The sequence below is a fragment of the Brevibacillus sp. FW306-2-1A-C05A genome (genome assembly GCF_058781555.1).
Genome location: NZ_JBYSWV010000026.1, coordinates 1 through 55,898, shown reverse-complemented (window position 1 = coordinate 55,898; position 55,898 = coordinate 1). Strand labels below are relative to the sequence as shown.

Annotated in this window: 60 protein-coding genes and 2 pseudogenes (1 of these 62 running past the window's edge); 16 read left to right on the top strand and 46 right to left on the bottom strand. The window is 54.3% G+C overall.

What is annotated here, in order from left to right; all coding sequences use genetic code 11:
- Positions 1 to 184: the 5' end (the start) of a branched-chain amino acid ABC transporter substrate-binding protein gene (locus tag AC3WJN_RS16090; protein ID WP_007787157.1), read on the bottom strand. 1,067 nt of this gene lie to the left of the window's left edge; the window shows 184 of its 1,251 coding nt (coding positions 1-184); the start codon lies at positions 182 to 184; the stop codon falls past the left edge of the window.
- 314 nt (positions 185 to 498) lie between these two features.
- The gene (locus AC3WJN_RS16085; protein WP_005826782.1) at positions 499 to 2,256 is read right to left on the bottom strand and encodes an adenine deaminase C-terminal domain-containing protein; all 1,758 of its coding nucleotides are present in this window, start codon (positions 2,254 to 2,256) and stop codon (positions 499 to 501) included.
- Between the two features lie 196 nt (positions 2,257 to 2,452).
- On the opposite strand from AC3WJN_RS16085, the gene AC3WJN_RS16080 reads away from it, so the two are divergent.
- From AC3WJN_RS16080 to AC3WJN_RS16065, 4 genes are all read left to right on the top strand, one after another.
- Positions 2,453 to 2,995, top strand: a complete 543-nt coding sequence (locus AC3WJN_RS16080) for a YgaP family membrane protein (RefSeq protein ID WP_007787154.1) — start codon at positions 2,453 to 2,455, stop codon at positions 2,993 to 2,995.
- 18 nt (positions 2,996 to 3,013) lie between these two features.
- The gene (locus AC3WJN_RS16075; RefSeq protein ID WP_005826778.1) at positions 3,014 to 3,148 is read left to right on the top strand and encodes an EYxxD motif small membrane protein; all 135 of its coding nucleotides are present in this window, start codon (positions 3,014 to 3,016) and stop codon (positions 3,146 to 3,148) included.
- A gap of 126 nt (positions 3,149 to 3,274) precedes the next feature.
- The gene (locus AC3WJN_RS16070; RefSeq protein ID WP_005826776.1) at positions 3,275 to 3,718 is read left to right on the top strand and encodes a MarR family winged helix-turn-helix transcriptional regulator; all 444 of its coding nucleotides are present in this window, start codon (positions 3,275 to 3,277) and stop codon (positions 3,716 to 3,718) included.
- 11 nt (positions 3,719 to 3,729) lie between these two features.
- Positions 3,730 to 4,938 carry an MFS transporter gene (locus AC3WJN_RS16065; RefSeq protein ID WP_007787151.1) on the top strand — a complete coding sequence of 403 codons (1,209 nt, stop codon included), beginning with the start codon at positions 3,730 to 3,732 and terminating at the stop codon, positions 4,936 to 4,938.
- Positions 4,939 to 5,007: 69 nt separating this feature from the next.
- On the opposite strand, the gene purD is transcribed toward AC3WJN_RS16065, so the two are convergent.
- From purD to AC3WJN_RS16050, 3 genes are all read right to left on the bottom strand, one after another.
- Positions 5,008 to 6,285, bottom strand: a complete 1,278-nt coding sequence (purD, locus tag AC3WJN_RS16060; protein ID WP_005826773.1) for a phosphoribosylamine--glycine ligase — start codon at positions 6,283 to 6,285, stop codon at positions 5,008 to 5,010.
- Positions 6,286 to 6,322: 37 nt separating this feature from the next.
- On the bottom strand, positions 6,323 to 7,873 hold the full coding sequence (gene purH / locus AC3WJN_RS16055; protein ID WP_005826771.1) for a bifunctional phosphoribosylaminoimidazolecarboxamide formyltransferase/IMP cyclohydrolase: 1,551 nt from the start codon (positions 7,871 to 7,873) through the stop codon (positions 6,323 to 6,325).
- Between the two features lie 194 nt (positions 7,874 to 8,067).
- Positions 8,068 to 8,436, bottom strand: a complete 369-nt coding sequence (locus AC3WJN_RS16050) for a hypothetical protein (protein WP_005826769.1) — start codon at positions 8,434 to 8,436, stop codon at positions 8,068 to 8,070.
- A gap of 111 nt (positions 8,437 to 8,547) precedes the next feature.
- Between AC3WJN_RS16050 and AC3WJN_RS16045 the strand changes: the two genes are divergently transcribed.
- Positions 8,548 to 9,678 (top strand): sensor domain-containing protein, encoded by a 1,131-nt coding sequence (locus tag AC3WJN_RS16045; RefSeq protein WP_007787149.1) that lies wholly within the window; start codon positions 8,548 to 8,550, stop codon positions 9,676 to 9,678.
- Here the strand turns inward: AC3WJN_RS16045 and AC3WJN_RS16040 are convergent.
- The 8 genes from AC3WJN_RS16040 to purC all read right to left on the bottom strand — a co-directional run bounded on the left by AC3WJN_RS16040 (position 9,646) and on the right by purC (position 17,075).
- Positions 9,646 to 10,032 (bottom strand): helix-turn-helix domain-containing protein, encoded by a 387-nt coding sequence (locus AC3WJN_RS16040; protein ID WP_005826765.1) that lies wholly within the window; start codon positions 10,030 to 10,032, stop codon positions 9,646 to 9,648. The genes AC3WJN_RS16045 and AC3WJN_RS16040 overlap by 33 nt on opposite strands.
- A gap of 81 nt (positions 10,033 to 10,113) precedes the next feature.
- Positions 10,114 to 10,725 carry a phosphoribosylglycinamide formyltransferase gene (gene purN / locus AC3WJN_RS16035; protein ID WP_005826763.1) on the bottom strand — a complete coding sequence of 204 codons (612 nt, stop codon included), beginning with the start codon at positions 10,723 to 10,725 and terminating at the stop codon, positions 10,114 to 10,116.
- Positions 10,719 to 11,759, bottom strand: coding sequence for a phosphoribosylformylglycinamidine cyclo-ligase (gene purM, locus AC3WJN_RS16030; RefSeq protein WP_005826762.1), 1,041 nt, complete (start codon positions 11,757 to 11,759; stop codon positions 10,719 to 10,721). Before purM ends, purN begins: the two co-directional genes overlap by 7 nt.
- Positions 11,760 to 11,790: 31 nt before the next feature.
- Positions 11,791 to 13,209, bottom strand: coding sequence for an amidophosphoribosyltransferase (gene purF, locus AC3WJN_RS16025; RefSeq protein WP_005826760.1), 1,419 nt, complete (start codon positions 13,207 to 13,209; stop codon positions 11,791 to 11,793).
- Positions 13,194 to 15,437: a phosphoribosylformylglycinamidine synthase subunit PurL gene (gene purL, locus AC3WJN_RS16020; RefSeq protein ID WP_007787144.1), complete on the bottom strand. Its 2,244-nt coding sequence runs from the start codon at positions 15,435 to 15,437 to the stop codon at positions 13,194 to 13,196. Before purL ends, purF begins: the two co-directional genes overlap by 16 nt.
- Positions 15,418 to 16,110 (bottom strand): phosphoribosylformylglycinamidine synthase subunit PurQ, encoded by a 693-nt coding sequence (purQ, locus tag AC3WJN_RS16015; protein ID WP_005826757.1) that lies wholly within the window; start codon positions 16,108 to 16,110, stop codon positions 15,418 to 15,420. The genes purL and purQ overlap by 20 nt, the downstream gene beginning before the upstream one ends.
- Positions 16,111 to 16,114: 4 nt before the next feature.
- The gene (purS, locus tag AC3WJN_RS16010) at positions 16,115 to 16,363 is read right to left on the bottom strand and encodes a phosphoribosylformylglycinamidine synthase subunit PurS (RefSeq protein WP_026558323.1); all 249 of its coding nucleotides are present in this window, start codon (positions 16,361 to 16,363) and stop codon (positions 16,115 to 16,117) included.
- Entirely contained in the window at positions 16,356 to 17,075 is a 720-nt protein-coding gene (purC, locus tag AC3WJN_RS16005; RefSeq protein ID WP_005826753.1) for a phosphoribosylaminoimidazolesuccinocarboxamide synthase, read from the bottom strand. Before purC ends, purS begins: the two co-directional genes overlap by 8 nt.
- 372 nt (positions 17,076 to 17,447) lie before the next feature.
- Between purC and AC3WJN_RS16000 the strand changes: the two genes are divergently transcribed.
- From AC3WJN_RS16000 to AC3WJN_RS15985, 4 genes are all read left to right on the top strand, one after another.
- Entirely contained in the window at positions 17,448 to 18,647 is a 1,200-nt protein-coding gene (locus AC3WJN_RS16000) for an iron-containing alcohol dehydrogenase (RefSeq protein WP_492329303.1), read from the top strand.
- A gap of 84 nt (positions 18,648 to 18,731) precedes the next feature.
- Positions 18,732 to 19,847 carry an aminopeptidase gene (locus tag AC3WJN_RS15995; protein ID WP_007787140.1) on the top strand — a complete coding sequence of 372 codons (1,116 nt, stop codon included), beginning with the start codon at positions 18,732 to 18,734 and terminating at the stop codon, positions 19,845 to 19,847.
- A gap of 9 nt (positions 19,848 to 19,856) precedes the next feature.
- Entirely contained in the window at positions 19,857 to 20,084 is a 228-nt protein-coding gene (locus tag AC3WJN_RS15990; RefSeq protein ID WP_081494737.1) for a WYL domain-containing protein, read from the top strand.
- A 65-nt stretch (positions 20,085 to 20,149) separates the two neighbouring features.
- Positions 20,150 to 20,578: a DinB family protein gene (locus AC3WJN_RS15985; RefSeq protein WP_007787137.1), complete on the top strand. Its 429-nt coding sequence runs from the start codon at positions 20,150 to 20,152 to the stop codon at positions 20,576 to 20,578.
- On the opposite strand, the gene AC3WJN_RS15980 is transcribed toward AC3WJN_RS15985, so the two are convergent.
- Positions 20,575 to 21,366, bottom strand: coding sequence for a DUF169 domain-containing protein (locus AC3WJN_RS15980; RefSeq protein ID WP_005826744.1), 792 nt, complete (start codon positions 21,364 to 21,366; stop codon positions 20,575 to 20,577). The genes AC3WJN_RS15985 and AC3WJN_RS15980 overlap by 4 nt on opposite strands.
- Positions 21,367 to 21,580: 214 nt before the next feature.
- On the opposite strand from AC3WJN_RS15980, the gene AC3WJN_RS15975 reads away from it, so the two are divergent.
- A complete protein-coding gene (locus AC3WJN_RS15975; protein ID WP_007787133.1) occupies positions 21,581 to 22,174 on the top strand; it encodes a hypothetical protein in 594 nt (197 codons plus the stop codon).
- 274 nt (positions 22,175 to 22,448) lie between these two features.
- Positions 22,449 to 23,699: a helix-turn-helix domain-containing protein gene (locus AC3WJN_RS15970; protein WP_007787131.1), complete on the top strand. Its 1,251-nt coding sequence runs from the start codon at positions 22,449 to 22,451 to the stop codon at positions 23,697 to 23,699.
- 248 nt (positions 23,700 to 23,947) lie between these two features.
- On the opposite strand, the gene AC3WJN_RS15965 is transcribed toward AC3WJN_RS15970, so the two are convergent.
- From AC3WJN_RS15965 to AC3WJN_RS15885, 17 genes are all read right to left on the bottom strand, one after another.
- Positions 23,948 to 25,261 (bottom strand): VWA domain-containing protein, encoded by a 1,314-nt coding sequence (locus AC3WJN_RS15965; RefSeq protein ID WP_007787126.1) that lies wholly within the window; start codon positions 25,259 to 25,261, stop codon positions 23,948 to 23,950.
- A gap of 70 nt (positions 25,262 to 25,331) precedes the next feature.
- Positions 25,332 to 26,003: a TadE/TadG family type IV pilus assembly protein gene (locus AC3WJN_RS15960; protein WP_005826737.1), complete on the bottom strand. Its 672-nt coding sequence runs from the start codon at positions 26,001 to 26,003 to the stop codon at positions 25,332 to 25,334.
- The gene (locus AC3WJN_RS15955; RefSeq protein WP_007787123.1) at positions 26,004 to 26,495 is read right to left on the bottom strand and encodes a TadE/TadG family type IV pilus assembly protein; all 492 of its coding nucleotides are present in this window, start codon (positions 26,493 to 26,495) and stop codon (positions 26,004 to 26,006) included. It abuts the gene before it with no gap.
- Positions 26,482 to 26,682 carry a hypothetical protein gene (locus AC3WJN_RS15950; protein ID WP_005826733.1) on the bottom strand — a complete coding sequence of 67 codons (201 nt, stop codon included), beginning with the start codon at positions 26,680 to 26,682 and terminating at the stop codon, positions 26,482 to 26,484. Before AC3WJN_RS15950 ends, AC3WJN_RS15955 begins: the two co-directional genes overlap by 14 nt.
- A gap of 40 nt (positions 26,683 to 26,722) precedes the next feature.
- Positions 26,723 to 26,923 carry a hypothetical protein gene (locus AC3WJN_RS15945; protein ID WP_005826732.1) on the bottom strand — a complete coding sequence of 67 codons (201 nt, stop codon included), beginning with the start codon at positions 26,921 to 26,923 and terminating at the stop codon, positions 26,723 to 26,725.
- Positions 26,920 to 27,639, bottom strand: coding sequence for a hypothetical protein (locus tag AC3WJN_RS15940; protein ID WP_005826730.1), 720 nt, complete (start codon positions 27,637 to 27,639; stop codon positions 26,920 to 26,922). Before AC3WJN_RS15940 ends, AC3WJN_RS15945 begins: the two co-directional genes overlap by 4 nt.
- Before the next feature lie 54 nt (positions 27,640 to 27,693).
- Positions 27,694 to 28,788, bottom strand: coding sequence for a hypothetical protein (locus AC3WJN_RS15935; RefSeq protein ID WP_051998956.1), 1,095 nt, complete (start codon positions 28,786 to 28,788; stop codon positions 27,694 to 27,696).
- A 50-nt stretch (positions 28,789 to 28,838) separates the two neighbouring features.
- Positions 28,839 to 30,245, bottom strand: coding sequence for a VWA domain-containing protein (locus AC3WJN_RS15930; protein ID WP_007787117.1), 1,407 nt, complete (start codon positions 30,243 to 30,245; stop codon positions 28,839 to 28,841).
- Between the two features lie 120 nt (positions 30,246 to 30,365).
- Complete coding sequence (locus AC3WJN_RS15925) at positions 30,366 to 30,590, bottom strand: hypothetical protein (RefSeq protein ID WP_007787115.1); 225 nt, start codon at positions 30,588 to 30,590, stop codon at positions 30,366 to 30,368.
- Between the two features lie 99 nt (positions 30,591 to 30,689).
- Entirely contained in the window at positions 30,690 to 31,625 is a 936-nt protein-coding gene (locus AC3WJN_RS15920) for a type II secretion system F family protein (RefSeq protein WP_007787113.1), read from the bottom strand.
- A gap of 4 nt (positions 31,626 to 31,629) precedes the next feature.
- On the bottom strand, positions 31,630 to 32,556 hold the full coding sequence (locus tag AC3WJN_RS15915; protein WP_005826722.1) for a type II secretion system F family protein: 927 nt from the start codon (positions 32,554 to 32,556) through the stop codon (positions 31,630 to 31,632).
- Positions 32,534 to 33,922 (bottom strand): TadA family conjugal transfer-associated ATPase, encoded by a 1,389-nt coding sequence (locus tag AC3WJN_RS15910; RefSeq protein ID WP_005826720.1) that lies wholly within the window; start codon positions 33,920 to 33,922, stop codon positions 32,534 to 32,536. The genes AC3WJN_RS15915 and AC3WJN_RS15910 overlap by 23 nt, the downstream gene beginning before the upstream one ends.
- Positions 33,923 to 33,934: 12 nt before the next feature.
- Positions 33,935 to 35,092: a CpaE/TadZ family protein gene (locus AC3WJN_RS15905; RefSeq protein WP_005826717.1), complete on the bottom strand. Its 1,158-nt coding sequence runs from the start codon at positions 35,090 to 35,092 to the stop codon at positions 33,935 to 33,937.
- Positions 35,093 to 35,095: 3 nt separating this feature from the next.
- Complete coding sequence (locus AC3WJN_RS15900; protein ID WP_429779720.1) at positions 35,096 to 35,938, bottom strand: CpaB family protein; 843 nt, start codon at positions 35,936 to 35,938, stop codon at positions 35,096 to 35,098.
- 123 nt (positions 35,939 to 36,061) lie between these two features.
- Positions 36,062 to 36,514 carry a prepilin peptidase gene (locus AC3WJN_RS15895; RefSeq protein WP_025844339.1) on the bottom strand — a complete coding sequence of 151 codons (453 nt, stop codon included), beginning with the start codon at positions 36,512 to 36,514 and terminating at the stop codon, positions 36,062 to 36,064.
- A 415-nt stretch (positions 36,515 to 36,929) separates the two neighbouring features.
- Positions 36,930 to 37,709, bottom strand: a complete 780-nt coding sequence (locus AC3WJN_RS15890) for a polyphosphate polymerase domain-containing protein (RefSeq protein ID WP_197186371.1) — start codon at positions 37,707 to 37,709, stop codon at positions 36,930 to 36,932.
- A complete protein-coding gene (locus AC3WJN_RS15885; protein ID WP_197186372.1) occupies positions 37,706 to 37,843 on the bottom strand; it encodes a hypothetical protein in 138 nt (45 codons plus the stop codon). Before AC3WJN_RS15885 ends, AC3WJN_RS15890 begins: the two co-directional genes overlap by 4 nt.
- A gap of 557 nt (positions 37,844 to 38,400) precedes the next feature.
- Between AC3WJN_RS15885 and AC3WJN_RS15880 the strand changes: the two are divergent.
- The 4 genes and pseudogenes from AC3WJN_RS15880 to AC3WJN_RS15865 form a co-directional block, all read left to right on the top strand.
- Positions 38,401 to 38,708 (top strand): annotated as a pseudogene (locus AC3WJN_RS15880) (AraC family transcriptional regulator); the annotation flags it as partial.
- A gap of 7 nt (positions 38,709 to 38,715) precedes the next feature.
- Positions 38,716 to 38,823: pseudogene (locus tag AC3WJN_RS15875) on the top strand (AraC family transcriptional regulator); the annotation flags it as partial.
- A gap of 123 nt (positions 38,824 to 38,946) precedes the next feature.
- The gene (locus AC3WJN_RS15870; protein WP_197186379.1) at positions 38,947 to 39,774 is read left to right on the top strand and encodes an ABC transporter substrate-binding protein; all 828 of its coding nucleotides are present in this window, start codon (positions 38,947 to 38,949) and stop codon (positions 39,772 to 39,774) included.
- 113 nt (positions 39,775 to 39,887) lie between these two features.
- A complete protein-coding gene (locus AC3WJN_RS15865) occupies positions 39,888 to 40,223 on the top strand; it encodes a cupin domain-containing protein (RefSeq protein ID WP_241752688.1) in 336 nt (111 codons plus the stop codon).
- A 147-nt stretch (positions 40,224 to 40,370) separates the two neighbouring features.
- Here the strand turns inward: AC3WJN_RS15865 and ggt are convergent, their stop codons facing one another.
- The 15 genes from ggt to AC3WJN_RS15790 all read right to left on the bottom strand — a co-directional run bounded on the left by ggt (position 40,371) and on the right by AC3WJN_RS15790 (position 55,005).
- Positions 40,371 to 41,981, bottom strand: coding sequence for a gamma-glutamyltransferase (ggt, locus tag AC3WJN_RS15860; RefSeq protein WP_005834738.1), 1,611 nt, complete (start codon positions 41,979 to 41,981; stop codon positions 40,371 to 40,373).
- A 32-nt stretch (positions 41,982 to 42,013) separates the two neighbouring features.
- The gene (locus AC3WJN_RS15855) at positions 42,014 to 42,544 is read right to left on the bottom strand and encodes a chromate transporter (RefSeq protein WP_025848644.1); all 531 of its coding nucleotides are present in this window, start codon (positions 42,542 to 42,544) and stop codon (positions 42,014 to 42,016) included.
- The gene (locus tag AC3WJN_RS15850; protein ID WP_005834735.1) at positions 42,541 to 43,122 is read right to left on the bottom strand and encodes a chromate transporter; all 582 of its coding nucleotides are present in this window, start codon (positions 43,120 to 43,122) and stop codon (positions 42,541 to 42,543) included. Before AC3WJN_RS15850 ends, AC3WJN_RS15855 begins: the two co-directional genes overlap by 4 nt.
- A gap of 24 nt (positions 43,123 to 43,146) precedes the next feature.
- Entirely contained in the window at positions 43,147 to 44,133 is a 987-nt protein-coding gene (locus AC3WJN_RS15845; protein ID WP_005834733.1) for an ABC transporter ATP-binding protein, read from the bottom strand.
- Positions 44,130 to 45,104: an ABC transporter ATP-binding protein gene (locus tag AC3WJN_RS15840; RefSeq protein WP_429787714.1), complete on the bottom strand. Its 975-nt coding sequence runs from the start codon at positions 45,102 to 45,104 to the stop codon at positions 44,130 to 44,132. The genes AC3WJN_RS15845 and AC3WJN_RS15840 overlap by 4 nt, the downstream gene beginning before the upstream one ends.
- Positions 45,105 to 45,137: 33 nt before the next feature.
- A complete protein-coding gene (locus tag AC3WJN_RS15835; protein ID WP_005834729.1) occupies positions 45,138 to 45,968 on the bottom strand; it encodes an ABC transporter permease in 831 nt (276 codons plus the stop codon).
- Positions 45,968 to 46,924, bottom strand: coding sequence for an ABC transporter permease (locus AC3WJN_RS15830; RefSeq protein WP_005834727.1), 957 nt, complete (start codon positions 46,922 to 46,924; stop codon positions 45,968 to 45,970). Before AC3WJN_RS15830 ends, AC3WJN_RS15835 begins: the two co-directional genes overlap by 1 nt.
- Positions 46,925 to 46,967: 43 nt before the next feature.
- Positions 46,968 to 48,530, bottom strand: a complete 1,563-nt coding sequence (locus AC3WJN_RS15825) for an ABC transporter substrate-binding protein (protein WP_005834725.1) — start codon at positions 48,528 to 48,530, stop codon at positions 46,968 to 46,970.
- A 106-nt stretch (positions 48,531 to 48,636) separates the two neighbouring features.
- Positions 48,637 to 49,113, bottom strand: coding sequence for an Lrp/AsnC family transcriptional regulator (locus tag AC3WJN_RS15820; protein WP_005834724.1), 477 nt, complete (start codon positions 49,111 to 49,113; stop codon positions 48,637 to 48,639).
- Between the two features lie 255 nt (positions 49,114 to 49,368).
- Positions 49,369 to 49,839, bottom strand: a complete 471-nt coding sequence (locus AC3WJN_RS15815) for a nucleoside deaminase (protein WP_007787481.1) — start codon at positions 49,837 to 49,839, stop codon at positions 49,369 to 49,371.
- An 81-nt stretch (positions 49,840 to 49,920) separates the two neighbouring features.
- Positions 49,921 to 51,810, bottom strand: a complete 1,890-nt coding sequence (locus AC3WJN_RS15810) for an FtsX-like permease family protein (RefSeq protein WP_007787479.1) — start codon at positions 51,808 to 51,810, stop codon at positions 49,921 to 49,923.
- The gene (locus AC3WJN_RS15805; RefSeq protein ID WP_005834720.1) at positions 51,785 to 52,555 is read right to left on the bottom strand and encodes an ABC transporter ATP-binding protein; all 771 of its coding nucleotides are present in this window, start codon (positions 52,553 to 52,555) and stop codon (positions 51,785 to 51,787) included. The genes AC3WJN_RS15810 and AC3WJN_RS15805 overlap by 26 nt, the downstream gene beginning before the upstream one ends.
- A gap of 69 nt (positions 52,556 to 52,624) precedes the next feature.
- On the bottom strand, positions 52,625 to 53,641 hold the full coding sequence (locus AC3WJN_RS15800) for a sensor histidine kinase (protein ID WP_005834719.1): 1,017 nt from the start codon (positions 53,639 to 53,641) through the stop codon (positions 52,625 to 52,627).
- Complete coding sequence (locus AC3WJN_RS15795) at positions 53,638 to 54,336, bottom strand: response regulator transcription factor (protein WP_005834718.1); 699 nt, start codon at positions 54,334 to 54,336, stop codon at positions 53,638 to 53,640. The genes AC3WJN_RS15800 and AC3WJN_RS15795 overlap by 4 nt, the downstream gene beginning before the upstream one ends.
- Positions 54,337 to 54,489: 153 nt before the next feature.
- Positions 54,490 to 55,005: a sigma-70 family RNA polymerase sigma factor gene (locus AC3WJN_RS15790; protein ID WP_007787472.1), complete on the bottom strand. Its 516-nt coding sequence runs from the start codon at positions 55,003 to 55,005 to the stop codon at positions 54,490 to 54,492.
- A gap of 426 nt (positions 55,006 to 55,431) precedes the next feature.
- On the opposite strand from AC3WJN_RS15790, the gene AC3WJN_RS15785 reads away from it, so the two are divergent.
- Complete coding sequence (locus AC3WJN_RS15785) at positions 55,432 to 55,872, top strand: hypothetical protein (RefSeq protein ID WP_433947706.1); 441 nt, start codon at positions 55,432 to 55,434, stop codon at positions 55,870 to 55,872.
- Positions 55,873 to 55,898: the final 26 nt, after the last annotated feature.

Sequence of the window (55,898 nt, the reverse complement as noted above, 5' to 3'; positions counted from 1 at the left end):
TGACACCACCGTCTGTTGCTCCGCCGCCGCTACCGGAAGTGCTCGTCTGGTTTTGCGCCGGCTGCTGACCACCTCCGCTTGTGTTGGTTCCGCCTGATGAATTGCTGGTTCCTGCGCAACCTGTGAGTGCCACACTCGTCGCCAATACCGCAGATAAAATACTGATGTGAGAGAGTTTTTTCATGCGGAATTGAATCCCCCTTTAATTATTCTTTATTTTTGTCCTCGCCAGACGATCTACCCTACTTACCAGGTTGCGACTCTGTGAGCACTCTTTCTGTTAGGACGGAAGATAGATGTGGCTTGGCTATTATTTATTGTAAAATAAGTCTGATAATTTACAAGAGGTAAAATATTTTTTTCGATCATATACCGAATGCTTACATACTCGTGATTTCATTCCCTGCTATTGAAATCAAATAATTATATCTTTGCTTTATCGCCATAAAGCGTTAATGTTATCCATTATATTTACGGCTCCCAAAACAAAAACTCCCTCTATTGCAGAGGGAGTGCCGGGACGAGAATTTGCCCTGTTTTTACGTCTGCGATGCCTTCCGCAGTAAGTCTCGCATAAGGCAGGTGAGTGGCGGTGAAAAACAGGAGAGAATAGAGCGGATCGAGGTGCGCGTGGCCTTTTGCCCGCAGCTTGGCCGTCAAATTCTCCGCCATGGCAATCACTTCTTCCATCGGAGCCGGGGAAAATTTTCCGGCAAGCGGCAGCGGACATTCGCAGGCAATCTGCCCCTCGTCGATCAGCACGACTCCGCCGCCGATGTCTCTGATTCGCGCAAGCGCTGCCGCCATCGCCTGCGGGTCGCGCCCGATGACAAGCCAGTCGCCGGACGCTGTATAGGAGCTGGCCAAGCCCTCGATATGCTCGCCGTAGCCGCGCAGTACTGCAACCGTGCGGCTTTTCCCTGCCGGATCGACGCTGACAATCAGGGCGAGCTGCGGGTCGTGCGCCAGCGAGACGAAGCCGTGCTCGTCTACCGGAAGCTGCTCCAGCGTCATGCGGGTAATAACGGCATTCAGCATGTTCAGCACCGGCACCTTGCCGTCTTCGTCAGGGCGCAGCGTGAACCATTCTGCCTGCGTTTTGTCCTGCAGCGAATCGACGGTTGGGAACGAGTAGTCCGCCCAGCGCGGCTCGATTGTGGGAATGAGCAATCTGCCTTCCTCCGCCGCCTTTTGTCCGTTGGCAAAGACGACAAGCGGCGCAGGGTCGTCCTTGGCTCGCAGAAGCAGCATATCTGCCACTCTTCCCGGCGCGATTCCGCCGAGTTCGGCGTCTAGCCCGTAGTAGACGGCCGGATTCAGCGTCGCCATCACATACGCCTCTTCCGGCGGCATGCCCGCTTCTATCGCGACGCGAATCGTCCCGTCGAGGAAGCCGTTGCGGTGCATCGGCGGGGTGCTGCCATCTGATGTCAGCATCATCCGGGGCGACCACGGCAACCCGAGCGCGAGCCATCCTTTGACTAGCTCCGGCAAATCCGGGCGAATCGAGGAATGACGCAAGGTGGCGTACATGCCAAGCCGGAGCCGCTGAAGTAAATCCTCCGCCGTAATTCCTTCGTGACAGGCGGTAATTCCGGCCGCCGCTGCAATGTTCAGCGTTTCGTAGGAAGCGCCGGGATGATGCCCCTCCATTCTTTTGCCCAGATCGCGCGTGTGCTTCAAGCCGAACAGCAGCGTCTCGTCCTCCTGCAGCACGCCGGACCAGTTCGTCAGCTCTCCGCCCTGGACGACGAGAGGATGCTCGAGCATGCGAGCAAGCCCTTCCTTCGTGAATTGCGGGTGCTCTTTACCTGTTTGCGGATCGAGTCTCGCCCAGAAAAACTGTTTGACCGGATGGCCGGACAAAGACTCCATCAGCGCTGCCACCTGCTCGGGCGGCAAATTCATCAGCATCAACGTGTCGGACACGAGCGTGGTCGTCCCCCGCTCCAATGCAAAGTCCGCCAGCGTGTACGGGTTGTACCATTGGAAAGGATGGGCGTGCGGCTCGATGTAGCCGGGCACGACGTACTTTCCGTCCGCTTCGACGATCACCGTATGCTCGTCTGTCAGCGGCTCTTTTTCCCCCACGTAGGCAATCCGCTCCCCGGCTACGACTACATGATGCTCCTGCCATTCTTTTGTAAATACGTTCAGGACGCTGGCTCCCTTGATCCACAAGCTGGCCGGCGCCTGTCTTTTGCTCACGCGGAGCAGATTCCGGTACGCTTCCTCTGATAAAGCTCGAACTCGCATGCTTTTCTCTCCCCTCGCTGTCCATCGTCGTCTGCATCGACTGAATGATCGTTCATATTGACATTGCTTTACTGCTTCGCCGCCCGCGAAGACTTCCCCTGCTTGCCGGAACACTTCGACCTGCAATTTCCACGGGTTGTCCTTTTGCCTTTATCACAGACTAATGCGTAGAAGACGCGACTGGAGGCGAGCACAGATGCAAAGAAACGTTGGAACTACAGATGCAATCATCCGCATGACGGGCGGCCTCTTGGGCCTGGCTTACGGCATAGGCAAAATGAGCCGTCGCCCGCACAATGCCCCCTGGCTGTTAATGGCTTTTTCCGCCATGAAGGTAGCGGAAGGCGCCACCCGTTTTTGCCCGATGTACAAAGCGCTGGGCATTAACACGATCAAGGCAAACGGCATGTCGGGCATGATGGATCAAATGAAGCAAAAAGGGATTCAAACCGTCATGAACCAGGTGACGGGTGCGTTTAGCGGCAGCGGCACTTCCGCAAAAGGCAAGGAGCACAATAAGCAGGAGTCAAGCGCTACTGCTACAGCCGCCGCAGACGCGCAAAACACAAAACCGCAGGCTGCTGCTGTAAACACGCATACCGCGACGCAGCAAAACGAATCCAAAAAAGGCAAGCTGTCTGCCGAAGACCAGTTGCTCGAACAAGCTGCCCGCGAGTTTATTTCCTACCGCTCGCAGGAAAAGGACGACAGCAGCACACGCTACCCCACTTACTCGTAGAAAAGAGGCGACGCGCTCATGATCGTCGGAACTCCCCTCTATGAATGGCTGTCCCACAATCTGTTCGTCGCAGCCATGATCGTCGGTGTCATTGGCGTAGTCGGCTATTACGCCTTTTACGCCTCCAAGCGAAAAGGGCGCTATCGGCAATAAGCTGACAGCTCCCAAGGATACAAACCGCCTCGTTTCGTCGCAGGCGGTTTTTCCATTTACAAAATTAATTGCTATGCATATAATTGTCAAAACAACTAATTTCGCGAGCAAAGGAAGGTTCTTCTCATGATCGACCATTGGCAACATGAACCGATCGGCTTTCTGATCGGCAATACGTACAGGCGCATGATTCATTATGTGTCCTTGTTTTTGCGCGAATTCGACCTGACGACGGAGCAGTTTGCCGTCTTGTACCGCCTCCGGGAAGAGGACGGAATCAACCAGAAAGAGCTGGCTCTGCGCTCCGCCAAAGACCAGCCGACCATGACGCGCATTCTCGACAACCTGGCGAAAAAAGGCTGGATTGAAAAAAAGCTGAGCGAACACGATCGCCGCGCCTATCTCATCACGCTCACGCCGAATGGCAGGGAGTGGATTGAAAAGGCCATTCCCGCCGAGGCCAAGGCGATAGCGGACATCTTCGCCGGGATTTCGCCGGAGAAGCTCGCTTTTTTGCGGGAAATACTGCTGGAGATCAATGAGAATGTAAACCGCCATACACAAGAATAGGAGTGAACACGTTGGGAGAGAGTAGAGAGAAACTGTGGACGAAGGATTTCGTCCTGCTTACTGTATGCAACATGCTGTTGTTCCTCACCATCCAGATGCAGACGCCGACGTTTCCGGCCTACGTGAAGCAGGCGTATCAGGCAAACGATTTCGTCGTCAGCCTGGTCATCAGCCTGTTTTCGTTGGCAGCCGTAGTGGCACGCGCATTGACCGGGGAAGCGTTGCGAACGAAAAACAGCAAAGTCATCGCGATGCTGGCGCTGTGCACTGTCGGGATATTCAGCGCAGGCTACTACTGGGCCGGGCATATCGCCCTGTTTTTGTTTTTGCGCGTTCTCGTCGGCATCGGCTTTGGCATGGGCAGCACAGCGTTTCCGACGGTCGTGTCCAACGTCATTCCCGTCCGGCGCATCGGGGAAGGGATGGGCTACTTCGGCCTGTCCACCAGTCTGGCGATGGCGCTCGGCCCGCTGATTGGCCTTGGTATCCTGCAATCGTTCGGAATCGGCCCGATGCTTTTGACGCTCGTGCTGCTTGTGGCTGCGATTTTCCCGTTGGCGCACATGATCCGCTCCTACAGCCTGCGCATGGCGCCAGCGCCCAAAGCAGCGCCCGTCAAAGGGTTTGCCCGCTTTTTTGACAAAAAGTTGCTGCTGCCCGTCAGCCTGAATTTTTGCCTGTCCATTACGTACGGCGGAATCTTGAGCTTTCTGGCCTTGTACGGAAAAGAAACCCACATCGCCAACGTGGGCTGGTTTTTCCTCGCCAACGCGCTCGCCATGATTTTGATTCGGCCTTTTTCCGGCAAGCTGTACGATCGCAAGGGCCATATCGCCGTCCTGCCGCCAGGCGCGATCTTCGTGGGCGTCAGCCTGCTGCTCCTGTCGGTGACGACCAGCGAATCGCTGCTGCTGATCTCGGCCTTTTTCTACGGACTCGGCTACGGCATGATCCAGCCGTCGATTCAAGCCTGGATGGTCAAAGTCGTCGCGCCAGAGCAGCGCGGCATGGCAAACGGCCTGTTCTTCAATTCCATCGACCTCGGCATCGCCGCAGGCTCCATGCTGCTCGGCGTGCTTGCGACTCATTCCAGCTACTCGGTCATGTACCGCTGGTCAGCCGCCTGCATGCTGTTGTTCCTCGGCGTTTACGTCTTGTCGCAGCTTGTGGCAGCCAAAGGGAAAAAGGCACGGCTGGCAGGCGAACATATCGGTCTATAAGGAAAAGGCAGTCCTCGTTCGAGCCTCATCGGCGAACGGGACTGCCTCTTTGCTTTTTTTCGGTGGTTGTTACTTTTGCTGCTGGTGCTTCATCGCTTTTGCCGCAATGTCCGTGCGGTATTGCGCTCCTTCGAACGAAATCGCCTGCACAGACGCGTACGCCGCTTCACGCGCTTGTTCGAGGTCGGCTCCGGTTCCGACTACGCCGAGCACGCGGCCGCCGCTGGTCACAATGCCTTCGTCTGTTTGCTTGGTGCCGGCATGGAATACGGTAACGCCTTCTGTCGTTTGCGCCAGGCCGTCGATCCGCTTGCCCTTCGGATAATCGCCCGGATAGCCGGGAGCTGCCATGACGACGCAGACGGCGCTTCCTTCTTTCCAGGTCACGTCCAGGCTGTCCAGCTCTCCGTTAACGGTCGCCACGAAAATGTCGAGCAAATCCGTCTCCAGCAGCGGCAAAATCACTTGCGTCTCCGGATCGCCAAAACGGGCGTTGAACTCGACCACTTTTGGTCCTTGCTCGGTAATCATCAGTCCAGTGTAGAGAATGCCTTTGAACGGAATACCGTCCTTCGCCATCCCGGACGCCATCGGCTGAACGATCGTTTTCACAATCGTATCGACCAGTTCGGCCGACATGTGCGGAACCGGGGCGTACGTCCCCATGCCGCCTGTATTCGGGCCGCGGTCGTCGTTGAAAATGCGCTTGTGATCCTGGGAGGTAATCATCGGCTTCACGGTTTCGCCGTCGACAAAGGAGAGCAGGGACAGCTCTTCGCCAAACATGCACTCCTCGATGACCACGCGCGTACCCGCTGCGCCAAAAACGCTCTCCTGCATGATCTGGCGGAGCGCTTCTTCCGCTTCCTCTACGGTCTCGGCCACGACAACGCCTTTGCCTGCGGCGAGGCCGTCAGCCTTGACGACGATGGGCGCCCCTTGCTGGCGCACATACGCGCTCGCCGATTCGTAGTCGATGAACGACTCGTAGGCAGAGGTCGGGATGTTGTAGCGTTTCATCAAGCTTTTCGCGAACGACTTGCTGCCTTCGATCATCGCCGCTTTGCCATTCGGCCCAAAGATCGGCAGGTTGCGCTCCTGGAAAAAGTCCACGATGCCGCCGAGCAGTGGATCTTCTGGTCCTACGACAGTCAAATCAATGCCTTCGTCTTTGACGAACTGGGCTAGCGCCGCAAAGTCATTGACGCCAATCGGTACGTTCTGGGCAATCTCGGCTGTGCCGCCGTTTCCCGGAGCGCAGTACACCTTTTCTACCTTCGGGCTTTGCAAAAGCTTCCAGGCAATGGCGTGTTCGCGGCCGCCGCCGCCAATTACCAATACTTTCATGGGGATATCCTCCTGTTATTGAAGGGATCTGTATGAATCAGTGCTTGAAGTGGCGCGTGCCAGTAAACACCATGGCGATGCCCGCACGGTTGCAGGCGTCGATGGATTCCTGATCGCGAATCGAGCCGCCCGGCTGAATGATCGCGGTAATTCCGGCCGCAGCCGCCGCCTCTACGGTATCTCCCATCGGGAAGAAGGCATCGGAAGCGAGCACAGCGCCTTTTGCCAGCTCTCCCGCCTGCTCGATGGCGATTTTCGCTGCGCCGACACGGTTCATTTGACCAGCGCCTACCCCGATCGTCATGTTGTCTTTTGCCAGCAAAATCGCGTTAGACTTCACGTGCTTGACAACTTTCCAGGCGAATTGCAGTTGGGCCATTTCTTCGGCTGTAGGCTTGCGGTCTGTCACGACCTGGATTTCGCTTTCTGCCAATTGCTTGTAATCGTAATCCTGAATCAGCGCGCCGCCCGCGACCGGAGCGATGCGGAACAGATTGTCCGCTTTTTTCGCTGGCTCATTCAGGGCAGGGATGCGCAAGAGACGCAGGTTCTTTTTCTCGGTCAGCACAGCCAATGCGTCTTCGGTAAAATCAGGAGCAATGATGATCTCCAGGAAAATTTCTTTCATCGCGAGCGCCGTGTCTTTGTCAATCGGGCGATTCGCCGCGACGATGCCGCCGAAAATGGATACGGGGTCCGCTTCGTACGCTTTTTGGTACGCCTGGCGAATGTCTGCGCCGATCCCCACGCCACAAGGGTTGGAGTGTTTGATCGCGACAACAGCCGGCTCGGTAAATTCACGCACAATCGCCAGAGCCGCGTCTGCGTCGTTGATGTTGTTGTAGGAAAGCTCTTTGCCGTGCAGTTGCTCCGCATAGCCGATGCTCAACTGGCTGGACAGCGGTTCGCGGTAAAAAGCGGCGCGCTGGTGCGGATTTTCGCCGTAGCGCAGGTCTTGCGCTTTTTCGTAGGTCACCGTGTAGCTCTCTGGCAACAGCTCGCCTACCTGCTCGCTCAAATAGCGCGAGATCAGGGCATCGTAGGCCGCTGTGTGACGGAATACTTTCGCTGCCAGACGACGGCGCGTTTCCAGCGTAGTATCGCCGTTTGCCTCGATTTCTTCGGCTACCTTGTCATAGTCGGCAGCGTCCACGACAACGCTCACGAACGCATGGTTTTTCGCCGCGGAGCGCAGCATCGTCGGCCCACCAATATCAATATTCTCAATCGCATCTTCGTATGTCACGTCCGGCTTGGCAATCGTTTCCTTGAATGGATACAGATTGACCACGACCAGATCGATTGTTTCGATGTTCAGGTCCTTCAACTGTTTTTGATGCGCTTCGTTGTCACGCACAGCCAAGAGGCCGCTGTGGATATTCGGATGCAGCGTTTTGACACGTCCGTCCAAAATTTCGGGAAATCCGGTCACCTCGGAAATGCCAATGACGGGAACCCCCTCTGCTTTCAAGAGAGCAGCCGTACCTCCGGTGGAAATGATCTCTACTCCGGCATCTGCCAAACGACGGGCAAACGGAATCAATCCTGTCTTGTCAGAAACGCTAATCAACGCCTTTTTCACACTCACGGATAGAACCTCCTGACTTTTAATAAGAAAACATGACGGAAAGCTTTTCGCGCCACACTAAAACACGAACATTCCTTTCATATTAAAACATAATTGTACGTTTTTATCAAGAGTTTCCTCAGCGAAAACAAACGCAGCCGCCCATGCCTGTTCGGCACTCGCGACTGCCCTGTTTCGCTCCCGACGCGGGAAGCTTACCGCTTTTTTTTGCTTCCTCCAGACAGCTTTTTCACACGCTCCGCCAGAGAAAGGTGCTTGCTTTTTCCAGCAGCCTTGGATGGCTTTTTCGGCTTGCTGCTTTTTGCCTTGACCTCTTTCGGAACCTTCGACACCAATTCTTCCATGGAGAGCGACTTTCCACTTTTCATCCGTTCCTTGACACGCTCTTTTGTCTCCTCCGGCACGTCAAGGCCCATCTCGGACAGCTCATTCATCAACTCGTCGACGTTGCCCCCGCCTTTGGGGAATTTTTGCGCGAGCTTCATAATATCGTTCAGCGTCCATTCCCGCCCTGTTCTCTTGCTTAGCTTGCCCAGCAAATCCGCAACGAAATCTCCGCTCAAATCGGCCCCTCCTCTTTTCCTGCTTCCTTTTACAGTATGTCGGGAGGGCAGATTTGGTTTGCTTTCATTCCTGTCAATCGTTGGCAGGGAAAAGCAGTCCATTTATTGACAATGATTCTCACTTTCATTAACATAAATGGTACGATTACATGCATCTGCCCGAAGGCTTACATGAAGTCAACTCGCCATCAGCTTTTTTCTCCACCAGTTGACGCTTTCTTAGGCTCCTCATCCTCCGCCTTGCACGAAGCCTTGCTGCAGCCCATTCTGGAGCATATGGAGGCAGGCGTGACTGTCTACGGGTTGGATGGACGCCTCCTTTTTTTCAACGAGGCAGCCAAACGCTTTGGCATGTCCGAGCCCATAGACTTGCATGAACGAACGTACGGCTCCTATTCGTTTTACCATCCCGACGGCAGCACTCCCGCATCGTTTGCGGAGTTGCCGTCTGTTCGCGTGTTGCACCAAGAAAATGTCTACAATCAGGAGATTTGGGTACAGCCGCCCGGAAAAGCTGTCTCCATCCTCGTCGCCAACGGCAAGCTGCTGTACGCTTCCAGCGGGGAGCCTGTCGGGGCCTTGATCGTCACGCACGACATTACGAAGCGCAAGCAGACAGAAGAGACAGGGCAGATCGTCCCGATCGGTCGCTGGGTGCTGGAAATGGCCTGCCAGCAATGCGTGAAGTGGCAGCAGCAAGGCTTGCCGCCCGTTCGCCTCGCCGTCAACTTGTCCATGCGCCAGCTTCAGGACAAGCAGTTGGTGCCGATGGTCCAGCAAATTTTGCAAAAAACCGGGCTGCATCCGCGCTATCTGGAGTTGGAGATTACGGAGAGCATCGCCATGCACAGGCTCGATGCCGTCATCCCGCGTCTGCAAACGCTACAGGCAATGGGCATCCAGATTTCCATTGATGACTTTGGCACGGGCTACAGCTCGCTCAGTTGCTTGCAGCTTTTGCCGATCAACTCCTTGAAGATCGACCAGTCGTTTATGCGCAACATGACGGACTCGTCGTCTCACATGCCGATCGTGACCGCCATCGCGGCCATGGCGCACAGCCTGCAGCTCTCGCTCGTGGCCGAAGGCGTCGAGACGGCGAAGCAGCTCGCTTTTTTGCGTTCGCTTGGCTGCCTGACGGTGCAGGGCTATTTTTTCAGCAAGCCCGTTCCGGCGGATGAACGAGAAGCTGCTGGCGGGCAATTAGCGCTACCAGTTTTGATAGCTGGCTTTGTTCTTTGATTTCTCATACACCCACTCGTCTATGGCCCGCTTCGAGAAGCGGTAAATCCCATTGATTTGAATCGCTGGAAGCTGCTTGTCTTCCAGCAATTTGGACAGCACCTGATCGGTTATTCCCAAATAGACAGCGACTTCATCCGCGTTCATGATTTGCTTTTCCACTGAATGCACAGACTGGTTCAGATCATTCAGTCGATTGTCGAAGGACGTGAGGGCAGTCGCAATCTCTGCCGTATTGTGGGTGGCTGAATCAGCATAGGCAGAAATACTTCTGGTAGCGTCGGCAATCATCCACGCGCCGACCAGCATGACGAGACTTACGATCAGGACTGCTCTTGTCATCGGTTCTTTCATCATTCTCCCTCCCTTTCTCAATTGTAACAGAAAAAGGAAAAAGACCAGCACATCTATCCTGTGCCGGTCTTTCTTTTGACGCTATGCTATCACCTGAACTTGCCGCCCTGTAACCTGCACCCGGCCTTCCGCCAGCATGCCGATGACTTCCACCAGCAGCCCGTGCTCCACCTCGTGGATGCGCGCTGCCAGCGTCTCGGCCGTGTCGTTGTCATGCACTGCTACGGGAACCTGAGCGATGATCGGACCCGTATCGAGACCGGCATCGACCAGATGGACCGTTACCCCCGTTATCTTTACCCCGTAAGCGAGTGCCTGGCCGATCGCGTCCTTGCCTGGAAAAGCAGGCAAGAGCGACGGATGCAGGTTGATGATTTTTCCTTCGTAAGCGGACAGCAGCGTCTCGCCTACCAACCGCATGTAGCCTGCCAGCACGACCAGCGAAATCTCGCGTTTTTGCAGCTCTGCGACAATCTCCGCTTCAAACGCTGCCTTGCTGGCATACTCCTTCGGTTGGAACACAAAAGCTTCGATTCCCAAACGTTCGGCGCGCTCCAGCACCTTCGCCTGCGGCTTGTCGCAGACGAGCAGGGCGACTTCCACGCCCGGCAGCCGTCCTGCCTGAACAGCCTGCGCGATCGCTTCGAAGTTGGAGCCGCTGCCTGAGGCGAAAATGGCCAGCTTTCTCACCATTCCACCCCGTTGTACACGACTTTGCGCTCACCCGCCTGAATGTTTCCGATCAGGTACGGCTGCTCGCCGAGCTCTTGCAGCTTTTCCATGACGCTCACCGCATCCGCTTCCTTCACGACCAAGATCATGCCGATGCCCATGTTGAACGTTTTGTACATGTCCGGGAAGGAAATGTTTCCGGCTTCCTGTACGAGCGAAAAGATCGGCAGAACAGGCCAGGAGCCGACGTTGATGACCGCTTGCGTGTTTTCCGGGAGCACGCGCGGGATGTTTTCCGTAAAGCCGCCGCCTGTGATGTGAGCCAAAGCCTTGACTTCATGCGATTCCAGCACAGCCAGTACTTGCTTCACGTAGATGCGGGTCGGCGTCAGCAGTTCCTCGCCGAGCTTTTTGCCGAGGACGTCTACATGGTCGTGCAAAGACATGCCCTTGTCGGCCAAAAGCACCTTGCGCACGAGCGAGAAGCCGTTGCTGTGCACGCCGCTCGACGCCAGCCCGATCAGCACGTCGCCTGCTGCTACGTTCGCACCCGTAATCATTTTGCTCTCGTCGACAACCCCTACGGTAAATCCGGCGATGTCGTATTCGCCCTCAGCGTACATGCCTGGCATTTCCGCCGTCTCCCCGCCGATCAGCGAGCAGCCGGACTGGGCGCAGCCTTCTGCGATCCCGCTTACGATCGCTTCGATTTTTTCCGGGATCACCTTGTCTACTGCCAGGTAGTCGAGGAAAAAGAGCGGCTCCGCGCCCTGCACCACGACGTCGTTGACGCACATCGCGACGGCGTCGATCCCGATCGTGTCGTGTTTGTCCATGGCAAAAGCCAGCTTCAGCTTGGTGCCTACCCCATCGGTACCCGATACGAGAATCGGCTTTTCGTATTTTTTCGTGTCCAGACGGAACAACGCTCCGAAGCCGCCCAAATCGGTCAGCACTTCGGGGCGGAATGTCCGCTTCACGTGTTTTTTCATGCGTTCGACGGCTTCGTTCCCCGCGTCGATGTCGACACCCGCTTGTTTATATGCTTCACTCATCGTTTCTCCCCCTTACAAGAGGTTGCTTGTATTAGCACTTGGACGCTGGTAGCGCCTCTTCAAATTCAATCTCGGTCGGATACTCTCCGGTAAAGCAGGCGAGGCAATGCCCTTTGTTCGGAGCGGAATCCTGGCGGCCAATCGCTTCGATCATGCCTTCTACAGACAGGAAGGCCAAGGAATCGGCTTCAATGATCTGGCGAATTTCCTCTACCGATTTGGTCGCGGCAATCAGTTCGTCACGCGTGGAGGTGTCGATGCCGTAAAAGCACGAGTTCATGACAGGCGGAGAGCTGATGCGCACGTGTACTTCCTTGGCGCCAGCCTCGCGCAGCATGCGGACAATGCGGTTGCTCGTCGTGCCGCGCACGATGGAATCGTCAATCATGACGACGCGCTTGCCTTCGACTACTTTGCGAACCGCCGACAGCTTGAGGTACACCGCGCGCTCGCGCAGCTCCTGGCTCGGCTGGATGAACGTCCGGCCTACATAACGGTTTTTGATTAAGCCGATCTCGTACGGAATGCCTGTCGCTTCCGCAAAGCCGATCGCGGCGGAAATGCTGGAGTCCGGCACGCCTGTGACTACATCGGCGTCAATTGCCGATTCCAGAGCGAGCTGCTTGCCCAGCCGTTTGCGGGCCATGTGGACGTTGATGCCGTCGATGTCGCTGTCCGGGCGGGCGAAGTAAATGTATTCGAACGTACAGATCGAGCGTTGTGTCGTCTCGGTGTGCTTCGTCTCGGTGATGCCGTCCTGGTCGATGACGATCATTTCCCCTGGCTGCACGTCGCGCCAATACTCGGCACCGATGATGTCAAACGCACAGGTTTCGGAGGCGACTGTCACCGCGTCGCCCAGTCGGCCGAGCGACAGCGGACGCAGGCCGTTCGGATCGAGTGCGATCACGAGCTGCTTCTCGTTCATGACGAGCAACGCATACGCGCCCTTGATGTGCTGCAGCGCGTCTTTTACCGCACCTGGCAGGTCGCGGCGCTCGGAGCGTGCGATCAGATGCGCGATCACCTCGGTGTCGCTGGTCGTCTGGAAAATCGACCCTTTTGCTTCCAGCTCTTTGCGCAGGACGGCCGCATTGACGAGGTTACCGTTATGGGCAACAGCCATGCTGCCTTGCGCGTAGCGGAAAAACAGCGGCTGGGCATTTTCAATCTTGCTGGAGCCGGCAGTCGTATAGCGGGTGTGGCCGATGGCGATGTGACCGCGAAATTTTTCCAGGTCGCCTTTGCCAAACGCTTCCGATACAAGCCCCATTCCGCGGTGCTTATACCACTTCTCGCCGTCGGAGGCGCAGATACCTGCGCTCTCCTGACCGCGATGCTGAAGGGCGTGCAGACCGAGATAAGTCAGTTGGGATGCTTCCTTATGGTTGTAGATGCCAAAGACGCCGCATTCTTCGTTAAGTTTGTCCCAGATTACCCGATCAAACATGGAATCGCATCCTTCCAGGCTGCTTTCACCTCTTGAATCGAAGCGTTGATCGCTTCTGCACCGTTCACGTTCACTACCAGACGATCGCCGCCGATCGTACCGATTTTTTCAGCCGATACGCCATGCTCACCTGCCAATGCGAGGATCGCTTCCGCCTGCTCAGGGCTTGCGCTGAGCAAAATGCGGGATTGGGATTCGCTGAACAACAGTACATCGCTTCGCAGTTCGGAGCTAAGCTCGACTTGAGCGCCGATGCCTTTGCCGAAGCAAGACTCTGCCAGAGCCACGCCGAGACCGCCTTCGGACAGGTCGTGAGCGGAGTTGACCAAGCCTTTGCGGATCGCTGTGAGCACGAGCTTTTGTACAGCGGCTTCCTTGTTCAGATCAATTTGCGGAGGACGGCCGGAGATGGAGCCTGTTGCGAGCTTTTGATACTCGCTGCCGCCCAGCTCTGCGAACGTTTCGCCGAGCAGGATGATCGCGTCGCCTTCGTTTTTGAAGTCTTGGGTCGTAATATGGTCAACATCGGTAATCAGACCGACCATGCCGACGGTTGGAGTCGGATAGATCGCGTCACCGCTGCGTTCGTTGTAAAAAGATACGTTGCCGCCGATCACAGGCGCGTCGAGTGCCACGCACGCCTCGCTCATGCCTTCGCACGCTTTCTCGAACTGCCAGAACACTTCCGGCTTTTCCGGGCTGCCGAAGTTGAGGCAGTCGGTGATCGCCAGCGGCTCGGCACCGGAGCAGACCACGTTGCGAGCGGATTCCGCTACAGCGATGGCGCCGCCCACTTTTGGATCGAGGTAGACGTAGCGTCCGTTGCAATCTGTCGTCATGGCAAGCGCCTTGCGCGTACCGCGCACCATGACAACCGCCGCGTCAGAGCCAGGCTTGACCGCTGTGTTTGCCCGCACGATGTGGTCGTATTGCTCGTACACCCACGCCTTGTTGGCAACAGTCGGCTGTGCCAGAATGCTTTTCAGCGTCTCGTTCAAATCTTTCGGCTCCTGGATGGCAGCGAGCACGTCTACATTCGCGTTTGCCTCGTAGTAAGCAGGTACTGCGGATGGACGGTGGTAGACAGGCGCGTCATCAGCCAGGCTGTTTACTGGCACTTCTGCCACGACTTCGCCTTTGTGCAGCAGGCGCAGCTTGCTGTCTTCCGTTACTTTGCCCACGACAGCGGACGCCAAGCCCCACTTGTCAAAAATAGCAATGGCTTCTGCTTCCTTGCCTTTTTCCACGACGACGAGCATGCGCTCCTGGGACTCGGACAGCATCATCTCGTAAGCGGACATTCCCGCTTCACGCTGTGGCACGAGGTCGAGGTTCATCTCGATTCCGTTTCCTGCCTTGGACGCCATCTCGGAGCTGGAGCTGGTCAAGCCAGCCGCGCCCATGTCCTGAATCCCGACGACGATTCCTGTGTCGATCAGCTCCAGGCACGCTTCAAGCAAAAGTTTTTCCATGAACGGGTCGCCCACTTGTACCGCCGGACGCTTTTTCTCCGATTCCTCTGTCAGCTCCTCGGACGCAAACGTTGCGCCGTGAATCCCGTCGCGGCCTGTGCTTGCGCCGACGTAGATGACAGGGTTGCCGATACCGGAGGCTACCCCTTTTTGAATTTTTTCGTGGTCGATGAGGCCCACGCACATCGCATTGACGAGCGGGTTGCCTTCATACGTAGGGTCGAAGTTCACTTCTCCGCCCACGGTAGGAATCCCGATGCAGTTTCCGTAACCGGCGATACCAGCCACCACGTGTTCAAACAAATATTTGACGCGCGGTGTTTTCAGCTCCCCGAAGCGAAGCGAGTTGAGCAGGGCGATTGGACGCGCGCCCATGGAAAACACGTCGCGGATAATGCCGCCCACGCCAGTCGCTGCGCCCTGGTACGGCTCGATAGCAGACGGGTGGTTGTGGCTTTCGATTTTGAAAACAACTGCCTGATTGTCGCCGATGTCCACGATCCCTGCGCCTTCGCCTGGACCTTGCAGCACGCGAGGACCTTTTGTCGGGAACTTGCGCAGGACAGGCTTGGAGTTTTTGTAGGAGCAGTGCTCAGACCACATCACGCTGTACAGACCTGTCTCTGTCCAGTTCGGCTGGCGTCCCAAAATATTGACAACACGTTGGTATTCTTCGTCAGTCAGCCCGATTTCGCGATAGAGCTTCTGATCGGCAATTTGTTCTGCGGTCGGTTCTTTATGCGTGAGTTGTGACACTGTTTTGTTCCCTCCACGTCTTCAGGATCGAGGTAAACATGCGGCGTCCGTCATCGGAAGTCATCCATTTGTGGACAGCGCGCTCAGGGTGAGGCATCATGCCGAGCACATTGCCGCGCTCGTTGCAAATGCCTGCAATATCGTCAATCGAACCATTCGGGTTCTCGCCGCTGTAGCGGAATACGATCTGCTTGCCTGCTTTCAGCTTCGCAAGCGTCTCTTCATCACAGTAGTAGTTTCCTTCGCCGTGCGCGATCGGAATCTGAATTTCTTCCCCGGCCGCGTAGTCGCGGGTAAACGGGGTATCGTTGTTGTCTACGCGCAGGCCGGACAGCTTGCAGGCGAATTTGAGGGAACGGTTGCGCAAAAGCGCTCCTGGCAACAGCCCTACCTCCGTGAGAATTTGGAAGCCGTTACAGATTCCCATCACCAGCTTGCCTTCCTCCGCTGCCTTGACCACCTGCTCCATGACAGGCGAAAAGCGAGCGACCGCGCCACAGCGCAAATAGTCTCCATAGGAGAAACCGCCCGGCAAAAGAATCACGTCATACCCGGACAAATCTGTCTCGGAATGCCATACGTAATCGACCGGCACTCCCATTACGTCTTCAACTGCGTTATACAAATCTACGTCGGCATTGGAGCCTGGAAAGACGATAACCGCTACTCGCATGTCCTTAGCCCTCCACGATTTCAAAGCGATAGTCTTCAACCACCGTATTGGCCAACAGCTTTTCGCACATCTCACGTACACGCTCTTCTGCCTGCGCACGGTCCGCTGAGTTCAGCGTAAGCTCCATGTACTTCCCGATCCGCGCATTGTTTACTTCGTCAAAACCAAGGGTGTGCAGAGCCCCTTTTACAGCGTGGCCTTGCGGGTCCAAAACGCTCTCGCGCAGCGTTACATAAACAACAGCTTTAAACATGTACGTCTCCTCCCAGTCTCTTCAGCATTTCTTGGTACGCCTCTTCTACATTGCCCAAATCGCGACGGAAGCGGTCTTTGTCCAGCTTCTCTTTTGTTACCGAGTCCCAGAAACGGCATGTATCCGGGGATATTTCATCGGCGAGGAGGATCTCCCCGTCCGGCGTTCTTCCAAATTCCAGTTTAAAATCGACCAGGGTGATGTTGCGCTCGGCGAGGTAAGGCACGAGAACCTCGTTTACAGCCAGCCCCATGCGCTCAAGCGTCGCCAGGTCACTTTCGCTCGCAATTCCCAACACTTTGATATGGGACGGGTTCACCAACGGGTCGCCCAATGCGTCGTCCTTGTAGTAAAACTCGACAACCGGCTGCGGGAGAACGGTGCCCTCTTCCATGCCAAGGCGTTTGGCGAGCGAGCCTGCCGCGATATTGCGGACAACGACCTCCAAAGGAATGATCTCCACTTTGCGGACAACCTGCTCGGTTGCGGACAGCAGGCGGACAAAATGGTTGTCGATGCCTTTCTCCTTTAGCATGGTGAAAAAGATAGCGGTAATGCGGTTGTTCAGCTCACCTTTTCCGGTGATTTGCGCCCGCTTCTCTCCGTTGAATGCTGTTGCGTCGTCTTTATACTCTACCCAGTATTGCTCAGGCTCAGATGTCCGATAAATACGTTTCGCCTTACCTTCGTAGAGTTGTTCCTGTTTTTCCACTGTAGGAGTCACCTTCCCAGATAAAAAGGTTGAGTTGCGATTAATTCACGAACGATTCAACTACATTAAAACATAAACATACGCATTTATCAACGAAAAAGCGTGAACAGCCTTCGACAAATGTTCGGGAATTATTACATAATTGTCTGTCAAGTTTTTGCCAACATTCGTTTGCATATTACTTCCCTGCTGCTTCTGAAGCAGCGGCGCAAGTTTCGTCTTGTCTGTTTTACTATGCTTTTTTCCCGCGAGAGGTATTACGCTTGATCGGGTCCGGAATGCAGAAGTCTCCCCCGCCCAAAAAAGGCTCTTTCGCCAGCTTTGTGTTACACTGTCTTTGGTACAACCTACACGTGAAAGAAGGAATAGCAGATGTTTCCCTTTGAAGTATCTTTTCCTACCCGTATCTACTTCGGCATGGGTGAACTTGCGCGTTTGGGCCAGGCAGCGAAAACTCTCGGCAACAAGGCGCTTCTCGTTACAGGAGGCAGCGCGGCCAAGCGCACGGGGCTTCTCGACCGCGCGATTACGCTCCTGCAGGAAGCGCAAGTAGCCTTTGTTCTCTTTGACAAAATCGAACCGAATCCGCGCACGGCTACGGTCGATGCCGGGGCAGCGCTCGCCCGGAACGAACAGTGCGACTTCGTGCTGGCGCTCGGCGGCGGCTCGGTCATGGATGCTGCCAAGGCGATTGCAGCCGCAGCGCTTTCCGGCCGTCCGATCTACGACTACATGCGCGGCAATCCGAGCGGCACAGGCAAATGGCTGGTACCTGTGCAGGAGGCGCTCCCTCTCCTGACGGTTCCGACAGTAGCCGCTACCGGATCGGAAGCGAACAACATCAGCGTCCTGACCCATTGGGAGACGCATGAAAAATCCTCCATCAACGGCCCGGCTCTCTTTCCGAAAATCGCCATTCTCGATCCATCCGTCACCTTTACCGTTCCTGCGCGCGTCACGGCGGAAGCTTGCGCAGATATTTTTTCCCATCTGTTTGAAACCTATCTCATCAGCGCGGACAAAACAAACGTGCAGGACGGGATTACCGAAACGCTCATCCGGCTTGTCGCCGAGCATTCCCTCACAGCCATTCATGAGCCGGATCACGAGGAAGCCCGCTCCACTCTGCTATGGGCGAGCACGCTGGGCATCAGTCCGTTCGCAAACGCCGGACGCGGCGCAGGCATGCCTCTGCACGGCATCGAGCACCCGCTGAGCGGAATATACGACATGGCCCACGGTCGCGGCCTGGCGATTTTGTCCATCCCTTACTTCGAGCAGGTTATTTTGCCGCTTCGCCCGGAACGGCTGGCGCGCATGGGCCGTCACTGCTTCGGCGTCACCGCGGAAGACGAAGGCGCTGCAGCGCGCGCGACTATCGCCGCTGTTTCACGCTGGTACGAAAGCATGGGCATCACCGAACGACTCTCCGACTTCGGCGTGACCGAGGACGCCTTGCCGAAAATGGCCGAAGAAGCCGTCACCATCGGCGGACGCGGCGCAGGCTACCTGGCCAGCGCCAAAAAGCTGAACGCAGATGACGTCATCGCCATCTATCGAGCGTGCTTGTAAACGTCGAACATACTGGCAAGCCCGCTCTTTCCTGTGCGATAATACGATTAATAAAAATTTTTTTACTATATGGAGGTCGTACATATGGCAGATCCACGTATCAATGAACTGGCCAGCCGTCTCGTCCGCTACTCTCTCAACCTGCAAAAAGGGGAAAAGGTCCTGATCGAAAACACTGGCCTGCAACCCGAGCTTGTACGCGCACTCGTCCGCGAATCGTTTGCGGTCGGCGCTCTGCCGCTCGTGACGCTGAAAGACCAGGAAGTTTTGCGCGCGCTCTACCAGGGCACCAGTGAAGAACACATGGCCTTAATGGCGAAGTACGAATACGAGCGGATGAAAGACATGGACGCGTACATCGCGATCCGCGCTTACGAGAACATCAACGAGTTCGCCGACGTTCCGGAAGACAAGATGGGCATTTATTCCCGCATCCTGTACCAGCCTGTGCATACAAACGAACGCGTGCCAAACAAGCGCTGGGTCGTTCTGCGCTACCCGAACAAATCGATGGCGCAACTGTCCAACATGAGCCTGGAAGGCTTCGAGGACTTCTATTTCTCCGTGTGCAACCTGGACTACGCGAAAATGTCCCAGGCCATGACTCCGTTGAAAGAGCTGATGGAGCGCACCGACCGCGTCCGCATCGTCGGACCGAAAACAGACCTGCGCTTCTCCATCAAAGGCATCAACGCGGTCAAATGCGACGGCAAACGCAACATTCCGGACGGCGAAGTGTACACAGCGCCTGTCCGCGACTCTGTAGAGGGCACCATCTACTACAACGCGGCTTCCAACTACCACGGCATTTCCTTTACCGATGTCCAGTTCACCTTCAAGCAAGGAAAAATCGTGGAAGCGACCAGTTCCAACACAAAAGCGCTGAATGAAATTCTCGACACGGACGAAGGCGCTCGCTACATCGGGGAATTTGCAATCGGCTTCAACCCGCACATCCTCCACCCGATGCTCGACATCCTGTTCGACGAGAAGATCGCAGGTAGCTTCCACTTCACGCCTGGCAACGCCTACACAGTAGCAGACAACGGAAACCGCTCCTCCGTCCACTGGGATCTGGTGCAAATCCAGCGCCCTGAATACGGCGGCGGCGAAATCTGGTTCGACGACGTGCTCATCCGCAAAGACGGCCGCTTCGTCCTGCCGGAGCTGGAAGGCTTGAACCCGGAAAATCTGGTGTAGGAAGTCCGCCTGCTCGTCCAGCCAGCAATAGCCGATCAGGTGCTGGAAGCAAAGGCCTTTTATATAGAAGAGATGGCCGAGCATCCGGACGGCGTGCTGGTCACGCTGCGCGTCCGGCAACTGGAGGAAATCTCGTCCTGGGTACTGGGACTGGGGGCAAATGCCTTTGTCCTTGCGCCGGAATCGCTGCGCCAAAAAATTCGCGAGGAAGCGGAAAAAATGCTGAAACGCTACTGACATACTGCTGTCAGTAGCGTTTTTGTATGCTAAGGCTACACAAATGAAAAGGAGCTGACATTCTCATGAATCCAGTGGAAATCGTGCACAGTCTGGAAAAGATAACCGCGCATTACTTGCAAGAGCTCGAAGCATTCAGCATGGAGCAACTGCACAAAAAGCCGAGCGAGGACGAAGTAAACATGCCGGGTGCCGAGAAGCGTGAAAACGGGCAAGCGATTCTTGCCCAAGGCTCTTTGCCGCCGATTCGCATTCACGTTCCTGCCTCGCCCGAATACACACCTGCCCAGCCTGCGAGCAAGGAACAACTGGTCAACGGCATGCAGGCTGTGCTTGAGCGCATGCACGCGCTGGCGCCGACGGTGGACGATATCCCGGCCCACCACAAAGTCGAGCACCCTGGCTTCGGCCCGCTCGCTGCCAAAGAATGGTTTGCGCTAGTCGAGATGCACTATCGCCACCATCTGCACCAATTGAACAGGCTGAAAGGCTAGCTTTTTTCCCCGAACAGGCCAGCGAGCTTCTGGTAGGTCGGCGGAAACTCTGCCTGATAGCGCAGGAAGGACGGGATCGGATAGCGTATCCCGCCTTTTTGCGTGGCGGCCAATCCCTCCACCAGCTCGGCTGCGTCGCGAAAATGAAAGCTGAACGCCATCTCGTGGTCCTGCGTCTGGGCAAACAGCCGATCCCCGTAACAGGGGACGATCACTTGCGGCTGTCCGGTCTGGATCGGCTTGATCGCGATATCCGCACAGTCCGCCCGGCTGGAAAAAGTGGAAGGAATCGAGCCGCCGCGCTTGTAGAGCATCCCCGCCACCAGCCGCATCACCTGTGCCGCGTTTCCGTAAATGACGACCACATCCGGCTCGACCTGCGCCCGCTCCAACGGGTACGACACGTAGTAGCCGCTTTCCTCCGCCGAAAATTTCGGGACATCCGCCTCGCTTTTCGCTCCCGTCTCCAGCGAATCCGTGTACATCCCGCAGGCGAGATGGCCCTCGGTGTAGTACGCAGGCTGTTCCTCGTAGCCGAACGCCACCTGCGCGATCGGACAGGACAGGTCTGCCCCGTTCATGGCAATGCTCCAGCCATAACGCCGCGAAAAGCCGACCGCCTGGCAAATCGTGATCGGATACCCCAAGTCCCGCTGCGGCCGCTTTGCCTTTGACGGCAATGCCGCTTCCTCGCGCATGATCGAAACGCCCACGGGAAACGTTTCCGTCCGCACATACGTCTGAATAGCCTCGTTCAGCTCCAGGGCGGTAATCGTACTCGTACTCATAGCGCTCTCCTCCTCGAATAAACAAACTCGCCTCGCGCAAAAATATCCGTACACAGAATTTTTCGTCTTTTCTATACCTATGTCCTGTCTGTCCGCCCTATTTCTTTGCAAGCTTACAACTTCGTAAGGTAGTGGAAAGGAAAATCAATATCTCTCCATCCCGATTCCTGTTAGGATAAAAAAAGATTACGCAACAGGCACGGAGGCTTGACCGATGAAAAAACTGGCAACATTTTTACTCGCGACGACGATCCTGGCGTTGTTTATCATAGGCTGTTCCAAGCCCAGCACGCCCGAACAGGTGCAGGGGCTGGGAAAAGAAGAAGCGGCGCAAATCGCTGCGGCCGCTGTCCGTCAATATTACCACGTTTCCGTAGATACCGCCGACCGGGAGATTACGCTCGAAGACCCTGCCAAGCTGATTGATGCCGCCACTGGCGAGCCGATCTACAAAGGAGTGCCCGTTCACGCCCTGCTTCGCGGCGAGCCGAAAAGCGGCGATATTTACGGCTACCACGCGATTATCGAGCCAAAGACGAAGCAGCTTCTCTCGCTCTCGATTGACGTGATCGGCAAGGACGGCGAAAAAGCGACGAAAACAATCGCCGAAGCGGAGCTGGAAAAAGCCGCAGCCGACTTCGTTCGCTCGCAAAACTTGCTGGCAACGGCAAACTTTCAGCTCATTCGGACGTCAGAGCCGACGGACAATGAGCTCAAGCGCTACTTTTACTATTCAGACGGCCACAACTCCATCGCGATTGGCGTAGACACTGCGTTGAAGCAGGTCGTCACTTTCACCTATGACTGATAGACTCGACCGACCGCCTCTCATGTAGTGCCAGACACAGCGTCTCTGGCCAAGACCCTATTTAACGGACATAGTAAACCCTGGGCAACAAGCTGGTGACGGTACCCACCTGGAGCCAGCTTGTTTCATTAACGTTACAATAGTCTTACATTGAACAATGTATAAACGAAAAAAGCAAAAGTTTTTGGATTTCCGGGAGAAATATATACCCAACCGGATTTTTATGGTAAAGTGAAATAAAATACATTTTTTGGAAGAAGGGAGACTCAGTGAGGTGTCGCTTTCACTAGGTGCACTAATTAGCAGTCATCGTAGTCGACGCAATCTAACACTAGCAGACCTTTCGGAAATGTCGGGAGTCAGTAAAAGTACCATATCGCTAATTGAAACAGGAGAAACCAAGCGTCCCAGCTATGCCACTTGGAGAAAGATAGCGGAGGCAATCGATATAGCACCTAGCGTCATCATTAACGCATTTGTAGACACTACTCATCATCCTAGAACATTAGAGCTCATTCTCGCAGAGGTTATCACCGAAGGATGGGAAGCTCTTGTCTCCAAAGTTGCTACGCATTATTTAGAGTCACCCAAGGTCGATACATTTAGAGCGTTAGATCATATCGACCGTACTGCCAGGGATACGGAGAACAAACGAATAAAACGCATTTTGTGGGATACGATTATTAATTTCACAAGAAGCAGGGGAATACCCTCATATCTGGCAAACGCCTTGTATGAAAGGTATTTGATTGAGCGTGACGACTTCGCTCGTTTCGAGGAAACATATCGACGTGGGAAGGAACTGCTTCTCTATGTCGAGCATCTCTATGTTGAAGATCGAATCGACTACTATTATAAAATGGGTGTTCACGCCAACATACTCGACTTACACGACGAAAGTATCGATTTATGCAGGCTCGGTTTACGAGAGGATCGGTCAGATAGCAGACCTAAAGCATCTGCATATATCTCCTTGTTTAACTCGTGTATTTATTTTGGAGACTTCCATATTGCTGACATCTACCTAAAAGAGTACGAAAACAGCAAATATGCTGATTTCCGAAAGAATCATTTTCGCGCTACTTTGCTTGCGAAAAAAGGGCAGCATGAGGACGCAATCAGTTTGTTCAACGTCTGTTTAAACGAGACTGACAGAGAAGGGCGTATCTCCATCGTCGTTGACCTCATGGAATCGTATTTGCAGGCCGGAAAGACAGACGATCTCATGCTCTTGCTCGAAACGGAGGATCAGTTTCTGCCAGAGAAGATGCCGCAGCATCCGTACCGAATTAAGACACTGGCCCAATACTACAGACGCAAGGCGCTGTGCCTAATCTCCATGGAGAAATATGATCAGGGTTTTCATAGCCTGATCGAAAGTATCAAGTATTACAAGCACATAGGCATAACGACAGAGGTCATCGAAGGCATCCGACTTTTCCTGCGCCATCATCGAACCAACAATAAAAATTTAACCTTTGAACACATGGAGTTAATCGAAAACATATGTGATAATATTTTGTAACATATAGAAGGAGGAGAGTTTAATGCAGAAGCTACTAGTGGTTTTTGCTCTTGTGGTGTTCTTTTCCTCGCCTGTAGTATCGGAAGCGTGTGATCCGAAGTCGGAGCCTTATCGAGTTGAACCTGATTGGTAAAATGTCGTGAAAGGAGAGGGAAGAAAATTCCTTCTCCTTTTTATTTCTCAATATTACAAGCGAAAAAATGTCCATTCCAAAGAGGACACTTTACTCAGGCAACGGGACTTTTCCACTAGCTCCCACTGTATTTTTCCTCGATTTCTTCTTTCATTTCCTGATACGTCTTGTTGGTGAGGTTCACCAAGTAATCGGTAAGCTCCTCTTTCGATTGCGCGGCTAACGCTTCCCTGGCCTGTCTTTGCTTCGTAAAATACTCCTTGGCCTGATGGCCGATCTTGCCGCTTGCCGCCAAATACTCGATTGCAGTCCCGAGGTTCAGGCTCTCCCGCCAGCTTTTGTCGTACCAGTCCCGGTTGTAGGCGTCGATCCACTTGCGGCGGTCGATCAGCACCGCGCCTACTTCCGTCAGGGCGTCCCGCTTCCACTGCTCCCACTTCTGGGCGATTTCTTTTGCCCGCTCCAGCTCTCTTTTGAATTGCTCGCGGTTCGTCACGTTGGCATACAAGCCTTCCGATGCCTGGGCAATCGCCTTCAGTTGCTTCTGCCCTTCGGCGTTCACGTCAAAGCCGATCACGTTTAAGAGCGGCATGATTTGCGACTGGGACAGCTCTTTGGCTACGGCCACCGGATCGCCGCCGCAAGTCTCAATGCCATCGCTGACCAGGTAGATGACGTTCGTGTTTTTATCTGCCGAAAACGCGGCCAAATCTTGCTGGGCAAGCTTGAGAGAATGGGCGATCGACGTCCAGCCAGTCGGCTCAAACAGCGCAAGCGCCTGATCCAGCCGCTTCGGCTCGTACGATTGCAGCGGATAGACCAGATCGCTGCTGGAGCAGGAGAGCTGTCTGTCCCCATCGGCATTGCTCCCTTTATGTCCATAGACGCGCAGCGAAATGTTTGCTTCCTCCGGGAGTGATTCGGCAAATTCCTTGATCGCTTCCTTGGCCAGTTGCATTTTGGTTTTGTCTCCCATTTTGCCAGCCATGCTGCCGCTCGCGTCCAAAATGATTTCGACGTTAAAATGCTCCCGAAACTGAAACCGCGCATCCCCGATGTCCGGGCTTCCGAACGAAGCCATTTTCCAGCGATCCACAACCATCTGCGGACTGAGGTAGTCCTCGGAGAACAAACCGAGCAACTGATTCCAGTACAGTTGCAAATACGCCTCGTCCATCCCGTCCACCACGGTAGGCATTTTGTCGAGAATAGCCGAGATGGCAGGCCGATGCGGGTGTTGGGCGAGGTAAAAATGCGTACCCGCCAACTGCCCGGGCTGCTCCGCGATCAACTCCTGCGTGCTTTGCGGCCATTTCACCTCGCCTACTCGCGGCCCTGCTCCAGATGCGCCAAGGGTGCAGCCGCACAGCAGCAGGGCTATCATCAAGCTGTTTACCAGGCCAAGCATTCGCCTGTACGTACCGTGCATTCGGTCATAGCCTCCTTGTCGTGTGTATGTTCTGCATCATCGGATATGACGAGATGAACCGTTTTTGCTTTTACAGCGTGATGGAACTGAGAAAAAGGCCCCCTGCCGCATGGAGAAAGCCAATCTGTCTGCTCGATCCCGTCTGGTACACTTCCTCCTCGTGCTTTGGGTCAGGCATGAAGGAAAAGTCAAATGTAGTGGAGCGGAAGCGGACAGAGGTCTGCACCTGGATGCGCTCATCCGCGGTGACGACAATTTGCGAGCCGGGCACTGTGGCGTGATTGGCCTCCAGTATCGTGACGACGACATCCCGCAGCTTCGGAGCCGCTTGTGCCAAACCTGTCTGCACGTAGAACAGCAGCTCCACGTTTGCCGGCAGCCAGCTTGAGAGCACCTGGTCAATCGCTTCGTACCGCACCTCGCTCCTGGCCCAGTCCGGATGGCTCGCGCGGATGGAAGCCTCCGCCTGATCCACGAACGGCTTGATGTAAGCCTCGTCCTTCAAGCGCATAGGAGATTGATCGTAGCGAGCAAGCGCCTTTTCCATCTCGTCGTAGATCGGCTTGACCGCCGCCAACGCCGCTTGCTGCGCACTGTCTGACGCCTGCTCCTTGACGACGAAAACAGTCGAGAGGTTAAACAGCGCCATGAACAGGACGAGCATGATGAGCATGAAGATCGTAAGCGTAAAAATCGTGACATTCCCTCGTTCATTCCGCAAAAACGCAAGCCAGTCTCTCATCTAGTGAACCACCCTGCTCGTAATCTCGCGCTGAAACGAAATCGTCTTGTCTGCTTCATCCATGTTCCGCGTCAAAATATCCGGCAAAAAGGCGATTTCCAGGTTCGCGCCGATCATGACCTTGAAATACCCGTCACTTGTCGACTCGATGTACGACTCCCCTTTATTGAAGCCGATACCGCCGCCCGCTCCGGCGAGCACTTTTTCCGCCGCAGCGAGCGCACTGGACTCGCTCCCCGTAATGGCGAATACTTTTGCCGCCTCATTGGCAGCCGATTGTGCAGCGATTACCCCGTACACGCCGATCAAAAATTGCCAGCATACGAGCATGATGAGAAAAAGCAGCGGCAAAATCCCGAGAAACTCAATCGTGACCGAGCCTTTTTCATCAGACAGCGCACGCGCCAGCTTCCCTGCGTCCCTCGCGTCGGCGCGCCCCTGTCTTGCGCCCGGCATCACCCACTGCCTGGGCGTACGGTTAAACAGACGCATGTTTCTTCCGGAGAAAAGCCAGATGATTTTTTTTCATGAACGGCAGCCCGATCGCCAAAATGACTAGCTGGATCGGAAAATCTCCCCGGTAAATGGCGCCGATGATCGTCGCAGGCACAATCAAGGCGTAAAAGTAAAGCAGCATGAAATTCCAAAAACGCTGCCAGTTTTTCTCCTGCTTGGACATGTCATTTCCCCCTCCATGCTTTTTCGCTTGGCGCCAAGCTTTACCGCTTCACTTCTTTGCGGCGTGCGTACTCCATGCCAGACTGTTCAATATAGGGCAGCGCAAACCAGAAAAGCAGCAACGGATAAGGAATCGTCTCCCCCACTATCATGAGCAGGCAGCAGAGCGGCAGGAGCACGCCGTACAAAACAATCGCGATCCCGTTCCAAAACCGCTGCCTCTTCGCTTCTTTTGTCGTCAAGCCGTGTCCCTCCTCCCAGTATCCACGCTCTCCGCGTTCGCTGACTCGCTCATCCATTTGTGCGTGTACATCGTCAGCATCACCGCCATGAGCGGAAAGAAAATGACATTCAAGAGCAACTGCGTAAAGAAAACTGCGCCAAAGCTGGTCGTAATGTACGTGACCGTAAACAGCCCGATCACGCTGATGGCCCACTCGATGGCGCTAATCAGCAGAATCACGCCAAGGATGGAGAAAAAGTGCTTTTTCCCCAGCGCAAACGCCTTTTTCCAGCACTGCTGCACCGGCTGTTTTTTGATGACAGTCAAGTACGGGGTCAAGTAAAACAGCACGAGGATGACCACCCCTGGCACCACAAACAGCAGCATGCCAAACGACACTGCAAGCACGTAGACGATCCCGAAGACAAACACGGCAAAGCTTTGATCCAAAAACGTGCGCAGTGCCTGGCGAATCGGCCGCTCCTCTCCCGCAAGCTCGCTTTGCACATACTGGGCAAACGGAAGCTGAACGACCGACAAAAACACGAGCAGCAAAAACATGTTGAAAAAGGCTGACACCACCTGCCCGCCTGTCAAGGCAGCGATAAAGTGGATATAGTTGACGGTAAAATTGTGAATGAGCAAAAAAGGCAGAACGACGACTGCTGACAAGAGCAGCATGGACTCGATGTTGCGCGTGTAAAACAGGAAGCTTTCTTTGATCGGATGCTTCACTCTGACTCATTCCCATCTAACGTTTTGGCGACCAGTCACAGCCAGCGTCAGGCGCTAGGCAAACAGTTTGAACAGCTTGCGGCCCCATTTCGCCAGCTTGCTGCCTACCCACAGAACGCCGCCGACCGAGACAAGCACGACAGCGACCGTCTGTCCTCCGGGAATCATCGCGGCGATGACGCCGGCATCCATGAGCGTGCTGCCGAAACTGCCTGTTCCGTCGATAGCATAGTCGATGCGTTCATCCTGGCTGTTGCTTGAATCAAACGCATCCTGGAAGTTCGTGAAGGTGTCGATGCTGTCAAACACGAGACTGATCCCCGCCGTTGCGACGTTCAAGCCTTTGACCAGCCCTGTCACTTGCAGGCCGCTTGCCGTGTCTTTGATGAACTTGAAATTCATCCAGGCGGAAGCAGCGTCGAAGCCGTCGACAGGCAAGCCGCTCACCCAGTCGAAGGAAGTGTCCTTGAGATGGATGTCGATTGCCTTGACGCCCAACTCGACGAGGAACAGGCTGCGCATGTTGGCAAAAGTAGCCGGGTCTACATTTCCTTCCGCGAGATCAGCCGCCATGCCGAGGCTGCCGCCGAACACGCTGTTGATCGACCAGTTGACATAGTCGTATGCTTTGGAATCGCCTTTGCCGGAAAAGCTGCCCGGTGTGACGCTGCCTGGCTGCGTATTTCCAGGAGTGACGCTGCCTGGCTGCGTATTTCCAGGAGTGACGCTGCCTGGCTGCGTATTTCCAGGAGTTAAGCTGCCCGGACGGGTATCTCCCGGATTGACGTTCCCCGGTTGGGTATCACCGGGATTGACGCTTCCCGGCTGGAAAGCTCCCGGGTTCACATTGCCCGGCGTGACGTTGCCAGGCTGCACATTGCCAGGTCGTGTGTTTCCTGTATCCAGACTCCCCGGCTGGATCTCGCCGGGCGAAATCTCTCCTATTTCCCACTGAAAACTACCGGGCTGTATGTCATTTGGCGAAATATTTCCCGGCCCGATCTCTCCCGGCTGGACTGCGCCTGGACGCACGTCCCCAGGCGCCAAAGATTCTGCATGCACAAAAGCTGCAAAGGGGAAGAGATTCATCACCAGAATGAACAGGGCCACGATCGCTGCCCAGTTCGTGCGTCTTACATGACGATTCACAGCATTCACCCCGATTTCATTAGTCCCTGGCAAACCGCCGATCGGCGGCGCTAGTTACCGCCTGCCTTGGTGCCGTACTGCTCAGAAATGGCTTCAATGGTTTCCTTGTAAGATTTTTTGGCCAGGGAATCGAGCAAATCTTCCAGTTCGTCCGCCCGCTTATCCACGTTTCGTTTATGCTCATCCTGCAGGCGGCCCAACTCTTCGGCAAGCTGCTGCGGGAAACGTTTATCCCTTTTGATCTGACGAATCATCCAGTCGATGTTTCGCTTTTCATCGTCGGCCAAAAAATTCCACTTCAGCTTGTATTGCGTATTGTTTAGGAGCTGCTTGACTTTCCGGGAGTGCGCTTTACTGGACTCTTTGCTCTTCCAATTGTGCCATTCGAGAGCAATTTCTTTTGCTTTGAAAAATTCATCTTGCAGCCCTTTTTTGTCGCGAATAGACACATAGCGGCCGCGCGCTGCTTCTGCGACTGCCTTAAGCTGCTTTTGCCCCTCTCCATCCACGTCAAAACCGATGACATTCAAGATAGGTGTAATGTTGGAGTCAGCCAACTGTTTGGCTGCTGCCACCGGATCGCCACCGCACGTCTCGATTCCGTCGCTGACGAGAAAAATCAGGTTTGTGTTCTTGTCCCCAGCAAGCTGGCTCAAGTCTTTTTCTGCCTCCTGCAAGGAATAGGCTATCGGAGTCCAGCCTGTCGGCTGAAATTGGTTCAGACTTGCGGCAAGCTTTCCGGCGTCGTATTTTTGCAACTCGTACACCAGCTCGCTGCTGCTGCAGGAAAGCGCCTTGTCGGACTCTTTACCGCTCCCTTTGTTCCCGTAAACGCGGAGGGCGACATTCGCCTCTTTGGGCAACGCCTCTGCAAACGCTTTGATCGCTTCCTTGGCCGCATCCATTTTCGTTTTGCCGTCCATTTGCCCAGCCATGCTGCCACTCGCGTCGAGAATGATCTCCACGTTGTACTGCTCCTTGAACTGAAAGCGCGGATCGTCAATGTCGGGACTTCCGAACGAAGCCATTTTGATATCTTCTATCAGCCGCTCCGGGTCAGGATAATCTTCGGCGAATAGCCCGAGCAGCGCCATGTAGTACATGTCGAGCACTTCCTGATCGGGGTTTTCAATCGCGGGCAAATCGTTCAGAAACGTCTGAAGCTCTTGTTCATGCTCGGAATAGTTCGTTCCGGCATAGCGCCCGATGGGAAAGCTGGCAATCTCGGCGGCCGTCTCCGGAATTTTCGTGGCCCCGTCAGGAAGCAGCGCCTTCAGGGCAGCGATCTGCTCCTCCCGCGACGGCTTCTGCTCCTGATTGGCCGGCTGTTCGACCTGCTCGTTGGGCGCTTCCGCTGGCGCAGTCGGCTCCTGCGTGCTCGGCGGCTCGTCGCTGGAGCAACCATGCAAGACGACCATCAGCCCAAGGGCTGCAATCAGTACCTTGATAGCTTTCATCTGTATGTACCTCCGTCATGTCAGAGCTGCTTGTTGTTCGCCAGGCAACAGAATAGGGAAGTTAGTGGTGAAAACCAGCTTTCACCACTAACCGTCGGCACTGGCATCAACATGTTGGCATTAGTCACCTGTGATCTTGTCACCAATGTGCCCAATGACTTCCGACAGCGTGTTGGAAACGGCGTTACCCACATTCTCGTCTTTGCTGAAAAAGGTTGCGACAGCGCCAAGCACCGCCAAAACGACCGCAGCCAGTGTGATCCATTCGATTGATTGCGCGCCTTTTTGGTTGCGCAGGGAAAAGCTTGCTTTTACAAACAGTTTTTGCATCATTGTTGTCATCATCGTTTTTTCCTCCAAACGGGAATGTATTTAATAGGTACAAAAATGACTCCCGGACGCCTCTGCCTGCATCACCTCCCTTACAGGCATCCGATCCATCATTCATTTAAAAATTCCGGTAAACGTCTTGGCATTTTCCAAAATGTTCAGCACCATCAGGCCGCCGATCATCAGCATGGCGGTCGGAGCGACGACGAGCGTGGTAATCAGCGTCACTTTTGGCGAGGCTTTCGCGGCCTTTTCCTTGACCAGCTCTTTGCGCATTCGCCGCATGTTGTCCGCCTGCACCTTGAACGTCACCGAGATCGGCACTCCCAGGCGCATCCCTTGAATCAGCGCTTTAATCAACAGTTGAAATTCCGGGTTGTCGTTGCGCCGCAGCAGTTGCTCATACGCTTTTTCCCGCGGCACGCCAAGGTCGATCTCCTGGTTGAAGCGCGAGAACTCTTCCTGGATCGGTCCGCTGAAAAAGCGAATGACTTCGCGCAGGGCATGATCGAGACTGACCCCGGCCTGAAGCGTCACGCTGACGGTGTCGAGAAATTCGGGCAGATCGTAGCGAATTTGCTGCTGGCGCTCGCTCGCCTTTTTCTTCAGCCAGAGGATCGGCAAAAAATAGCCGGCCAGCGGCCACAGAATCAGCCCGAACTGGGCGAAGGGAAAGCCCAGGACGAACAGCAGCGCCCCGACGATGATGCCGAGCAGCGTCAGCACGATTTTTACCCCTTGAAAGCGGGCTACCGTCAGATCGAGCGGGCGGCCCGCCTTGAGCAGCCAGTCCTCCACTTCGTGCGATTCGCTGAAAAAATTGAAGCGCTGGCCCAGGACCGCATAGTCATCCCCGTAGCGCAGCAGCCGCTTGACCAGTCGTTCCGAGGCGGTTTCCGGCTTGCGCACATCGTACGTCCGATGACCCGTCACTTCGTACATATGCTCGATCAGCGTGCGTTTTTGCACAGAAAACAAATACCATTCCTTTAAAAATATGGCAAAGAACAATAAAAACAGAAACAGGCAGGTGATGATTAGTGCATCCATCGTTTCACACCTTTATGTTGGTCACTTTTTTTACCAGGATGTAGGACAAAAGCGTTCCGATCAAAAACAGTCCGAGCAGCACCAGCCCCATCGGCGTAAACAGCGGATCGATAAAGCCTTTGTTAATCATGTTCATCATCAGCACCAGGGCGACGGGCATGATCGGGACAAGATACGAGACGTAGCGCTGCTCGGCAGTCATCGTCTTGATTTCCTGCGAGACGAGGCGGCGCTCCTCCATCGTCTCGGCCATCTCCTGCAGCACTTCGCTCAGGTTGCCCCCTGCCCTGCGCTGGATGAGCAGCGTCGCCGCGAAAATGCGGAAATCGCGCGTCGGAATCCGTTTTTCCATCTCCAGCAGCGCCCGGTCAAAACTGACGCCAAGCGCCAGCTCCCGCGACATCCGCTTGAACTCTTCTCCGGCTGGAGCATTCAGCTCTTTGGCCACAATCGCGATCCCCTGGGTCAGCGTCAGCCCTGCGCGCAACGAGTTGGCAAGCAGGCGGCACACCTCCGAGAGCTGATCGTTCAATCTCTCCAAATATTTGTGGCGCCGGGCAAAAAAGACGGCTTTCTGGATGACATACATCGAAGCTCCGCCCGCCATGAAGTTGTAGGGAGCCGGAATCGCCACTACACTGTGCAGGAAAAACCCAAGCCCCATCGTGCCGACGAACATGCCCGCGAAAAATTCGGAAGGGGTCAGCGGAATGTTGGCTTTTTTCAGCTTTTTGCCGATCTCCTGAGCGTACGGCTTCTGGTCGAAGCGGTCGCCCCAGACGACGATGAAGCTTTTGCGCTGAGTCTTTACCTCGTACCAGTCTTCCGCTTTCTTTTTCCACTCGTTTTTCTTCGAGCGGTATCCGAGGTATTCGTACATGCCCCAAATTCCGAACAGCACCGCCAGACTAAACAGAATAGCTAGGCTCACGTCTGCTCCCTCCCTTCGCCGTAAACATTGATTCGTCCAGATCAATTCCGAATACTTTGAGCCGCTCCAGGCTGCGCGGGATGATTCCGGTCGGCGTAAAATATCCGAGTACTTCGCCATTGCTGCCGATTCCGGTCCGGTGAAAGCGGAAAATTTCCTGCACCTCTACCCGTTTGTCCTCCGACTTCGCCACCTCGGAGATCGAGACGATTTTGCGCGTCCCGTCCGACAGCCGCATGACCTGCACGATGATGTCGAGCGCACTGACGATGTACTCGCGGACGATGGCAGAGGGCAAATCCATCCCCGCCATGACGACCATCCCTTCCAGCCGGTTGAAAGCGTCCAGTGGCGAGTTGGCGTGGACGGTGGTGAGCGAGCCTTCGTGGCCCGTGTTCATCGCTTGCAGCATGTCGAATGCCTCCGCGCCACGCACCTCCCCGACGATGATCCGGTCAGGCCGCATCCGCAGCGAGTTGCGCACAAGCTGGCGAATCGTAATTTCGCCTTTTCCCTCCATGTTCGGCGGGCGCGCCTCAAGCCCGACGCAGTTCGGATGGGTCAGCTTCAACTCCGCCGAGTCCTCAATCGTGATGATCCGTTCGTAGTGGGGAATCGCTCGCGCGGCCGCGTTGAGCAGCGTCGTTTTCCCGCTCCCGGTCCCGCCGGAGATCAGGACGTTCATTTTCGCTTCCACGACTGCCTGGATGTAGCGCGACATCGCCTCGTCAAACGAGCCGAATTGTTGCAAATCCTCCATTAAATACGGCTCTTTGCGGAATTTGCGGATCGACACCAATGTTCCGTTCAAACTGATCGGCGGGATGACCGCATTCACCCGGCTCCCGTCCTTCAGGCGGGCGTCGACCATCGGCGAGCTCTCATCAATCCGCCTGCCGAGCGGCGCCACGATCCGGTCGACGATGTGCCGCAAATGCTCCTCGTCGCGAAATTTCAGATCGGTCAGCTCCAGCCGCCCGCGCTTTTCGATGTAGACGAGGTTGTGCCCGTTGATCGAAATTTCCGTAATCTCCGGGTCCGCAAGCAGCGGCTCCAGCGGCCCCAGCCCCACCGATTCGTTAATCAGGCGAGTCAGCAGCAATTCTTTTTCGCTGCGCGGGATCACTACTTTTTCTTCCGACATGTACTGCGACACGAGCCGCTCAATCGCCACCCGCATTTCCTGCGAGCCAAGGCTGGTCAGCCTCTCCAGATTGGTTTCCCGCAAAAGCCGCGTCTTGTAATGCTCTGCCAGCTCGTCAATGTACGGGTTGAAGGCGGGAGCCGCAAGTGTCGCTGCCAGCGTCGCTCGTGGCGACTCGTCTTCTGCTGTCTTCTGCTCTTGCTTGCGCTTGAATAAAGCCATCTAGCTCCCCCCTCAAGACAGTTTGCTTTGGACCCATTTTCGGATGTCTTTTGCCGCAGGAGTCAGTTTTTTCTCGTTCGCTTCTTTTTGCAACGGCCTGCCCTGATTGACGGCCGCCTGCACTCCCGCGTGATCTCTCCTGATTTCCGCAGTAATCGGAGCGTTGAACAGCCCTTTCAGATCGGATACGACCAACTCGTTATCCCGGCCCACCTGGTTGACGACGACTTCCAGCCTGCCCTCGGTATCAATGCGCAGCCGTCTGAACAAGTCTTCCACGAGCCGATAAATTTGCACAGACGGCGTATCCAGGTTCATCACGTAGTAAATCATGTCGGCCTCCGACAAGGCGGCATACACCAGCTCGTTCATATGGCTGGGCAAGTCGATGATGACAAAGTCATAGCTGCGGCGGCTCGCCCGGATCAGGCGCGTGACGAACGCCTCGGACATGTTTTCCGCGATCTCGGCGTCACGCGGGCTGACCAGCACTTCCAGCTTGGAGTGAGCCTCGCGCTGCGCTACGTTGCGGATGTGAAACTCGTTCATCTCGTTCATGACCGGAATCAGGTCCCCCAGCGTGCGGTTGCTGTCAAACGACAGGAACGTCTCGACGCCCCCGTACTGCAGGTTGAGGTCGATCAACAGCACGCTGGCCGTCGATTCCAGCTTCAGCGACTGGGCAAATCCGGTGGCAAGCTGTGTGCAGCCACTTCCTCCTTTGCCGCTGTAAAACGAATACACCTTGCCCCGCCCGCGCACAAACGCTTTGCCGGAAGCATCCGCGCCTTTTTTGCGCTGCTGGATTTGGGACAGCTCGGATATTTTTTCGAGGCGGTCGGTCAGCAGGTTCAACTCGTCGGGCATGACGATGTACTCGACTGCTCCGGCGCGGACGACATCCCGCAGCAGGACAAAATCTTGCTTTTCCGTCAGAAAAATGACAATTCCCTCTGGCAGCTCGCTCTGTATGTACTGCACCAGCTCGACTCCGGCCCCCTCCTCGGGCTGGACGAGCAACACGACATCGGGTCCGATCCGGTCGATTTCTTTTTTCACTTCGCTGGACGTCGTATAGCGTACCGGCTCATACCCGGCCAGAAACTCCGTGAGCATCTCCTTGACCGAATCCTGATCTGCGACGACAAGAATTTTCACTTCTTTGCTCATGACTTACCCTCCGGTTTTTGGTGCTGGATTGGTTGGCGGCTGTACCGAAGTTGGCGGTTTGGCTGGCGGCTGCTGATTGGTCGGTGCTGGCTGAGTTTGCCCGGCTGGCTGAGCCGCTGGTGCCGTCGCTGGCGCAGAGGCTGGCGGCGTCTGCGGCTTTGCTTCGGCAGGCTTTGGCGCAGTTTCCGTCTTGCCCGGCTCGGTTGTAGTAAACGGATCGGGAATCCCCAGCTCTCCTTTGCCGACGTTTGCTTTTAGAATGCGCATCAGTTCGGCGTAGTGCTGCTGATGGATGAATTTGGGCACATCCTCGAACGGCAGCTCCAGCGCCACGCCTTTGAATTTGTTGTCCGACTTCGCAACCATGGCGACGGGCACGTCTTTCATGAACACCTCGGTTACAGGCTGGCCGCCCTTCGTCGTCGAGATGATGATGTCGACGCGGTCCAGCGCCTCCAGTTCCTGGTCAAACATGATGTTTCCCGACGCGTAAACCGTAATCAGCCGATTGTTTTGATCGCGGACCATGTTCGCCGGCTTTAAAATATTTTTCGTAATGACGTCGCCTTTCGACAAAGGAACGACCGTTACCTGATTTTTCAGACTGAGCTTGTCGACGACATACGAGTCATCCGCGTACTTTTTCGGAATTTGCCTTGTGGTCAATTGATCGGGTTGGATCAACGCCCGAGAGGGAATATCGACATTCGCCTCGTAAATCTCCACCATCTCCCCAAGCTGCGCGTTCATGTCCTTGATTTTCTTCAAAAACAGAAAACCCGCCAGCGCCGCAAGCAAAAAGGATAACACCAGAAAAATAATTGCCCGTCGTTTCGATTCCAACATGAAAAGCTTCCCTCTCTTTTTCTGTAGCTAGAATGATGTCAAATCATGCTGCACGCGCCTGACCCTCCATAATAAGTAAAAATACTCACCGTTATTGTCGGACTATTCCTCAAGAATCACCGCCTAGTAATAGATAACCATTACCAGCAACAGCCCGGTTCCCCCCGCAATGAATGGAGCCAGCGGGATTTCCCGATCAAAAGTCACCCTTCGCGACAGCCTGGAGACAAGCCACACAGGAAGCATGATGATTCCGGCAAGCAGATAGGTAAGCCCCATTGCAAACAATCCCGCCTGCCAGCCCAGCGCTGCTCCTACCACTGCGAGCAGCTTGATGTCGCCACCCCCCACCTGCCCATTGCTAATGACGGCCATCCCGAGCGACAGTCCGACAAGCACGACGACTCCCAGGACGTGCGCCACCCAGTCTTCCGGCCGAAGCACTGCATGCGCGATGAGAAAATAGGCGATCCCGGGCAGTGTCAGCCAGTCGTAAATCAGTCGGTAGCGTAGGTCTGTGTACACAGCCACCGCCATTACGAAAAGAATGGGAACGATGACATACAAAGTCGGCACGCTCGCTCCTCCCCCCTTCTTTTGGAGGAAAATTTCACCATCACAGACGGTCATTTGGGGAATTTTGTTGCGCAAACGAGAAAATTTTTGGTTTATCTTAGTAAAATCTTTTTTTCTCTCTCCCTTTTTTCTGCTGTAAACAGGTCCATTTTCCTTGTATCCGGCACCTTTTCCGCCAGATTGTTGCTGTCGAATGGTGCAGGGGACAAAATGCCTGTACGCCAAAAAGAGTGGTTCAGCAGACCGCTTCTTGACGACGATCGGCTATCGCTTCTCCGTCACGCAGGAGACGCCCGTCAAAGCAGTTGTTGTTGGCAGCGCACAGGTCACCCGTCCATCGCACAAAAAAATCCCTTCCCGAACCAGAGTGTCGAAAAGGGATTTTGCGCATGCTTCAGTTTTTTCAACTGGACGTTCAGCCCGTCGCTGGTGGTTTCGTTGTCGCTGATGATCTCCTCGCGCTAGAAATCATCGTATTTTTGCTCTCCTCTCTGCAGATGGCGTACTTGGAGATCGCCGAGCGCTGATTGCTTACATGTTGCAGCAAATAGCGGATGTTGAAGGGCAGAAACTGCTCGAACTTGACCTCCATAATCATCAGCGGCTGGTGAATGGCGTTGACCATCATGAGCTGCTCGTCAAAAATGTCGAGGGAATGGACGGTGGTCATCAACTGCTTGTCAAAAGTGACTCGCACATTGCCCGGCTCCATCACATACGCTTCGCGGACGTTATCAGTCATGACGCGCGGCATGAACAGATGGTTTTTGCACTCGTAATAAAAATCGCGGAGCAGGCTGTTTGGCGTCTCTTGCAAAAAGTCGACTTGCCCGGCCATGATACTCTCGTAGTCAGCCCGCGTAATCGACGCCGCTTCCTTGCAAATGTACCCGCCGAACTTGCTTTTTCGCTCCAGCTTGATCGCGGCGTCGCTTTTGTTGTAGATGCGGATTCGGTATTTGCGCCGTTTGAAAACGCCGTAGTTTTTTTCATGCAAAGCCGTGTCGTGCAGATCGTCGAAGTACAGGCTGCGGATATGGTACCCCTCCTCATCGACCGAGTACGGGTCCAGCTCGGTCACCAGCAGCAGCTTTTGTCGCAGCGGCTCGTAATCGTTCAGACGAAGGTAGTATTTCAACTCGTGACGCAATCGCTTGTTGCCGTTTGGAATCCCTGTCCCTTTTCTCCCTTTCATTTCAGCACGAACTCCTTTGCGCCGTTGTAACGCACCCCTTCTACGTGGTCGGTATCAAAAGAGGTTTGCCCGAAACCTTTGCTGTCCAGCACGAGCACCCGCCAGAAAAAGCGGCCTTTCCCCGGCTTGTCCACGGTATATGCCGTCCCTGTCAGCCCCCTCGCCTCGACCGCGAGCCTGGTAAAAGCCGGGTCTGCGCTGATGGCAAAATCATAGGCCAGATCGTCGCCCTAGTCTCCGCCATTCCAAAACAGGTCGTTTCCCTCAAGCTAAATAGGGATATGGACCTTTTTGTCAATATTTCCCATTCTACTCTAGCGATCTGAACAAAATCTGGTCTTTCCTCTACGCCTGACCAGCGCTTTCCTCCCCGCCTCCAAGCGCTGCTTTCTCTTGTTTCAGTCCAAGCAAAAACAGCGCCTATCTCTCTTTGGCTATGACTATGCCGCAGGTTATTTCTTTCAGTCCCGGAAGCACAAGCACGTATCAACATTGGAACATTCGCCGGGTGCGGCATTTTCGTTGACGATGATATTCATTATCATTAATGTGAAAATAAACAGAAGCTCGCAGCCCCCCCTGTCCGCATCGGCAAATTTTTGATTGATTCCGGGTTTACGCGGCACAGGATGTACAACGATCTTCCCAGTCACAAACATCGGCAAACTACTAATGAAACGAGGCAGGCAATGTGAAAATCGACGTCAATCAGCTAGCAGCTCACTTTGCACACATTCCTTTTCAAGTCCAAGGAGTATATCGCTATGCCAGAAATCCCGGTGTGCCTCACGCTGACTATACAGATGCTTTTCCTGGATTCGTGTTCCCGCTTACAGGGAAGGTACAAATTTTAATGGCACGCCCTATATCCTTTCCCCGGGAAAAGTGGTGCATGGCGGCGCAAAAATGAGACTCGCCCAAAAAATGTTCGGCAACACCGACTGGGAATACATTCTCGTTTTGTATCGGATATGCAGCACAGAATCGGATAAACAAGGCGCAAGAAATGCTCCTTACAAGCGATTTGCCCGTACAGCAAATTGCGCAAATGGTCGGAATTGCCGATCCCTTTTATTTTAGCAGAGTGTTCAAGAAACAATGCGGTACTTCTCCTACGGAATATCGCGAGAAGTTCATCAATAATCCATGCTGCTTTCAACAGGCATCCATTCTCTCCGAAAATGGCTTTACTATACTAATGGCAAGCCAAACAAAACATCATGTCGGAGGAATTGCCATGAAAAAGAGGAAAGGTCTGCTAATCCCCACGCTCTTATTGGCAGGCATGCTGGCAGGTTGTAATCAAGCTCCTGCTGAAAATAAAAGCTCCACTACAGAAGCTGCACCTGTATCAACCGTTAAGGCCGATACGCCTGATTGGCCAAGAACATTTAAAGATTCGTTGGGCAAAGAGATCGTTATTGAGAAAAAACCGGAAAAACTGGCCTCGCTATGGTATTTTTATCCGGAAATATTAGTTGCATTAGGGGAGCCGCCTGCTGCTTCTACGGAAAAAGAGTATCTGTCTTCTTTAGCTTATCTGACTGGAAAGCTGGATCGAGCCGAAGAACTAGGGGACAAATTGTCTCCAAGCATCGAGAAAATTCTTTCTGTTGAACCTGATTTGATTTTAGCCACAGAACAACACGAAAAAATGTATGATTCCCTGGAAAAAGTTGCGCCAGTCATTACGCTAAAATCCAAGGACATCTATGACGACTGGCAATACGGACTTCGTACCGTAGCCGAGATTATCGGGAAAGAAGACGAAGCGGAAAACGTAATTGCTAAAATGATGAAAGAAATTACAGCGGGGCGTGAAGCATTACAGTCGCTGCAAGGAGAGTCGGTAGCTCTCATTTTGTCCTGGGATGGAAAAACGTTCAATGTGTTGGGTGAAGGAAATCCTGTCTATACGCTTGCGTTTGATAAAGAAAAGGGACTGGGACTTACGCCAGATGGTGCCTTTCAAGGTACTGCAATGGATACTTCCGCGATTACTGGCGGCCCATTGGCGATCGAATACGCTTTGCAAAACATATCGACTGCCTTGCGCAAGCTCTAAAAAGGCGAGAAGAACGCCAGCGAAATCGCTCTCGTGCAACAACCGGGCGACAAGCGGATGCTCCCCATGTCTCTGAACGTTACAATGCAAAGTCAAAAAAAGGAGGGATTCATATGCACTACCAAGCGATTAATCTGAGTGAGGAACTGTCTTCATTCCACGAGCTCTGGTCTCCGAAAGTCGTCGGTGAAATCAATGACTTTCAATTCAAGCTCGTCAAGATTGATGAGGATTTTATATGGCATGAACATCCAGGTGCCGATAAAGAGCAAAACTACAAAATAACCGACATTGCGAGCATTGACGTCACATACTCCAGAAAATTCGGCGATTACAGCGCTCAGGTCATTTTTTCGGATGAAAAAGAAACCAAATACTATTATCGAATAGATGAAAAAGTGAAGCAAAGCGGCTACAGCGGTAAAACAAACAAGCATAGAGAGAGCTAAAGCGTTAGCAGCTCCGCGCAATTGTCAACGTGAGTCCAAAAATGCCGTTACATCATGACAGCCCCTAAATTTGCTTACTACGACAAAACGAAAGCATAATGCCGAAGCCAGGCTTCAGCATTATGCTTTCGCAAATTTTTGTACTCTTTACCACGCCGCAATACTACTATCCGTGCGCATATCCGTCCCGCCGCTCAAGACGCCGTTTTCATCCCGCCAAATAATTTGGCCGCGGCCAAAGTAATTGCCGAGCTGCGCCCACTTGATCGTGTGCCCTTTGCGCTCCAGCGCCTGCGCCAGATGCTCCGGGAAGTGCCGCTCCAGCTCCACCGTTTTGCCTTCCATCCACTGCCAGCGCGGTGCGTCCAGCGCCGCTTGCGGATTGAGGTGGAAGTCGATCGTGTTCATGACCACCTGCACATGGCCCTGCGGCTGCATGAAGCCGCCCATGACGCCGAACGGCCCCACCGCTTTTCCGTCTTTGGTCAAAAAGCCCGGGATAATCGTATGGAACGTTCTTTTGCCCGGCTCCAGGCAGTTGTCGTGATTCGGGTCGAGCGAAAAGTTGTGTCCGCGATTTTGCAGGGCGATTCCTGTTTCCGGCACGACTACTCCTGAGCCAAAGCCCATGTAGTTGCTCTGGATGAAGGACACCATGTTGCCCTCGCCGTCCGCTGTTGCCAAGTAAACTGTGCCACTCGACTTCGGCTGGCCCGGCTCCGGCGTCAAAGCCTCGTCGCCGATCAAGGCGCGGCGCTCGGCGGCGTATTCCTCCGACAGCAAGTCTTTTACCGCGACCTTCATCTTGCTTGCTTCCGTGATGTATTTCAAACCGTCGGCAAAAGCCAGCTTCATCGCTTCGATCTGCTTGTGATACGTGTCGGTTGTGTCTTTTGCCGCAAAGTCATAGCCCTTCAAAATGTTCAGCGCCATCAGGCCGATCATGCCCTGGCCGTTCGGCGGGATTTCCCACACGTCGTAGCCACGGTAGTTGACGCTTATCGGCTGCACCCACTCCGGCTCATAAGCGGCCAAGTCCTCTTTGCGCAAATAGCCGCCGCACTCGCGGGAAAAGGCGTCGATTTTTTCCGCCAGCTCGCCGCGGTAGAAGCTCTCCCCGTTCGTCTCCGCAATCTGCCGCAGCGTAGCCGCGTGCCCCGGCGACTTCCAGATGTCTCCCGCTTTTGGCACCTTGCCTTCTGGCGCAAAAGTGGAGAACCAATGGGCAAACTCTTCGCCTTTGCAAAGCTGCGAGAACTTTTTATACGCCGCGTTCCAGTAATGGGCCAGCGTCGGCGAAAGCGGATAGCCGTTTTCCGCGTAGTCGATGGCCGGCTGCAAAACCTCTGTCAGCGGCAGGCGGCCAAAGCGCTTAGACAGAGCCGCCCAGGCAGCCGGAGCGCCCGGCACCGTCACAGGTGTCCAGCCGTAAGTCGGCATTTCTTCCAGTCCTTTTGTTTTCAACGCCTCGATAGAGATCGCTTGCGGAGCTGGTCCGCTGGCGTTCAGTCCGTGCAGCTCGTCTTTGATCCAGACGAGCGCGAACGCATCGCCGCCAATTCCGTTGGAGGTCGGCTCGACCACCGTCAGGCACGCAGCAGTCGCGATTGCCGCGTCCACTGCATTGCCGCCCTTTTTCAAAATATCGAGACCTGCCTGTGCCGCGAGCGGCTGCGAGGTCGCTACCATGCCGTTTTTGGCAAATGTCGTGACACGTTTCGATGCATACGGGTATTCCATTGCGTCGTAGTTTACCATGATTGAGGCCTCCTTGTATCTGGTTGGCGTTGCTACCCGATAAAAATGAACCCATACGCCATCGCCGCTACTATTACGAAGGCCGGATGCACTTTCCATGTCTCCAGCAGCAGATACGATGCGACGGTCAAAATGCCTGTCTGAATCCATCCGATCCCTTCGACTGCTCCGAGCAAAAACTGATAGGTCATCGTTCCGAGCAGGACCGTCACGACCGGGCGAACCGATTGTGTCATGGCTTTTACCTGCGGGGCATTGCGGAACAAGTTGATGAATTGGAGCAGCAGAATCATCGCAATCGCCGTAGGCGCAACCGTCGCCAGCAAAGCAACTGTCGCTCCCGGCACCCCTGCCACCTGATAGCCGATGTAGCCGGCCAGCTTGGTCGCAATCGGGCTCGGCAGCGCATTGCCCACTGCCAGCACTTCCCCGAATTCTTTCATGGACATCCATTGGAAATGATCGACGACCTCGTTTTGAATGAGCGGGATGCTCGGCGGCCCTCCTCCGTACCCCAAAATGTTCGAGATGAAAAAGGCCCAGAACAACTGTAAATAAATCATGCCGCTCCCTCCTTGCCGTCCTTTTTCTTGCGCTTGCGGACAGACCAGGTGGAGTAGGCAAAGGAAACGAGCAGCGCAATGCCTACTACAATGCCAGGATGCCAGTCAAGAAAGAGCAGCGCTACGAGCGACAGGCCAAGCGAAATGCTCACTCCCGTTTTGCTCGACGCGCCTTTCCAGCCCTTGGCGAGAAACTCCCACGTCAGCACGCCTGTCATGACCGCAATCACCGGGCCGATCGCCTGGATCATGCCGTAGACGCCGGGCGCGTCCTTCCATTGATAAATCACTTGCAGCAAGCCGATCATGACGAGAACGATCGGCATGACTACCGCGACGTTCGCTACCAGTGCCCCCATCCAGCCTTTGACCCGATAGCCGATAAAAGCAGCCAGCTTGGTCGCAATCGGACCAGGCAAGGCGTTGGCTAGCGCCAGGTTGTCGGAAAAATCCTCGTCCGTCACCCACTTGTACTTTTTCACGCACTCGGTATAAAAAAGGGGAACCATCGTAGGTCCTCCCCCGAAACCAAATATCCCGATGCGGAAAAAGGCGAGAAACAAATGCCAGTAAACCATGTTGTTCGTACCTCCATCCTTGCCTTAGCGGAGCAGCTCACCCGAATGCACCAGATGACAGGAGACAAGCTGGCCTCCACCGATATCTGCCAGACTTGGCACCTGCGATTTGCAAACCTCCGTCGCATACGGGCAGCGCGGGTGAAACGTGCAGCCGCTTGGCGGATTGGCCGGACTCGGCAAATCTCCGGTCAACAAAATCCGTTCGCGCTTTTGCCGCGGTTTCGCCACAGGGACAGCCGAGAGCAGCGCCCGCGTGTACGGGTGGCTCGGGTTGTCGAACAGCGTCCTTTTATCGGCAATTTCTACTACACGGCCCAAATACATCACCGCAATCCGGTCGCACAAATGCTTGACGACCGACAAGTCATGCGAGATGAACATCAAGGTCAGATTGAATTCCTTTTTCAAATCTTTCAGCAGATTCAGCACCTGCGACTGAATCGACACGTCCAGAGCAGATACCGGCTCATCCGCAATAATCAGCTTCGGCTTGACCACCAGCGCGCGGGCAATCCCGATGCGCTGCCGCTGTCCGCCGGAAAAGTCGTGCGGATGGCGGTTCAGGTGCTCTTTTCGCAGGCCGACAATCTGAATGATTTCTTCAATGACGCGCTCCCGCTCTTCCTTGGTTCCGATGTCGTGCACCATGAGCGATTCCAGCAAAATCTGCCTGATCGTCATCCGCGGGTTCAGCGAAGCATACGGGTCCTGAAAAATCATTTGCAGGTCCTTGCGCATCCGGCGCATTTCTTCTTTGGGCAATTTTGCTAAATCTTTGCCATCGAACCAGACTTCTCCTGCTGTCGGCTCCAAAAGCCGCAAAATCGTCCGGCCCGTCGTCGATTTCCCGCAGCCGGACTCCCCCACGATCCCGAGCGTCTCGCCGGGGTAGACAGTCAGGTCAATGCCATCGACCGCTTTTACATGGCCGACCGTCCGCTTCAGGAAGCCGCCTTTGATCGGAAAATGCTGCTGCAGCCCTTTTACTTCCAATAGAGGTGTTGTCATTGCCGCTCTCCCTCCTCTGCGTACAGCCAGCAACGGCATTTTTGTCCGTCCAGTTGGATCAATTCAGGCGGCTTTTCCTGGCAGATCGGCAGCGCCTTGGAGCAGCGCGGGGCAAAACGGCAGCCCGTCGGCATTTGGTGCGGCAGAGGAACTGCGCCCGGAATCGTCTCCAAATATTCGCGCTCCTCGTCCAGCTCCGGGATGGAGTTCATCAGGCCGATCGTGTACGGATGCTTGGGACTTTCAAACAGTGTATCCACATCGGTTTCCTCGACAACCTGCCCAGCGTACATGACGATGACGCGGTCGCACATCTCGGCTACTACCCCCAGATCGTGCGTAATCAGCATGATCGAGGTCCCTGTCTTTTCCTTCAGATCGCGCATCAGGTCGAGAATCTGCGCCTGAATCGTCACATCTAGCGCCGTTGTCGGCTCGTCGGCGATAATCAGCTTCGGGTCGCACGACATCGCCATGGCGATCATCACCCGCTGCCGCATACCGCCGGACAGTTGATGGGGGAACTCCCCGTAGATTTCTTCTGCGCGCGGCATCCCGACGGCCTTGAGCATCGCAATCGCCCGCTCCTTTGCTGCTGCCTTGGAGACTTTGCGGTGCAGCATGACGGCTTCCTCAATTTGTCTGCCTACCGTGTGCAGCGGATTGAGCGAAGTCATCGGCTCCTGAAAAATCATCGCGATCTCGTTACCGCGCATCCCTTGCATTTCTTTTTCCGACAGCTCCAGCACGTTTTTCCCCTGGAAGCGAATCGTGCCGCCTGTGCTTCCGTTTGGCGGCAAAAGCCGCATGATCGACAGGCTGGTGACGCTCTTTCCACAGCCCGATTCGCCTACGACGCCGAGTGTTTCACCAGCACGGATGGAGAAGTCGACGCCGTCAACAACGCTGACGACACCGCTGTCCGTGCGAAACCGAGTTCTTAGCTGCTCCACTTCCAAGATGGTCGTCATCTGCTCCACTCCTTTCCCTGCGTAGGGCATTGATTATTTGCGCGCGCGCGGGTCGAGTACCTGCTGCAATCCATCCCCCAGCAAGTTGAAGCCCAGCACGACTAAAAAGATGGCAATCCCCGGATAAAACGTCGCATACGGCGCGACAGACATCAGCGTCTGCGCCTGGTTCAGCATGCTTCCCCACGATGGCGTCGGCGGCTGCACGCCCAGCCCCAGATAGGAGAGCGAAGCTTCCGCGATAATGCCGGAGGCCATCGCGAGTGTCGCCTGAATCACGATCGGGTTGAGCGCATTGGGCAAAATATGGCGGAAAATGATGCGGGCATCCTTCACGCCAACCGAACGCGCCGCTTGAATATATTCCATGTTGCGCAAAGAAAGAACCTGACCGCGAGTAATTCGGATGAAGGCAGGAGCGAAACCGATCCCGATCGCCAGCATCGCGTTGCCGAAGCCGGAACCGAGCACGGCCGAGATCGCCAGCGCCAAAATCAAAAACGGAAAGGCTTGCATCGCATCGACGCTGCGCATGACCACCCACTCATCCCAAAACCCGCGGTAATATCCGGACAACAACCCGATCGGCACGCCAATCAGCATGGCGATTCCTACCGAAATGAGAGCAGCCTGGATAGAGATTCGCGCTCCGTAGACGACGCGGGAGAAAATATCCCGACCGAGGTCGTCTGTGCCAAACAAATGCTCGCCGTCTGGCGGCATCATCACTTTGTTGTAATCTTGTGCATTCGGGTCAAAAGGAGCGATCTGCGGCGCGAAAATCGCTATCACAATCAACGCAAGGATAATGACCGCTCCGATGACGCCAAGACCATTTCGCAGGAATTTGCGCGCGGTTTTCATCACTCACCCGCTCCTTTCCCAGCTTTGATGCGCGGATCAATGACCGCATACAACATATCGACAGCCAGGTTGACCAAGACGACCAGCACCGCCGAAACAAGGATCGCTCCCTGTACCGTCACGTAGTCGCGCTTGAAGACCGACTCGACAATCAGACGGCCGAAGCCGGGAATCGAGAAGATCGACTCGGTAATGACCAGACCGCCCAAAAGGCCCGCGATCATCAGCCCGGAGGTTGTCACGACTGGCACCATCGCATTGCGCAGCGCATGGCCCAAAATCGTGCGCGCTTCATTCAAGCCTTTTGCCTTCGCCGTCCGAATGAAGTCCATGCTGACCACATCGAGCAAGGAAGAACGCAGCATTCTCATCAGCACCGCAGACTCCCGAAGGCCGGTCGCCAAACAGGGGAGAACCATCGCCAGCAAATTTTGCTTCGGATCTTCCAGAAACGGCACGTAGCCGGATGCGGGAAGCCATTGGTTGTTCACTGCAAAAAAGATAATCATCATCATAGCCAGCCAGAAGCTCGGGATGCTCATCCCGCCCAGCGCAGTAAAGGTGCTCGTGTAGTCAATCCACGTCCCGCGGCGCACAGCCGCCAGGATTCCCGCAGGAAAAGCAATCAGGATCGCCACGAGAAACGTTCCGATCGTAAGCTCCACCGTTGCGGGCAGCCTTTGCATAATTAATTGAGAGACCGGCACCCGGTCCGTAATCGAGATTCCCAAATCGCCCTGCAGCACTTTTCCCAGCCAGGAAAAATATTGCACCACGATCGGCTGGTCCAACCCCAGCTCTGTTCGTAGTGCCTGATAGGCTTCCGGTGTCGCTTCCTGTCCTAAAATGACCCGGGCAGGATCGCCCGGGATCAAGTGGATCAAAGAGAAAGTCATAATGGACACCAGCAGGAGAATCGGGATTGTCAGCAGTAGACGCCTGACCACGAACATCATGACAATTCCTCCTTGCTCTTGCCGTTATAGTGTGTGACTTGCCTTATTGCTTGTCCAATGTGGCGGTACGGATCAACCCGTCCGGTACGTAGGTGAAGCCTGTTACTTTTTTGTTCATGCCGATCAAAACATATTGATGGTACAGGTACACATAGCCCGCTTCTTCCTGCAAGAGCTTGGTCGCTTCCTCGTACAGCGCCTTCCGCTTCGCTTCGTCCATTTCCCCGCGCGCCGCTACAACCAGCTCGTCCAGCTTCGGAATAGAGATGCGGCCGTCGTTGTTGGAAGTGCCAGTGACTACGAAGTCATGCAAGTTTTGGTCAGGGTCCTGACGACCGGACCAGCCCAGTTGCAGGGCATCGAATTCGCCTTTTTCGCCTGTTTCAATCAGTTGGCCGTATTCCAGCTTCTCCAGCGTCGCGTTGATGTTGTACTGCTTCAGCATGCTTTGCAGCACAGCGCCAAGCTGTTCGTTTTCCGGAGAAGTCGTGATGTACAACTTAAAGTCAAAACCGTTCGGCTTGCCGCCCTTCGCCAGCAAGTCCTTGATCTCAGCCGCGTTAGGCGGCACCGGCGTGTTCAACTGCTCGTTGTACGCCAGACTGCCTTTCGCAAACGCGGTACGCGCAGGTGCCGCATAGCCGTTGAACAGCACTTTTACTACCGCTTCCCGGTCAATCGCGCGGTCGACAGCTTGACGCAAGTACTTGTTGTCAAACGGCGGGCGGGAGTTGTTCACATAAAACCCTTGATAGCCCATGCCGGATTCGGATATCAGTTGCAGGTTGGTATCGCCTTTTACAACCGGAATTTCCTTCACAGGCGTATCGTCGATGATGTCCAGCGTGCCGGAGCGCAAGTTTTGCACCTTGGCTGTACCGTTCGTGAACACTTTGTAGTTCACTTCGTCTACTTTTACCTCGCCGTTCCAGTAGTTTTCGTTTTTCTTCAGCGTCACGTGGTCGCCTTTTACCTGTTCAACAAAAGTGAACGGGCCTGTCCCTACTGGATGGTTCAAGTATTGATCGCCGTGCTCCTGAACCGCTTTTGGCGAAACCATGATCCCCGCGCGGTCTGTCAATACGGACAGGAACGGAGCAAACGGCTCTTTCAACTGGATTTTGACAGTATTTTTATCGACGACCGTCACAGACTCAACGAACTTCAACTCGCCTTTGCGGCGGGACTTCTCCCCGGAAATGTTGCGGTCGAAGTTGAATTTGACTGCCTCGGCGTCAAACTCGGTGCCATCGTGGAACTTCACGCCTTGCTTGAGCTTCATTGTGTAGGTTTTGCCATCTGGCGTAACCTCGTACGATTCAGCCAGCATCGGGACGATCTTGCCCTCTGCGTCGATGTCAAACAGCTTGTCGTAAAGGCTCGCGTAAACTTGGCGATCGTAGAGAGAAGTGGAGATGCTCGGGTCCATCGAAGGCGGATCTGCCTTCAGCCCGATGTTGATGACTTTTTTGCCAGTGGCAGGCGCCGTCGCTGTGCTTCCGCTATCGGCAGTTCCTGTCCCGCTTCCTCCTCCACATCCTGTTACCAGTAAAACCGTCCCCAGCACGGCACTGAGCATTGCTTTGCTCATCTTGGTCGAAAACATAGAATGACCCCTTTTCTCTTTTTTTGTTGGCTCTAAGCAATGAAACGACAATCCCAACGGCTCATTCGTCCGATGGCATTCCCCCTTCCGAGGTTTTCGCTTCGCCTTAGCGGACGAAGTTGTATTTGGATTTCAAGATTTTCAGCTCGTTGATGACGTTTGTCCGCACGATGCCCGGCACTTTGTAGAGCTTTTTCATCAAAAATTCCGATAATTCTTCGTAGCTTCTGACCAATACTTGCGTGAACAACTGATAGTCGCCGGAGGTCAACACGATCAATCGGATTTCCACGATCTCATTCAACGCGGCGACGACTTCGTCGAGCTTTTCCGCCTCGACAGCTATCTGGATGATCGCCTGGACGTGCAAGCCAGCCTTGACCGGATTGACGATGCCGACGAGACTCAGCGTTCCTTCATCCTGCAACTGCTGAACGCGCATGCGAATCGTTTTTTCGGTTACCCCGAGGTCTTTGGCAATCTGGGTAAAAGGCAGGCGTGCATTTTGCTGCAGCGCCCGGATAATCCCGTAGTCCGTATCGTCAAGCTCCGGATACAGGGAACGGCGGAATTTCTCCTCCATATAAACACTCCTTTATTCGTCTTGTTTATTGGAAAACAAACCTATTTGCGGTTGTTATTTTAACATCTTAGTCGAATTACGTAACTATTGTTGTTAATATAATACGAATCACGACCTGATGCAAGCATTTTTCAGAAAGTTTCTTTTTGAAAGCATTTTCATTTTTTTATTTTTCTTTATCATATTTTTGATCTATATAAACAAAAAAACAGCCGCTCCATTAAATGAAGCGGCTGTATAGCTAACAACGGCGTTTCAATATTCGATTCGCTTCTCCGCTTGCGACCAGGCTACAAACGGGCTCTGACGATTTTCCAGATCGATTTGCCGGAAAGGAATGCTGCGTTCTTCGTGCGGCAGCATGATTTGCTCGTAAATAAAATGGTCGTCGAATCCGACGCTTGCTGCGTCTTCTTTCGTGCAGGCGTAGTAGACGGCTCGCGGCCGCGCCCAGTAAATCGCTCCCAAACACATCGGGCACGGCTCGCAGCTCGTGTACAGTTCGCAATCGCTCAACTGAAAAGTGCCCAGCTTGCGGCACGCCTCGCGAATCGCCTGCACCTCCGCATGTGCGGTCGGATCGTTCATCGCTGTCACTTCATTGCGGCCCCGTCCGACGATTTGCCCGTCTTTGACGATAATCGCGCCAAAAGGCCCGCCGCGGCTCTCCTTCACATTGTCCAGCGCAATGCTGACGGCTTGCCCCATCCACGTATCCTGATCCATCCCTTTCCCTCCTCGCGCATCTCTTCCCTTATCCTATGCCAGTTTGCCTGATGGCATTAGCGAAACAAAGCGAAACGCCCTTCATATCCGGTTCATCGAGCGCTTCAAATGGAACAAATACCGATTGCGGATAATCCAGAAGTAGACCGCCTGCACGATGACAAAGCTGCACAGCACGATCGCTGTCGGCTTGGCGACGGATGCGACGAGCAAGATTTTCAGCAAGCTTTGCAGCGACACGAACGCCACCATGCTGTGGATGATCGCCACCAGTATCGGCACGAAAAACAACAGCGCAATCTGGGTCGTCACGATTCTCGTCAGCTCGGCGTCCGTCAGTCCGATTTTCGCGATCGCTCCGTAATGCCTTTTGTCGTTTTCCAGATCGGTGTACAAACGGAAGTACAGGAAGCTCGCCGCCGCTACGAAAAACAGCACGCCGACGAACAGCCCGACAAACAGCCCCGTGTTCGCCATCTGCTTCATCTGGTGATAGACGGGCGCGCGCGCCGAAAACGAGTAGATGTCCGTGTAATGCTGGATTTCCTCTCCCAGCTTGAGACTGATCTCCTGGGTGTCCTTCCAGCGCGGAACATCGTAGGCAAAGCGCTGCTCCTCCCGCAAGTCGCGAAGCTGATCGTACACTTTGTTCGGCACGACCGCCAGCCGTGCAAACTCGATGCCGTGAATCAATGGATTCATTTTCGTGTCCGTTTTGACCACAAGCTCCTGCCCGCCGACCTTTAACGTCTGCTCCTCAACCGCATCGCCGAACCATCTGAGCAGGATAAACACTTCGTTGTCGGCCATTTGCAGCTCGCGCGAGTTCGCCGCCATCGCAAAACGGTTGTAGTCGGACAGCTTGACCACCCCGACCGTCTCGTCATTCACCTGCTCCGGAAGCACCCGCATCGACACCTGGTACTTTTCGAAGGAAAAGCCTCCTTGCTGCAAGCTGTTTTCAATCAGCCGCAAATGCGCGTCCTTGGCGGCATTCTCCGCCTTGGTCTGGTATTCGAACGCAAACGGATTCGTTTTCACGACCGTCTCCTGGATCGACCCGGCCAATGCCGCCAGCGTCCCGATCGCGCAAAAGGCGACCGTCGACACGATGCAGACCAAAAAAAACATTCTGGCGTTGTCCTTCATCCGGTAGGAGAGATCAGACAGCGTCAACAGATTCGTGCGCCGCCAATAGATGAAGCGCCGCTTCTTCAAAAACTCGATCAGGATCACGCTAAGCTGCGTGAACAGTAAATACGTCCCGACGACAGTCAAAGCCGTGACAGGCAGCACAAGCGCCACCACGTATATGCCGTCCGCCGTCAGCGCCAGCGCATAGCTCATACAAAGCAGCGCCACTGCCACAATCGACAGCGCAATCGACGCGCTTGGCTCCCGCTTGGGGCGTCGGCTGCCCTGCAAAAGCTCCAGCAAGCTCCGGCTTCTAAGCAGCAGCACCGTGAACAGCGAGATGGCGGCGAACAGGATGAGAAAAGCGACGACTGTCAGCCCGATCGCCTTCCACGGGAGGTAAAAGCCGAGCGCCTTCACATCCAGCAGGAAGCCCGCGAACTGGAAAAACAGCTTGGCGAGCACCATGCCAAGCCCGATGCCAAAAGCGATCGCGACGATCCCGATGAGCATGTTTTCCATAAAAATCAGCAGGTTTCGCTGCAGCGGCGTCATGCCGTGCATGAACAATATCCCGAATTCCTTCTCGCGCTTTTTCAAAAACGCGCCGACGCAATAGAAGAGAAAAAAGAAAGAGAACAAAAAGATGACGTATTCGGCGACGATCATCCCGGTTGCAACCGATTCATGAATCTCCTCGCCGACGATTCCCGGATGAAAAATGAACATCGCGTACACGAAAAAGATCATGACGGAAAACACGCTGCTCATGAAAAAAGCAGCATAAGTGCGTTTGTTGCGCAAAACATTATTACACGCGAATTGTCGAAAGGTCATACGTGTTCCCTCCCAAGAACGACAGCGCGTCAATAATCTTTTGGAAAAACGCCTGGCGGTTCTCCCCCCGATACATTTCGTTGTGCAACTGTCCGTCCTTGATAAAAATGACCCGGTGACAATAGCTGGCTGCCAGCGGATCGTGCGTGACCATCATCATCGTCGTATTGTCTGTTTTATTGATCGCTTCCAGCGTCTCCATGACCGTCCGCGAAGACTTGGAATCGAGATTGCCTGTCGGTTCATCGGCGAGCAACAGCGAAGGGGAGTGGATGATCGCGCGGGCGATGGCCGTCTTTTGGCGCTGGCCGCCTGACACCTCGTATGTACGCTTCTCCAAAATATCCTGGATTCCCAGCTTCGTCGCCACGCTTTGCAGCTTTTCCTCCATCGTCTGGACCTTCACGTTTTCCAGCGTCAGCGGCAGCACGATGTTTTCCCCGATCGTCAGCGTATCGAGCAAATTGAAGTCCTGAAAAACAAAGCCCAGTTCGCGGCGACGGAACAGCGCCAGCTTGTCTTTTTTCAACAAGTGCGGATTCGTTCCATTCAAGAGAACAGTCCCGGATGTCGGGGAGTCAATGGTCGAAATCATGTTCAATAGCGTTGTTTTCCCGCTGCCCGATGGGCCCATGATACCGACAAATTCCCCTTTGCGAATCGAAAAATCGATATCCGTCAACGCGCGGTATGTGATCTTGCCTCCGTAAATTTTGCTCAGACTGTTCACCGCAAGCATTTCCATACGTCTTTCCCCTTTCCTCTGACATCCCACTATCCACTATACGAGGACGCGCGTTTTCCAGCTATCGAATTAACTTTCATCATTCTTACGTTCTTGTAAGGTTGGCACCACTGCAGACAGGACGATGCGGACTGTCGTGCCCTCTCCCACTTTCGACTCCATTTCCACGCCATGGTGCAGCCGCCCGCAAATTTCCTTGACCAAATAAAGCCCCATCCCGGTCGACTCCGGATACTTGCGGCCGTTTTCCCCTGTGAAGTACGGCTTGAACACCCGCTGAATGTCTTCTGCCGGAATCCCGATGCCGTAGTCCTGCACTTCGAGGACGAGATGCGACCCGCGTTCGTAGGCGCGGATCGTGACCTTGTTGCTTTTGCCTGCCGAATAACGGACGGCGTTGGTCAAAAGCTGGTTGAGCACAAACGAAAGCCATTTGTCGTCGGACTCCACCCGCCAGTCTTGTTCGATTTTCAGCTCCGGGTACACCTGGTTGCGAATGAACAGCCGCTTGTTTTCAGCCAGCACGTTTTGCGCAAGCGTGCGAAGCGACACTGGCTCAATCAAAAAGTCCTGTTCAAAACGGTCCAGTCGCGCTATGTACAGCACCGTTTCCAATCCGCGCTTGATCCGGTCGACTTCTTCGCGGATGCTCTCGGACTTCGGATCGTCCTCGTTTTGCAGCAACAGGTGGATGACCGAGATCGGCGTTTTCATCTGATGCACCCATTGCTGGATAAACGTCGTATAATCGCGCTGCTTGTTCTCGTAGGCGTGCAGCTGTTCCTTGTAGAGGCGGTACTGCTCCAGACTTTTCTCGTCCATCGCCCGGCACAACGCGGCGTTGCCGTACGTTTGCGTCAGCTCCTCCAGCGACTCCACCGGCTTGCTCAATCGCTGGTAAATCAGACGGTGCGTCAAATAGCGGACAACCAAAAACGCCCCGGCAAAAAAGACGGAGAGAAACACGACGTAAATCATCAGCGATTCGTTCCAGTACCCGTCCATGGCAAAAATCAGAATCAACAAAATGAGCTGAACGAGAAAAAAGGCAGCAAATGCCCATTGATCCCGAAGGAACAGCCTCATTGTCCGTCCTCCCATGTCGCCCGCAGACGGTAGCCGGAGCCGCGCACAGTCTCAACCGCGCCTTCCAGCCCGATGTCCTTCAGCTTTCCGCGCACACGCGTGATGTAGACATTCAACGTGTTTTCATCGACGAACTGCTCGTCCCACAGCTTTTCCAGCAGCCGCTCGCGGCTGACGACGCGCGGGTATTGGTTCATCAGCGCTTCCAGCAGCAGCGCTTCTTTTTTGCTCAGCTCGATCTTCGTATCGTTCATGGAAAGCTCCATCCGCTCCAAAAACAGCTTCAGCCCCGCGACCTCCACGGTGCGCTCCCCTTCCTGCGGCGCGTATTGGCCGTAGGCGCGGCGAAGTTGGCTGCGAATTTTCGCCAGCACCACATCGTAATCGAACGGCTTGGTGATGTAGTCGTCCGCTCCGTTTTCCAGCGCCATCACCTGGTCCATCTTGCTCTCCCGCGCAGAGATGAACAAAATCGGGCAGTTGGACTCCTGCCGCATCTGTCTGCACCAGTAAAAGCCATCGAACTTGGGCAAGTTCACATCCAATAGCACCAGATCAGGCCGCTTGCTTACGAACACTTCCATGACGCGATCAAAATGCTCTACATTGACCGTTTGAAATCCGTATTTTTCCAGTTGCTCCTGCAAAAGCTGGTTGATTTTCGGGTCGTCTTCTACAATCATGATCGTAGACATTCGCTCATACTCCTCTCCTCGTGCGTCTCCTGCTACTCCTCCTTCTACTATACCACTAGAAAACTGGGCTGCGCCAATTGCGCCAAAGCCCGTTGCCAGATGGATTCGTTCGGCTTTTTCCCATACAAAAAGGGTGGAACGAAACTTCCACCCTCACGCTTTTGCTTCCATCATTTGCTGCAGTTTTTTGATTCCGCGAAAATGCAGGATTTTGACAGACGCTTCGGTCTTGCCCAAAATCTCGGCGATCTCGTTCATGCGCAGATCGGCGAGATAGCGCAAAGAGATGACGTTGCGCTGGTCCTTCGTCAGCGTGTGTACCTTTTGCCACAGCCCTTCCGTCGTCTCCTGTGTCAAAACGCATTCCTCCGGCAGCTTGTCAGTAGCCGTCAGCGTGCTGAACGTCTCCTGGTCAACCGGGCACTCCCTTTTTTTGCGCATGTAGTCGATCAACGCGTTGTGCGCAATCCGGAAAATCCAGGCGCCAAAAGGATGGCGGCCATCGTACTGGTCGAGCTTGGAGTACACTTTGATGAATACAGTCGTTGTCAGGTCTTCCACGTCCCAGACGTTTTTCACGCGGTAGCGGAAATAGCGGTATATTTTGGCGGAATAATCTTCGTAAATTTGTCGTTGATTCGGTTTCGGATAAATGATTGCAGTATTCATGATCGATCTCCCATTTCGTCATCCGTATGAGTTGCTCTCATTGTAAGACGGATCAGAAGCAGGAACCATCGAGTTATATTTCAAGAAGCTTACACTTTTGTAAGGTACTTATAGGCTGCTTGTAAGCTCTCGCACAGGTAGGTACGGAAAGCCGGTTCATTTGGTTACACTTCGGTCTGCTTGCTTGCATAATAATCGTTGGAATTACCAGCCGGGCCGCTACCTTGGTCTTTGCTCATATCCCTCTCCCGCCTCGTACAAAAGACCCAATTTCTTGCTTACACTGTATGTCCGCGAAACTTTTTCCTTTTTTGGTGTATATGTTGTATCAAGAAAAGTTGGGGGGCATTGTCTCCGGAGGCTCATGCCGCCTCTTCGATAATTTCAGCTAATTGCCTTATGTACTTAAAACGGAGGTTTACAAATATGCGAAAATGGATCTTCTCCCTGTTGATTTCAGTCATTCTAGCGGGCTGTGGAACGATACCTGTCAGCCATGAGACATCGTCTGTCAACAATCATAGCCCAAATTCTGAAACAGAAAATCAAGGAAACGCAGTGGAGCAATTGACTGTTCAGCGTGGACAAGATGTCTTCACAAAGGAGCATCCGCCTTTAAACCTGGGGATCATCACGAGTGCAAATGAATTGTACACGCTCGCTTATCGAAAAAGCGGAGAGGAAATCGGAATAAAAACTAGCCAAGAGCTAGGATTTCCAATAGAGAGCCCCAAAGAAAGTGGTACGGTTGAAAAAGAGCGAACTTATATTCGATTAGTAAAGCCCCCATTTTTACCTGATCCTGGAGTCAATGAATTACAATGCTCCCATAGGCTGAGACACGGGAGCGTGATAAATAAGTTATAATGAAGCCATGGAAAAACGGAACCGAT

Coding starts and splice junctions, on each gene's coding strand:
- AC3WJN_RS15905 (WP_005826717.1), bottom strand. CDS start 35,092: ATGAGCAAAGAAGTGAAAATTCTTGTCGTCGCAGATCAGGATTCGGTC.
- purQ (WP_005826757.1), bottom strand. CDS start 16,110: ATGCGAGTAGCGGTTATCGTCTTTCCAGGCTCCAATGCCGACGTAGAT.
- AC3WJN_RS15950 (WP_005826733.1), bottom strand. CDS start 26,682: ATGTCCAAGCAGGAGAAAAACTGGCAGCGTTTTTGGAATTTCATGCTG.
- AC3WJN_RS15800 (WP_005834719.1), bottom strand. CDS start 53,641: ATGAGGCTGTTCCTTCGGGATCAATGGGCATTTGCTGCCTTTTTTCTC.
- AC3WJN_RS15825 (WP_005834725.1), bottom strand. CDS start 48,530: ATGTTTTCGACCAAGATGAGCAAAGCAATGCTCAGTGCCGTGCTGGGG.
- AC3WJN_RS15900 (WP_429779720.1), bottom strand. CDS start 35,938: ATGTTGGAATCGAAACGACGGGCAATTATTTTTCTGGTGTTATCCTTT.
- AC3WJN_RS15820 (WP_005834724.1), bottom strand. CDS start 49,113: ATGGAGGAGAAATTCCGCCGTTCCCTGTATCCGGAGCTTGACGATACG.
- AC3WJN_RS15835 (WP_005834729.1), bottom strand. CDS start 45,968: ATGAAAACCGCGCGCAAATTCCTGCGAAATGGTCTTGGCGTCATCGGA.
- purN (WP_005826763.1), bottom strand. CDS start 10,725: ATGGTGAGAAAGCTGGCCATTTTCGCCTCAGGCAGCGGCTCCAACTTC.
- AC3WJN_RS15810 (WP_007787479.1), bottom strand. CDS start 51,810: ATGACCTTTCGACAATTCGCGTGTAATAATGTTTTGCGCAACAAACGC.
- AC3WJN_RS15795 (WP_005834718.1), bottom strand. CDS start 54,336: ATGTCTACGATCATGATTGTAGAAGACGACCCGAAAATCAACCAGCTT.
- AC3WJN_RS15890 (WP_197186371.1), bottom strand. CDS start 37,709: ATGAAAGGGAGAAAAGGGACAGGGATTCCAAACGGCAACAAGCGATTG.
- AC3WJN_RS15980 (WP_005826744.1), bottom strand. CDS start 21,366: ATGAGTACGAGTACGATTACCGCCCTGGAGCTGAACGAGGCTATTCAG.
- AC3WJN_RS15955 (WP_007787123.1), bottom strand. CDS start 26,495: ATGCGTCTGTTTAACCGTACGCCCAGGCAGTGGGTGATGCCGGGCGCA.
- purF (WP_005826760.1), bottom strand. CDS start 13,209: ATGTTTGATCGGGTAATCTGGGACAAACTTAACGAAGAATGCGGCGTC.
- AC3WJN_RS16085 (WP_005826782.1), bottom strand. CDS start 2,256: ATGCGAGTTCGAGCTTTATCAGAGGAAGCGTACCGGAATCTGCTCCGC.
- AC3WJN_RS16040 (WP_005826765.1), bottom strand. CDS start 10,032: ATGAAAGAACCGATGACAAGAGCAGTCCTGATCGTAAGTCTCGTCATG.
- AC3WJN_RS15995 (WP_007787140.1), top strand. CDS start 18,732: ATGGCAGATCCACGTATCAATGAACTGGCCAGCCGTCTCGTCCGCTAC.
- AC3WJN_RS15785 (WP_433947706.1), top strand. CDS start 55,432: ATGCGAAAATGGATCTTCTCCCTGTTGATTTCAGTCATTCTAGCGGGC.
- AC3WJN_RS15790 (WP_007787472.1), bottom strand. CDS start 55,005: ATGAATACTGCAATCATTTATCCGAAACCGAATCAACGACAAATTTAC.
- AC3WJN_RS15805 (WP_005834720.1), bottom strand. CDS start 52,555: ATGGAAATGCTTGCGGTGAACAGTCTGAGCAAAATTTACGGAGGCAAG.
- AC3WJN_RS16070 (WP_005826776.1), top strand. CDS start 3,275: ATGATCGACCATTGGCAACATGAACCGATCGGCTTTCTGATCGGCAAT.
- purS (WP_026558323.1), bottom strand. CDS start 16,363: ATGTTTAAAGCTGTTGTTTATGTAACGCTGCGCGAGAGCGTTTTGGAC.
- AC3WJN_RS16075 (WP_005826778.1), top strand. CDS start 3,014: ATGATCGTCGGAACTCCCCTCTATGAATGGCTGTCCCACAATCTGTTC.
- AC3WJN_RS15920 (WP_007787113.1), bottom strand. CDS start 31,625: ATGGATGCACTAATCATCACCTGCCTGTTTCTGTTTTTATTGTTCTTT.
- purD (WP_005826773.1), bottom strand. CDS start 6,285: ATGAAAGTATTGGTAATTGGCGGCGGCGGCCGCGAACACGCCATTGCC.
- AC3WJN_RS16000 (WP_492329303.1), top strand. CDS start 17,448: ATGTTTCCCTTTGAAGTATCTTTTCCTACCCGTATCTACTTCGGCATG.
- AC3WJN_RS15975 (WP_007787133.1), top strand. CDS start 21,581: ATGAAAAAACTGGCAACATTTTTACTCGCGACGACGATCCTGGCGTTG.
- purM (WP_005826762.1), bottom strand. CDS start 11,759: ATGAGTGAAGCATATAAACAAGCGGGTGTCGACATCGACGCGGGGAAC.
- AC3WJN_RS15865 (WP_241752688.1), top strand. CDS start 39,888: ATGCACTACCAAGCGATTAATCTGAGTGAGGAACTGTCTTCATTCCAC.
- AC3WJN_RS15910 (WP_005826720.1), bottom strand. CDS start 33,922: ATGGCTTTATTCAAGCGCAAGCAAGAGCAGAAGACAGCAGAAGACGAG.
- AC3WJN_RS15870 (WP_197186379.1), top strand. CDS start 38,947: ATGAAAAAGAGGAAAGGTCTGCTAATCCCCACGCTCTTATTGGCAGGC.
- AC3WJN_RS15855 (WP_025848644.1), bottom strand. CDS start 42,544: ATGATTTATTTACAGTTGTTCTGGGCCTTTTTCATCTCGAACATTTTG.
- AC3WJN_RS15850 (WP_005834735.1), bottom strand. CDS start 43,122: ATGGTTTACTGGCATTTGTTTCTCGCCTTTTTCCGCATCGGGATATTT.
- AC3WJN_RS15930 (WP_007787117.1), bottom strand. CDS start 30,245: ATGAAAGCTATCAAGGTACTGATTGCAGCCCTTGGGCTGATGGTCGTC.
- AC3WJN_RS15965 (WP_007787126.1), bottom strand. CDS start 25,261: ATGCACGGTACGTACAGGCGAATGCTTGGCCTGGTAAACAGCTTGATG.
- AC3WJN_RS15925 (WP_007787115.1), bottom strand. CDS start 30,590: ATGATGACAACAATGATGCAAAAACTGTTTGTAAAAGCAAGCTTTTCC.
- AC3WJN_RS15815 (WP_007787481.1), bottom strand. CDS start 49,839: ATGGATCAGGATACGTGGATGGGGCAAGCCGTCAGCATTGCGCTGGAC.
- AC3WJN_RS15985 (WP_007787137.1), top strand. CDS start 20,150: ATGAATCCAGTGGAAATCGTGCACAGTCTGGAAAAGATAACCGCGCAT.
- AC3WJN_RS16080 (WP_007787154.1), top strand. CDS start 2,453: ATGCAAAGAAACGTTGGAACTACAGATGCAATCATCCGCATGACGGGC.
- AC3WJN_RS15960 (WP_005826737.1), bottom strand. CDS start 26,003: ATGAGAGACTGGCTTGCGTTTTTGCGGAATGAACGAGGGAATGTCACG.
- AC3WJN_RS15845 (WP_005834733.1), bottom strand. CDS start 44,133: ATGACAACACCTCTATTGGAAGTAAAAGGGCTGCAGCAGCATTTTCCG.
- ggt (WP_005834738.1), bottom strand. CDS start 41,981: ATGGTAAACTACGACGCAATGGAATACCCGTATGCATCGAAACGTGTC.
- AC3WJN_RS15830 (WP_005834727.1), bottom strand. CDS start 46,924: ATGATGTTCGTGGTCAGGCGTCTACTGCTGACAATCCCGATTCTCCTG.
- AC3WJN_RS16045 (WP_007787149.1), top strand. CDS start 8,548: ATGATTCTCACTTTCATTAACATAAATGGTACGATTACATGCATCTGC.
- AC3WJN_RS15840 (WP_429787714.1), bottom strand. CDS start 45,104: ATGACGACCATCTTGGAAGTGGAGCAGCTAAGAACTCGGTTTCGCACG.